Origin of the sequence: Enterobacter sp. P82 (assembly GCF_037053385.1) — a bacterium.
Taxonomy (GTDB): domain Bacteria; phylum Pseudomonadota; class Gammaproteobacteria; order Enterobacterales; family Enterobacteriaceae; genus Enterobacter.
This window is the reverse complement of record NZ_JBALHX010000001.1, coordinates 1-57,671: the sequence shown is the minus strand read 5'-3', so window position 1 is coordinate 57,671 and position 57,671 is coordinate 1. Positions and strand designations below refer to the sequence as shown.

53 protein-coding genes and 1 rRNA gene are annotated in these 57,671 nt (G+C 53.1%); 19 read left to right on the top strand and 35 right to left on the bottom strand.

The window, feature by feature from the left end; genetic code table 11:
- Nucleotides 1-4 precede the first annotated feature (4 nt).
- The 5 genes from iscA to trmJ all read right to left on the bottom strand — a co-directional run bounded on the left by iscA (nt 5) and on the right by trmJ (nt 3,543).
- On the bottom strand, nt 5-328 hold the full coding sequence (gene iscA / locus WB237_RS00270) for an iron-sulfur cluster assembly protein IscA (RefSeq protein WP_003860659.1): 324 nt from the start codon (nt 326-328) through the stop codon (nt 5-7).
- 13 nt (nt 329-341) lie between these two features.
- A complete protein-coding gene (gene iscU, locus WB237_RS00265; protein ID WP_003860661.1) occupies nt 342-728 on the bottom strand; it encodes a Fe-S cluster assembly scaffold IscU in 387 nt (128 codons plus the stop codon).
- A 24-nt stretch (nt 729-752) separates the two neighbouring features.
- Nucleotides 753-1,967 (bottom strand): cysteine desulfurase, encoded by a 1,215-nt coding sequence (gene iscS, locus WB237_RS00260; protein WP_336209320.1) that lies wholly within the window; start codon nt 1,965-1,967, stop codon nt 753-755.
- Nucleotides 1,968-2,086: 119 nt separating this feature from the next.
- On the bottom strand, nt 2,087-2,578 hold the full coding sequence (gene iscR, locus WB237_RS00255; RefSeq protein WP_008502158.1) for a Fe-S cluster assembly transcriptional regulator IscR: 492 nt from the start codon (nt 2,576-2,578) through the stop codon (nt 2,087-2,089).
- A gap of 236 nt (nt 2,579-2,814) precedes the next feature.
- On the bottom strand, nt 2,815-3,543 hold the full coding sequence (trmJ, locus tag WB237_RS00250) for a tRNA (cytosine(32)/uridine(32)-2'-O)-methyltransferase TrmJ (protein ID WP_336209317.1): 729 nt from the start codon (nt 3,541-3,543) through the stop codon (nt 2,815-2,817).
- Nucleotides 3,544-3,674: 131 nt separating this feature from the next.
- Between trmJ and suhB the strand changes: the two genes are divergently transcribed.
- Entirely contained in the window at nt 3,675-4,478 is an 804-nt protein-coding gene (gene suhB / locus WB237_RS00245) for an inositol-1-monophosphatase (protein ID WP_013098296.1), read from the top strand.
- Nucleotides 4,479-4,518: 40 nt separating this feature from the next.
- Here suhB and WB237_RS00240 read toward each other — a convergent pair whose 3' ends face one another.
- Together WB237_RS00240 and WB237_RS00235 are read right to left on the bottom strand one after the other, a co-directional pair.
- Nucleotides 4,519-5,499, bottom strand: coding sequence for a nickel/cobalt transporter (locus WB237_RS00240; protein ID WP_336209313.1), 981 nt, complete (start codon nt 5,497-5,499; stop codon nt 4,519-4,521).
- Nucleotides 5,490-6,128: a DUF1007 family protein gene (locus WB237_RS00235; protein WP_336209311.1), complete on the bottom strand. Its 639-nt coding sequence runs from the start codon at nt 6,126-6,128 to the stop codon at nt 5,490-5,492. The genes WB237_RS00240 and WB237_RS00235 overlap by 10 nt, the downstream gene beginning before the upstream one ends.
- A 125-nt stretch (nt 6,129-6,253) precedes the next feature.
- On the opposite strand from WB237_RS00235, the gene csiE reads away from it, so the two are divergent.
- On the top strand, nt 6,254-7,531 hold the full coding sequence (csiE, locus tag WB237_RS00230) for a stationary phase inducible protein CsiE (RefSeq protein ID WP_336209309.1): 1,278 nt from the start codon (nt 6,254-6,256) through the stop codon (nt 7,529-7,531).
- Here csiE and WB237_RS00225 read toward each other — a convergent pair whose 3' ends face one another.
- Nucleotides 7,532-8,671, bottom strand: coding sequence for a 3-phenylpropionate MFS transporter (locus WB237_RS00225; protein ID WP_336209307.1), 1,140 nt, complete (start codon nt 8,669-8,671; stop codon nt 7,532-7,534).
- Nucleotides 8,672-8,843: 172 nt separating this feature from the next.
- Here WB237_RS00225 and WB237_RS00220 point away from each other — a divergent pair, with 172 nt between their 5' ends.
- Nucleotides 8,844-9,266, top strand: a complete 423-nt coding sequence (locus tag WB237_RS00220; protein ID WP_336209305.1) for a DoxX family protein — start codon at nt 8,844-8,846, stop codon at nt 9,264-9,266.
- Between the two features lie 54 nt (nt 9,267-9,320).
- Here the strand turns inward: WB237_RS00220 and glyA are convergent, their stop codons facing one another.
- Nucleotides 9,321-10,574 carry a serine hydroxymethyltransferase gene (glyA, locus tag WB237_RS00215; RefSeq protein WP_336209303.1) on the bottom strand — a complete coding sequence of 418 codons (1,254 nt, stop codon included), beginning with the start codon at nt 10,572-10,574 and terminating at the stop codon, nt 9,321-9,323.
- A 304-nt stretch (nt 10,575-10,878) separates the two neighbouring features.
- On the opposite strand from glyA, the gene hmpA reads away from it, so the two are divergent.
- The 5 genes from hmpA (at nt 10,879) to WB237_RS00190 (ending at nt 19,172) form a co-directional block, all read left to right on the top strand.
- Entirely contained in the window at nt 10,879-12,069 is a 1,191-nt protein-coding gene (hmpA, locus tag WB237_RS00210; protein ID WP_336209301.1) for an NO-inducible flavohemoprotein, read from the top strand.
- A gap of 147 nt (nt 12,070-12,216) precedes the next feature.
- Nucleotides 12,217-13,758 (top strand): lysine decarboxylation/transport transcriptional activator CadC, encoded by a 1,542-nt coding sequence (gene cadC / locus WB237_RS00205; RefSeq protein ID WP_336209300.1) that lies wholly within the window; start codon nt 12,217-12,219, stop codon nt 13,756-13,758.
- A gap of 340 nt (nt 13,759-14,098) precedes the next feature.
- A complete protein-coding gene (gene cadB / locus WB237_RS00200; protein ID WP_336209298.1) occupies nt 14,099-15,433 on the top strand; it encodes a cadaverine/lysine antiporter in 1,335 nt (444 codons plus the stop codon).
- A gap of 76 nt (nt 15,434-15,509) precedes the next feature.
- Nucleotides 15,510-17,651 (top strand): lysine decarboxylase CadA, encoded by a 2,142-nt coding sequence (gene cadA, locus WB237_RS00195; protein ID WP_049005975.1) that lies wholly within the window; start codon nt 15,510-15,512, stop codon nt 17,649-17,651.
- A 54-nt stretch (nt 17,652-17,705) separates the two neighbouring features.
- The gene (locus WB237_RS00190) at nt 17,706-19,172 is read left to right on the top strand and encodes a POT-type proton-dependent oligopeptide transporter (RefSeq protein WP_336209295.1); all 1,467 of its coding nucleotides are present in this window, start codon (nt 17,706-17,708) and stop codon (nt 19,170-19,172) included.
- Between the two features lie 41 nt (nt 19,173-19,213).
- Here WB237_RS00190 and glnB read toward each other — a convergent pair whose 3' ends face one another.
- From glnB to purL, 5 genes are all read right to left on the bottom strand, one after another.
- Complete coding sequence (gene glnB, locus WB237_RS00185) at nt 19,214-19,552, bottom strand: nitrogen regulatory protein P-II (RefSeq protein ID WP_003860685.1); 339 nt, start codon at nt 19,550-19,552, stop codon at nt 19,214-19,216.
- Between the two features lie 80 nt (nt 19,553-19,632).
- Nucleotides 19,633-20,970: a two-component system response regulator GlrR gene (glrR, locus tag WB237_RS00180; RefSeq protein ID WP_028016071.1), complete on the bottom strand. Its 1,338-nt coding sequence runs from the start codon at nt 20,968-20,970 to the stop codon at nt 19,633-19,635.
- Nucleotides 20,967-21,695: a two-component system QseEF-associated lipoprotein QseG gene (gene qseG, locus WB237_RS00175; protein ID WP_336209293.1), complete on the bottom strand. Its 729-nt coding sequence runs from the start codon at nt 21,693-21,695 to the stop codon at nt 20,967-20,969. The genes glrR and qseG overlap by 4 nt, the downstream gene beginning before the upstream one ends.
- Nucleotide 21,696: 1 nt before the next feature.
- Nucleotides 21,697-23,124: a two component system sensor histidine kinase QseE/GlrK gene (qseE, locus tag WB237_RS00170; protein ID WP_336209291.1), complete on the bottom strand. Its 1,428-nt coding sequence runs from the start codon at nt 23,122-23,124 to the stop codon at nt 21,697-21,699.
- 529 nt (nt 23,125-23,653) lie between these two features.
- The gene (gene purL, locus WB237_RS00165; protein ID WP_336209289.1) at nt 23,654-27,541 is read right to left on the bottom strand and encodes a phosphoribosylformylglycinamidine synthase; all 3,888 of its coding nucleotides are present in this window, start codon (nt 27,539-27,541) and stop codon (nt 23,654-23,656) included.
- A 267-nt stretch (nt 27,542-27,808) separates the two neighbouring features.
- On the opposite strand from purL, the gene mltF reads away from it, so the two are divergent.
- On the top strand, nt 27,809-29,359 hold the full coding sequence (mltF, locus tag WB237_RS00160) for a membrane-bound lytic murein transglycosylase MltF (RefSeq protein ID WP_336209287.1): 1,551 nt from the start codon (nt 27,809-27,811) through the stop codon (nt 29,357-29,359).
- Here the strand turns inward: mltF and tadA are convergent.
- From tadA to murQ, 4 genes are read right to left on the bottom strand one after another with little or no spacing between them, the layout of a single operon-like run.
- On the bottom strand, nt 29,247-29,786 hold the full coding sequence (gene tadA / locus WB237_RS00155; protein WP_032666645.1) for a tRNA adenosine(34) deaminase TadA: 540 nt from the start codon (nt 29,784-29,786) through the stop codon (nt 29,247-29,249). The genes mltF and tadA overlap by 113 nt on opposite strands.
- Nucleotides 29,787-29,810: 24 nt before the next feature.
- Nucleotides 29,811-30,446, bottom strand: a complete 636-nt coding sequence (gene yfhb / locus WB237_RS00150; RefSeq protein WP_028016066.1) for a phosphatidylglycerophosphatase C — start codon at nt 30,444-30,446, stop codon at nt 29,811-29,813.
- 3 nt (nt 30,447-30,449) lie between these two features.
- Nucleotides 30,450-31,811, bottom strand: a complete 1,362-nt coding sequence (locus WB237_RS00145) for a PTS transporter subunit EIIC (RefSeq protein WP_336209284.1) — start codon at nt 31,809-31,811, stop codon at nt 30,450-30,452.
- 11 nt (nt 31,812-31,822) lie between these two features.
- Nucleotides 31,823-32,716 (bottom strand): N-acetylmuramic acid 6-phosphate etherase, encoded by an 894-nt coding sequence (murQ, locus tag WB237_RS00140; protein ID WP_336209283.1) that lies wholly within the window; start codon nt 32,714-32,716, stop codon nt 31,823-31,825.
- Between the two features lie 118 nt (nt 32,717-32,834).
- Here murQ and WB237_RS00135 point away from each other — a divergent pair, with 118 nt between their 5' ends.
- Both WB237_RS00135 and WB237_RS00130 read left to right on the top strand, forming a co-directional pair.
- On the top strand, nt 32,835-33,683 hold the full coding sequence (locus WB237_RS00135; RefSeq protein WP_049005961.1) for a MurR/RpiR family transcriptional regulator: 849 nt from the start codon (nt 32,835-32,837) through the stop codon (nt 33,681-33,683).
- A 46-nt stretch (nt 33,684-33,729) separates the two neighbouring features.
- Nucleotides 33,730-33,990, top strand: coding sequence for a YfhL family 4Fe-4S dicluster ferredoxin (locus WB237_RS00130; RefSeq protein ID WP_008502177.1), 261 nt, complete (start codon nt 33,730-33,732; stop codon nt 33,988-33,990).
- Here the strand turns inward: WB237_RS00130 and acpS are convergent.
- The 12 genes from acpS to rseD all read right to left on the bottom strand — a co-directional run bounded on the left by acpS (nt 33,987) and on the right by rseD (nt 43,399).
- Nucleotides 33,987-34,367 (bottom strand): holo-ACP synthase, encoded by a 381-nt coding sequence (gene acpS / locus WB237_RS00125; RefSeq protein ID WP_336209282.1) that lies wholly within the window; start codon nt 34,365-34,367, stop codon nt 33,987-33,989. The two genes, WB237_RS00130 and acpS, sit on opposite strands and share 4 nt — an antisense overlap.
- Complete coding sequence (gene pdxJ, locus WB237_RS00120) at nt 34,367-35,098, bottom strand: pyridoxine 5'-phosphate synthase (RefSeq protein ID WP_336209281.1); 732 nt, start codon at nt 35,096-35,098, stop codon at nt 34,367-34,369. Before pdxJ ends, acpS begins: the two co-directional genes overlap by 1 nt.
- A 31-nt stretch (nt 35,099-35,129) precedes the next feature.
- On the bottom strand, nt 35,130-35,837 hold the full coding sequence (gene recO, locus WB237_RS00115; protein ID WP_028016061.1) for a DNA repair protein RecO: 708 nt from the start codon (nt 35,835-35,837) through the stop codon (nt 35,130-35,132).
- Nucleotides 35,838-35,855: 18 nt separating this feature from the next.
- Nucleotides 35,856-36,761: a GTPase Era gene (era, locus tag WB237_RS00110; protein WP_049005958.1), complete on the bottom strand. Its 906-nt coding sequence runs from the start codon at nt 36,759-36,761 to the stop codon at nt 35,856-35,858.
- Nucleotides 36,758-37,438: a ribonuclease III gene (gene rnc, locus WB237_RS00105; RefSeq protein ID WP_003860711.1), complete on the bottom strand. Its 681-nt coding sequence runs from the start codon at nt 37,436-37,438 to the stop codon at nt 36,758-36,760. The genes era and rnc overlap by 4 nt, the downstream gene beginning before the upstream one ends.
- 222 nt (nt 37,439-37,660) lie before the next feature.
- On the bottom strand, nt 37,661-38,635 hold the full coding sequence (gene lepB, locus WB237_RS00100; RefSeq protein WP_129995173.1) for a signal peptidase I: 975 nt from the start codon (nt 38,633-38,635) through the stop codon (nt 37,661-37,663).
- 15 nt (nt 38,636-38,650) lie between these two features.
- Complete coding sequence (lepA, locus tag WB237_RS00095) at nt 38,651-40,450, bottom strand: translation elongation factor 4 (protein ID WP_336209280.1); 1,800 nt, start codon at nt 40,448-40,450, stop codon at nt 38,651-38,653.
- Between the two features lie 185 nt (nt 40,451-40,635).
- Nucleotides 40,636-41,112, bottom strand: a complete 477-nt coding sequence (gene rseC / locus WB237_RS00090) for a SoxR-reducing system protein RseC (RefSeq protein ID WP_336209279.1) — start codon at nt 41,110-41,112, stop codon at nt 40,636-40,638.
- On the bottom strand, nt 41,109-42,062 hold the full coding sequence (gene rseB / locus WB237_RS00085; RefSeq protein WP_049005955.1) for a sigma-E factor regulatory protein RseB: 954 nt from the start codon (nt 42,060-42,062) through the stop codon (nt 41,109-41,111). Before rseB ends, rseC begins: the two co-directional genes overlap by 4 nt.
- Nucleotides 42,062-42,712 (bottom strand): anti-sigma-E factor RseA, encoded by a 651-nt coding sequence (gene rseA / locus WB237_RS00080; protein ID WP_014832926.1) that lies wholly within the window; start codon nt 42,710-42,712, stop codon nt 42,062-42,064. The genes rseB and rseA overlap by 1 nt, the downstream gene beginning before the upstream one ends.
- Before the next feature lie 31 nt (nt 42,713-42,743).
- Entirely contained in the window at nt 42,744-43,319 is a 576-nt protein-coding gene (rpoE, locus tag WB237_RS00075; protein ID WP_006176728.1) for an RNA polymerase sigma factor RpoE, read from the bottom strand.
- Nucleotides 43,316-43,399, bottom strand: coding sequence for a rpoE leader peptide RseD (gene rseD / locus WB237_RS23000; RefSeq protein WP_223605340.1), 84 nt, complete (start codon nt 43,397-43,399; stop codon nt 43,316-43,318). Before rseD ends, rpoE begins: the two co-directional genes overlap by 4 nt.
- A 343-nt stretch (nt 43,400-43,742) precedes the next feature.
- Here rseD and nadB point away from each other — a divergent pair, with 343 nt between their 5' ends.
- A complete protein-coding gene (gene nadB, locus WB237_RS00070) occupies nt 43,743-45,362 on the top strand; it encodes an L-aspartate oxidase (protein WP_049005949.1) in 1,620 nt (539 codons plus the stop codon).
- Here the strand turns inward: nadB and trmN are convergent.
- Nucleotides 45,347-46,084, bottom strand: coding sequence for a tRNA(1)(Val) (adenine(37)-N(6))-methyltransferase TrmN (gene trmN, locus WB237_RS00065; RefSeq protein WP_129995169.1), 738 nt, complete (start codon nt 46,082-46,084; stop codon nt 45,347-45,349). The genes nadB and trmN overlap by 16 nt on opposite strands.
- 132 nt (nt 46,085-46,216) lie before the next feature.
- Between trmN and srmB the strand changes: the two genes are divergently transcribed.
- Complete coding sequence (srmB, locus tag WB237_RS00060) at nt 46,217-47,545, top strand: ATP-dependent RNA helicase SrmB (protein WP_028016053.1); 1,329 nt, start codon at nt 46,217-46,219, stop codon at nt 47,543-47,545.
- A gap of 56 nt (nt 47,546-47,601) precedes the next feature.
- On the opposite strand, the gene grcA is transcribed toward srmB, so the two are convergent.
- A complete protein-coding gene (gene grcA / locus WB237_RS00055) occupies nt 47,602-47,985 on the bottom strand; it encodes an autonomous glycyl radical cofactor GrcA (protein ID WP_008502190.1) in 384 nt (127 codons plus the stop codon).
- Nucleotides 47,986-48,298: 313 nt separating this feature from the next.
- Between grcA and ung the strand changes: the two genes are divergently transcribed.
- On the top strand, nt 48,299-48,988 hold the full coding sequence (gene ung / locus WB237_RS00050; RefSeq protein ID WP_028016052.1) for a uracil-DNA glycosylase: 690 nt from the start codon (nt 48,299-48,301) through the stop codon (nt 48,986-48,988).
- A gap of 39 nt (nt 48,989-49,027) precedes the next feature.
- On the opposite strand, the gene WB237_RS00045 is transcribed toward ung, so the two are convergent.
- Nucleotides 49,028-50,128 carry a tRNA/rRNA methyltransferase gene (locus tag WB237_RS00045; protein WP_336209278.1) on the bottom strand — a complete coding sequence of 367 codons (1,101 nt, stop codon included), beginning with the start codon at nt 50,126-50,128 and terminating at the stop codon, nt 49,028-49,030.
- 203 nt (nt 50,129-50,331) lie between these two features.
- On the opposite strand from WB237_RS00045, the gene trxC reads away from it, so the two are divergent.
- The 5 genes from trxC (at nt 50,332) to WB237_RS00015 (ending at nt 56,052) form a co-directional block, all read left to right on the top strand.
- Nucleotides 50,332-50,751, top strand: a complete 420-nt coding sequence (gene trxC, locus WB237_RS00040) for a thioredoxin TrxC (protein WP_028016050.1) — start codon at nt 50,332-50,334, stop codon at nt 50,749-50,751.
- Between the two features lie 69 nt (nt 50,752-50,820).
- Complete coding sequence (gene tapT, locus WB237_RS00035; RefSeq protein ID WP_336209277.1) at nt 50,821-51,519, top strand: tRNA-uridine aminocarboxypropyltransferase; 699 nt, start codon at nt 50,821-50,823, stop codon at nt 51,517-51,519.
- A gap of 35 nt (nt 51,520-51,554) precedes the next feature.
- Nucleotides 51,555-54,218: a bifunctional acetate--CoA ligase family protein/GNAT family N-acetyltransferase gene (locus WB237_RS00030; RefSeq protein ID WP_336209275.1), complete on the top strand. Its 2,664-nt coding sequence runs from the start codon at nt 51,555-51,557 to the stop codon at nt 54,216-54,218.
- 110 nt (nt 54,219-54,328) lie between these two features.
- Nucleotides 54,329-55,684, top strand: coding sequence for a CDP-diacylglycerol--serine O-phosphatidyltransferase (gene pssA, locus WB237_RS00020; RefSeq protein WP_028016047.1), 1,356 nt, complete (start codon nt 54,329-54,331; stop codon nt 55,682-55,684).
- A gap of 44 nt (nt 55,685-55,728) precedes the next feature.
- A complete protein-coding gene (locus WB237_RS00015; protein WP_049005940.1) occupies nt 55,729-56,052 on the top strand; it encodes a YfiM family lipoprotein in 324 nt (107 codons plus the stop codon).
- On the opposite strand, the gene WB237_RS00010 is transcribed toward WB237_RS00015, so the two are convergent.
- A complete protein-coding gene (locus tag WB237_RS00010; protein WP_336209272.1) occupies nt 56,049-57,344 on the bottom strand; it encodes an MFS transporter in 1,296 nt (431 codons plus the stop codon). The two genes, WB237_RS00015 and WB237_RS00010, sit on opposite strands and share 4 nt — an antisense overlap.
- Nucleotides 57,345-57,554: 210 nt before the next feature.
- A 5S ribosomal RNA gene (gene rrf, locus WB237_RS00005) occupies nt 57,555-57,670 on the bottom strand.
- Nucleotide 57,671 lies beyond the last annotated feature (1 nt).

The window sequence follows — 57,671 nt, the reverse complement described above, 5'->3', positions numbered from 1 at the left end:
GCGGTTAAACGTGGAAGCTTTCGCCGCAACCACACTCGTCTTTGACGTTCGGGTTCGTGAATTTGAACCCTTCGTTCAGGCCTTCTTTTACAAAGTCCAGCTGAGTGCCGTTGAGGAATTGCAGGCTTTTGCCATCGACCACCACCTTCACGCCCTTGTCTTCAAACACGGTGTCATCGGACGCCGGTTCATCAACAAACTCCAGTACGTAAGCCATACCAGAACAGCCGGAGGTACGTACGCCCAGTCGCAGGCCAAAGCCTTTACCACGGTTCGCCAGAAAAGAGCTTACTCGCGCGGCAGCGCTGTCGCTAAGGGTAATCGACATACTCAAACCTCAATTATTTTGCTTCACGTTTGCTTTTGTAATCCGCAATGGCGGCTTTGATCGCGTCTTCTGCCAGGATAGAACAGTGAATTTTCACTGGTGGCAGTTCGAGTTCTTCAGCAATATCCGTGTTCTTAATTGCCTGTGCTTCGTCCAGAGACTTACCCTTCACCCATTCGGTGACCAGGGAGCTGGAGGCGATAGCAGAACCACAGCCGTAGGTCTTGAAGCGCGCGTCTTCAATGATACCTTCATTGTTGACTTTAATCTGCAACTTCATCACGTCGCCACATGCTGGCGCGCCAACCATACCGCTACCAACGCTTTCGTCGCTGTTGTCAAAAGAGCCAACGTTGCGCGGGTTCTCGTAATGATCAATAACTTTTTCGCTGTATGCCATGATTGAATTCTCCTTATGTACCGATTAGTGATGTGACCATTCAATGCTGTTCAGATCCACGCCCTGTTTGAACATTTCCCACAGTGGAGAAAGGTCGCGCAGACGGCCGATGGAGTTGCGAACCAGCTTGATGGTGTAGTCAATCTCTTCTTCGGTAGTGAAACGACCTAAAGAGAAACGGATAGAACTGTGTGCCAGCTCGTCAGTCATACCCAGCGCGCGCAGCACGTAGGATGGCTCCAGGCTTGCAGAGGTACAGGCAGAACCGGAAGAAACGGCCAGGTCTTTCAGCGCCATGATCAGCGATTCGCCTTCAACATAGTTGAAGCTGACGTTGAGAATGTTAGGTGCGCCCTGCTCGAGATCGCCGTTCAGATACACTTCTTCCATATCTTTCACGCCGTCCCACAGACGATTACGCAGCGTGCGCAGGCGTGCCATCTCGGTTTCCATCTCTTCTTTTGCAATACGGTACGCTTCGCCCATGCCCACGATCTGGTGAACAGGCAGCGTACCAGAACGCATGCCGCGCTCGTGACCGCCACCGTGCATCTGCGCTTCGATGCGGATACGTGGCTTACGACGAACGTACAGTGCGCCGATACCTTTCGGGCCATAGATTTTGTGGCCGGAGAAGGACATCAGGTCAACTTTCAGCTGGCTCAGGTTGATAGGCAGTTTACCCACGCTCTGGGTCGCATCAACGTGATAGATGATGCCGCGCGCACGGCACATTTCGCCGATGGTCGCGATATCCTGCACTACGCCGATTTCGTTGTTCACGTGCATGATGGAGACCAGAATGGTGTCATCACGCATGGCCGCTTCGAGCTCTTTCAGGTCGATGATACCGTTGCTCTGTGGTGCCAGGTAGGTGACTTCGTACCCTTCACGCTCCAGCTGGCGGCAGGTATCCAGCACGGCTTTGTGTTCGGTTTTGCTGGTGATGATGTGCTTGCCTTTTTTCTGATAAAAGTTGGCTGCACCTTTGATCGCCAGGTTGTCGGATTCGGTCGCACCGGAGGTGAAAACAATCTCACGCGGGTCGGCACCCACCAGGTCAGCAATCTGATTACGGGCGATATCGACCGCCTCTTCAGCATGCCAGCCAAAACGGTGTGAACGGGAAGCTGGGTTACCAAAGTTTCCGTCCAGGGTCAGACACTGCATCATTTTCTCGGCAACACGCGGGTCCACCGGCGTGGTTGCGGAGTAATCGAGATAAATCGGTAATTTCATTGCTCTTTAAACTCCGTACATCGCTTCAATGCAAGGAATCAGGCAACCGGCTGGATGTACGACCGAGTACACGGGGCGAGTCCTCGCCCCGGCCTGATTCTGAAATACTTATCTTTTTATTACGCGCGTAACTTAACGTCGATAGCGTCCTGCGCGCGGGTGCTGCGTTGTGAATCATGGCTGTGCTGACGACCAGAGACATCCAGAACTTCCTGGTTATTCACCAGCTCACCGAGGGTGATGTTGTTCAGGAAGCCGGTCAGACGGTCGCTCAGATCGCGCCACAGCGCGTGGGTCAGGCACTTATCGCCGCCCTGGCAGCCGCCTTTACCCTGGCAACGGGTTGCGTCAACGGATTCGTCAACTGCGCTAATCACTTCACCAACTGCAATACTGCCCGCGTCTTTACCCAGCAGATAACCACCGCCTGGGCCACGAACGCTGGAAACCAGTCCATTTTTACGCAGTCTGGAGAACAGCTGTTCCAGATAAGAGAGGGAGATCCCTTGTCGTTCAGAAATATCAGCCAACGGAACCGGGCCCGCTTCGGAGTTGAGCGCAACGTCCAGCATCGCGGTCACGGCATAACGCCCTTTAGATGTCAGTCTCATGTCTTACTTAACCTCAAACTCGCCCCTGCCCGGGGTTTTTTATAGTAAAATGGGGTATTGCATAGCAGGGCCAAGTCTGACATTCCTGACTAAAATGGTCAACTATTTACTTGACTGTTTTAGTCAGGTATTTAACCTTCCGTGCCGTATTCTTTTGCCCGGCGGCGCTGCGCTTGCACGGGCCTACGGGTTTTGTAGGCCGGGTAAGCGCAGCGCCACCCGGCGAACAGACGACACTACTCTTTATTTTTTTGCTCAATCGACGCCAGAATTCCACGCAGTATGTTCAACTCCTGGCTTTCCGGACGCGCGCGGGTGAACAGACGGCGCAGCTTGTTCATCACCTGGCCTGGATGGCCCTCGCGGATAAAGCCGGTTGAGAGCAGCGTCTGCTCCAGATGACCGTAGAAGCGCTCCAGATCGTCCACCAGCGGATAGGCGGTCTCTTCCTGAGGCTCAGTACGCTCATTTTCCTGCGTTGCCAGCCAGGCCATACGCACTTCGTAGGCGATAACCTGTACCGCCATCGCCAGGTTCAGGGAGCTGTACTCCGGGTTCGCGGCAATCGCGACATGGTAATGGCATTTTTGCAGTTCGTCGTTGGTCAGGCCAACGCGCTCGCGGCCAAAGACCAGCGCAACGGGCACCTGTTCAGCTTCTGCCACACTTTTCAGACCGCACTCGCGCGGATCAAGCATTGGCCACGGCAGCGTACGGGAGCGTGCGCTGGTGCCCACCACCAGGCTACATCCCGCCAGGGCTTCATCGAGAGTGTCAACAATCTGGGCATTGCCGATGACATCACTGGCTCCGGCTGCCAGGGCAATGGCCTGTGAGTCAGGTTTCACCAGCGGGTTAACCAGCCACAGGTTCGTTAAGCCCATAGTTTTCATAGCGCGAGCAACAGAGCCCATATTGCCGGTATGCGATGTTTCAACCAGCACAATTCGAATGTTTTGCAGCATAGTGTTTAATGTCTGAATTCAGCGTCTGAAGAATATTCCGGCATATTATCATAAACGGGAGACAGATTCCGATCTCGCTGCTATACTCTGCGCCGATTTTCCTGTTCTTTAACATCCAGTGAGAGAGACCGATGCATCCGATGCTGACCATCGCCGTGCGCGCAGCGCGCAAGGCGGGTAATGTAATTGCCAAACACTACGAAACGCCAGACTCCGTAGAAACCAGCCAGAAAGGCAGCAATGATTTCGTGACTAACGTCGATAAAGCCGCAGAAGCGATTATTATCGAAACGATCCGCAAATCTTACCCACAGCACACCATCATCACCGAAGAAAGCGGTGAACATGAAGGTACAGATCAGGATGTTCAATGGGTTATCGATCCACTGGATGGCACCACCAACTTCGTCAAACGCCTGCCACACTTCTCTGTGTCTATCGCAGTACGCATTAAAGGCCGTACTGAAGTCGCTGTTGTATACGATCCAATGCGTAACGAACTGTTCACCGCAACGCGCGGTCAGGGCGCACAGCTGAACGGCTACCGTCTGCGCTGCAGCAATGCACGCGATCTGGACGGTACCATTCTGGCGACCGGCTTCCCGTTCAAAGCCAAACAGCACGCAACCACCTATATGAATATCCTGGGCAAACTGTTCACCGAATGCGCGGACTTCCGTCGCACCGGTTCTGCTGCGCTGGATCTGGCTTATGTTGCGACAGGCCGTGTTGACGGTTACTTCGAACTGGCACTGAAGCCGTGGGACTTTGCTGCGGGCGAGTTGATCGCGCGTGAAGCAGGCGCACTGGTGTGTGATTTCACCGGCGGCCACAACTATATGTCTACCGGCAACATCGTTGCAGGTAACCCACGCGTTGTTAAAGCCATGCTGGCAAACATGCGTGATGAACTGAGTGACGCGCTGAAGCGTTAATGCCGAAAATTCCCTCTCCCAACGGGAGAGGGAATAACAACTAAAAAGGCCGCAATCCCCTTCCCACCGGCACCGCGCTCATCCACATCGTTACCGCAGCCACCAGCAAAATCACCCCGCCTGCCAGCGCGAGCGTTGTCCAGCCGACTTGTCGCCATAGCACCGGCGCATTATTACCACTGAGTTTTACCGCCAGTTGACGGAAACTGTGAACCAGCAGAGCCAGCGACGAAATGGTCAAAGAGGTTCCCGCTGCCATCGCCAGCGCGGACAGCATGCCCCAGCCAAACACGCCAATCACTTTACTGAACAGCAGCACCATGATCGCCCCCGAACACGGACGCATGCCCATAGAGAGGACGATCATCAGACGCGCTCGCCAGTCATCCCCACTCTGCAACTGCGCCTGTGTCGGCAGGTGTTGATGCCCACAGCCGCAGTGAGCATCGTGAATATGATGGGGAGTAAAGGCTTTGAATTTCGGCTTTTGCAGTAACACGCGCAATTTTTTCAGCGCGCGCCAGCAAAGAATCAGCCCCAGCACGCCCACCAGCGCGTAGCTGCCCTTCTCCAGCCAGAAACTGCTCAGGTGCAACTGACGGGCCGGAAGCTGTAACAGCGAAAGTACCACTACGACCAGCACAATCGCCACGCCGCCCTGAAGCAGCGAGGAGGCCAGCGTCAGGCCGATGCTCGATTTCAGCTTTGACGGATGAGTAGCGAGCCAGGTGGTGATCACGATTTTGCCATGCCCTGGCCCCAGCGCATGTAATACGCCATAGACAAAACTGAACGCCAGTAGGGAGCCGCCCGCTTTGGTCGGATTCTTCGCCACCGCCTTCAGCAGTCCGCTCATCTGCTGGTTGACTTCACGCTGCCAGATAATGCTTTTCATCATGACCTGTGGCCAGGCCTGCCATAGCCACAGCGCGCCGCAAACCGCTAACAGCAAAAAGAGCGCCAGCGGCCAGAGATGCAGCCAGCGCCGCTGTTTTCGAATCTGTGAAGAGATCACTGACATTGCAATGTCACCTCCTGCGCGAACTGTTTACCCAACTCCATGTCTTCAGGCGGCGCATCTTCCTTATCGAGAGAAACCGCAAAGTTAAGCGTTTCTTCGCTGGGCTTTGGGGTATGAACGGAAATCTTGCAGGTTTTTTGTAATGATGCTGGAAGCTGCACATCGCTATCCCCGGCATAACTCATGTCGACATAGTAGGTCGGGTCAAACGTAGAAAATGTGTATTTTTGCCCTGCCAGCGGCTGCGGATGTGCCAGCGGAAGCACAAACGTCAGCACCGCCTGATGCCCCTCGCGCGTCATACCGTACTCCGTGGGACGGTTCAGAAATTTGACCTTTTGCCCGTTGTGCCAGAATTCGGTGAAATAGTGCTGACCCAGCACGTTGGCCATCACTTCCGCCGCCAGCTTTTTCCAGATCTCATCGCCGGGCTTTGCGTTTCCTGCATCATACAGCAGGTCAGCCGAGGTGATTTCATCCATCGTCCAGCGCATTTTCAGTCCACTCAACTGAGCGCCATCGGTGACCAGCTCGGTTTTCAGGTCGATAAAACTGTGAGGGTGTGCGCTGGCGGTGAAGGTGATAACCGCAAAAAATAGCGCTATCGCGCATTGTTTAACTGTTTGCATCAATTCCTCACGTCAAAAATTCTGTGATGTTCTCCAGCAATCCTGAATGAAAGGGCTGCCGGCGCGCTTTTCAGCGTCCATCATTTAGCTATTCTTATCAAACATTCACACTGGATACCCGACAGATGATGCCGACGCTTGAAATTCCATCTGTGCTTTCCAGTTCGCAGCGCCGCTGCCAGGTGCTTTTGATGCTCTACCTGCCCGATGCTGTCGTCACCGCACAGAGCATAATCGCTGCTAATGGCGTGGACGACGCTATGGCACGGCAAGATATAGCCGAGACGCGCGATGAAATCCAGCGCTATCACCGGCTTGATATCGTCACGCACCATGACGGCAGCTACCGGATTGAAGGTACAGCCCTGAATAAGCGTTTATGCCTGCTGCACTGGCTGCGCAGGGCTCTGCGGCTGTGTCCACAGTTTGTTTCGCACCAGTTTACCCCTGCATTAAAAACCGCACTTAAACAGCATGGCATTGCCCGCCCGCTTTATGACGATGCTAACCTGCGGGCGCTGATCAACTTCTGCTCGCGGAAGCTACAGCGCCAGTTTGAATGCCGCGATGTCCAGTTTTTACAGCTCTATTTGCAATATTGCCTAATCCAGCACCAGTTGGGGAACACGCCGCAGTTTTCCCACGTTCAGCGCAGTTGGACCCAGTCGAGAGGGGAGTATTTTACGGCGCAGGAGATCGTGCGTCACTGGAAACGAAGGGTCCCCCAAGGCGCTCACGGGGATGAACAACTGTTTCTGGCACTGTTGTTTATGATGCTCCGTACGCCCGATCCCGCACTTGATAAACACCAGCAGGATCAGCGTTTACGCCGCGCCATTGTGCGTATGATTGCTCGTTTTCGTTCACAAACCGGAATGAATTTCAGCGATGAGCAAGGCCTGACCGATCAGCTTTATATCCATCTTGCTCAGGCACTGGACCGCTCGCTGTTTGAGATCGGCATCGACAACAGCCTGCCGGAGGAGATCCATCGTCTCTACCCCCGACTTTTACGCACCACCAAAGAGGCGCTGTTTGAGCTGGAGGCAGAATTTGGACTACGTTTTTCCGATGAGGAGATGAGCCTGGTCGCGGTGATTTTCGGCGCCTGGCTGATGCAGGAGACCGATCTACACGAAAAACAGGTCATTCTGCTGACGGGGGAAGATAAAGCCTGTGAAGATCTGATTGAGGAGCAACTTCGTGAGTTGACGCTGCTGCCGCTCAATATTCGCTATCTGGCGTTGCAGACTTTCCAGAAAGAGGGGGCACCTCGCGAAGCCGCGCTGGTTATCACCCCCTATCCTACTGCTCTGCCGTTATTCTCGCCGCCGTTGATCCATGCCGTTGAAGCACTAAACACACAGCAGCAAGAACATATTCGCGCCATGCTGGAATCATAGTCAGGCGCGAGCGGTCACTTTAGGACGAACGATTATCGCGGGTAAAGCAACCAGCGCCATTACCCAGAAGACGTCATGCCCCAGATGCTGGTAGAGGAAACCGGCGAAGACCGTCATGATCGCAATACTGCCGCCCATCGCAACTGCGGAATAAACCGCCTGCAGACGAATCACGTCCCCTCCCTCACGCGCCGAGATATAGCGCATCGCCGCCAGATGGCACACGGTGAAGGTACCGCAGTGGAGAATTTGCGCCACAATCAGCCACGGCAGTTCTGTCGTCCAGCCCATAATGCCCCAGCGCACTACACCGCACAGGGCGGAAAGCAGCAGCAGGTCGCGCGCGCCAAAGCGACGGAACAGCTTTTTGCTCAGAGCGAAAATAACGACTTCGGCCACTACCCCCAGCGACCACAGATAGCCAACGGCTGAAGCAGAATATCCCGCCCCCTGCCAGTAGATGGCACTGAAACCATAATACGCCGCATGCGCCCCCTGGAGCAGACACACGCACGCCAGAAAACGCCAGCTTTGTGCAACCAGGCTCCGCCAGGCAGGCCAGCCCGCGCTCTCCTGATGGCGGCTCTCCCCTTGCGGCATCACCGACGGTCGCAGCAGCATGCCCAACAACATCGAGGCAATCCCGATACTCAACAGAGCCAGGATCGCGCGGTAATCATAGAGACTGACCAGTTTACCCACCAGCGCAGAGCCAATCACAAAAGCAATTGAGCCCCACAGGCGCACGCGGCCATAGTCCATGGTGATCTGCTTTTGCCAGGTGTTCGCCAGGGCATCCGTCAGCGGTACCAGCGGTGAAAAGAACAGGTTGAAGCCGACCATCACTACCATCAGCCAGGCAAACTGGTGGCTGACCCAGAAGCAGGCGACAAAGACCAGCGTCAACAGAGCAAGAATGCGCAGCGCCTTGATCAGTAAGGAGGGATCGCTAACGCGCGGGGCAATCAGCAGGCTGCCGAGGAAACGCGCCACCAGCCCGGCTCCTAGCAGGACACCAATGGTCTCGGGGGTCAGGCCAATGCCCTTAAGCCAGACGCTCCAGAAAGGCAGAAAAATGCCGTAGCTAAAGAAATAGGTGAAATAACTGAGCGCCAGCCAGCGCGTGGAATGCAAGACCATGAATCCCTCCCGAAATCGAGGCCATAGTCTGGCGAGAATATAAAAATTAAGCAAGTCGATAGCCTGCTATAAATTAACGAAAAATTAACATAATGTGCAGTCATCTGGTTTATGGCAGGGAATGAAAATGTGTATTACGTTTAAATTACTCCACTTGCAGAGGTTTTCTGCCATGAACTCACTTCGTTATTTCGATTTCGGTCAGTCGCGTCACCTGTTGCTGTTGATTGGCCGCATCGCACTTGTTGTACTGTTTATTATTTTTGGCTATCCGAAACTCACAGGGTTTAGCGGCACCGTGCAATATATGACCTCGCTGGGTACACCGATGCCCATGCTGGCGGCCATTATTGCGGTGGTAATGGAAGTGCCCGCCGCTATTCTGATCGTACTGGGTTTTTTCACCCGTCCTCTCGCCATCCTGTTTGTGTTTTACACTCTGGGAACCGCGGTAATAGGCCATCACTACTGGGATATGACCGGTGATGCGGTCGTACCGAATATGATTAACTTCTACAAGAATGTCAGTATTGCTGGTGCCTTTATTCTGCTGGCGATAGTCGGGCCTGGCGCGATTTCCCTTGACCGGCGTTGAGCCATAAAAAAAGGCCGCAAGCGCGGCCTTTTTTATTTCTGCAAAGCAGAGGAATTATGCGTATACCGGGAAGCGTGCGCAGATATCCAGAACTTTACCTTTAACGCGCTCGATAACCGCTTCGTCATTGATATTGTCCAGAACATCACACATCCAGCCAGCCAGCTCTTTTACTTCCGCTTCTTTAAAGCCACGGCGAGTCACTGCTGGAGAACCGATACGGATACCGGAGGTCACAAACGGGCTCTTCGGATCGTTTGGTACGCTGTTTTTGTTCACGGTGATGTTGGCGCGGCCCAGGGCAGCGTCAGCTTCTTTACCGGTCAGGTTTTTATTAACCAGATCCAGCAGGAACAGGTGGTTTTCAGTACCACCGGAGACCACTTTGTAGCCACGGTTCAGGAACACTTCCACCATCGCTTTGGCGTTTTTGGCAACCTGCTGCTGGTAAACCTTGAACTCTGGCTCCATCGCTTCTTTCAGCGCCACCGCTTTTGCCGCGATAACGTGCATCAGAGGGCCGCCCTGCGCGCTTGGGAACACAGCAGAGTTCAGTTTTTTGTACAGCTCTTCATCACCGCCTTTCGCCAGGATCAGGCCACCGCGAGGACCCGCCAGGGTTTTGTGGGTGGTGGTGGTCACAACGTGAGCGTGTGGTACCGGGTTCGGGTAAACGCCTGCGGCAATCAGACCCGCAACGTGCGCCATGTCTACGAACAGGTAAGCACCGATGCTGTCTGCGATTTCACGCATTTTTGCCCAGTCAACGATACCGGAGTAAGCAGAGAAACCGCCGATGATCATTTTCGGTTTATGGGTCTGCGCCTGCTTCGCCATGTCTTCGTAGTCAATTTTACCGGACTCATCAATACCGTAAGGAATGATGTTGTACAGTTTGCCGGAGAAGTTAACCGGGGAGCCGTGAGTCAGGTGGCCGCCCTGCGCCAGGTTCATACCCAGAACGGTATCACCCGGTTGCAGCAGCGCGGTGTAGACCGCGAAGTTAGCCTGAGAGCCAGAGTGCGGCTGCACGTTAGCGTAGTCAGCACCAAAAAGCTCTTTCGCACGGTCAATAGCCAGTTGTTCAACGATATCAACGTATTCGCAACCACCGTAGTAACGCTTACCCGGATAACCTTCAGCATATTTGTTGGTCAGCTGAGAGCCCTGTGCCTGCATTACGCGCGGGCTGGTGTAGTTTTCGGAGGCGATCAGTTCGATGTGCTCTTCCTGACGTACTTTTTCCTGCTCCATAGCCTGCCACAGTTCGGCATCATAATCGGCAATGTTCATTTCACGCTTTAACATCCGCATCTCCTGACTCAGCTAACAAGTAAATTTTGGCCTGAAAAGGCAGTCCTGTTGGACGACGGGCAACAGTATAACTGAATAGTTCTGTGATAACAGGTCTTGACAAACGATTTTACGCAAACGTTTTCCTTCACGCCACGCAAGGGTTTGAGGAACAAAGCTCTCGACATTTTCAACCGATTTCTTTTCAGGTTTGTGATGCATATTTTTCATGTTGCAAAGAACCATTTACAACGAAGGGGTATTTTTTATAAGATGCATTTAAAATACATCATTAAAATGACATCAGAAGGACGCGCTCATGCTCGACGATCAAACCATCGCTACTGTAAAAGCTACTATTCCCCTGCTTGTAGAAACCGGCCCTAAACTCACTGCCCATTTCTACGATCGTATGTTCACGCACAACCCGGAGCTCAAAGAGATTTTCAACATGAGCAACCAGCGTAACGGCGATCAGCGCGAAGCCCTGTTCAATGCTATCGCGGCCTACGCCAGTAATATTGAAAACCTGGCAGCGCTACTGCCTGCAGTGGAAAAAATCGCGCAGAAACATACCAGCTTCCAGATCAAACCGGAGCAGTACAACATCGTTGGCGGCCATCTGTTAGCGACCCTGGACGAAATGTTCAGTCCGGGTCAGGAGGTACTGGACGCGTGGGGTAAAGCCTACGGCGTGCTGGCAAACGTATTCATCAACCGTGAAGCGCAAATCTACAGCGAAAACGCCAGTAAGAACGGTGGCTGGGGAGGTACGCGCGCGTTCCGTATCGTTGAGAAAACGCCGCGCAGCCAGCTTATTACCAGCTTTGAATTTGAACCGGTTGACGGTCAGCCGGTAGCTGATTATCAGCCAGGACAGTATCTGGGCATCTGGCTGAAGCCTGAAGGTTTCCCGCATCAGGAGATCCGCCAGTACTCCCTGACCCGCAAACCTGACGGTAAACGTTACCGTATCGCAGTGAAACGTGAAGAAGGCGGTCAGGTTTCAAACTGGTTGCACAACGAAGCCCGCGTGGGTGACGTGGTACATCTGGCCGCACCTGCTGGTGATTTCTTTATGGCCGTTGAAACGCATACCCCTGTCACGCTGATCTCTGCGGGTGTCGGCCAAACGCCAATGCTGGCGATGCTCGATACGCTGGCGAAAGCAACCCACACCGCACAGGTAAACTGGTTCCACGCCGCCGAGAACGGTGATGTGCATGCCTTTTCGGATGAAGTAAAAACGCTGGGGGCGACCCTGCCACGCTTTACCGCGCATACCTGGTATCGCCAGCCTGATGAAGATGACCGTCAGAATGCGCGATTCGACAGCGAGGGCTTGATGGATTTGAGTAAACACGAGAGCCTGTTCAGCAATCCAGAGATGCAATTCTGGCTCTGCGGCCCAGTCGCATTTATGCAGTTTGCCGCCAGACAGTTAGTTACGCTGGGGATCAAATCTGAAAACATTCATTACGAATGCTTCGGGCCTCATAAAGTGCTGTAAACCGACCAATTCCTCTCAGGATGCTGTATTTAGCGGCATCCTTTTTTTCTTTCATCTTCAACATTGAGTCTTGTGGCTTATCAATAATGAGTTTGTCATTCATGTTATGATTTTTCTTTTCCCTTTTCCGCCTGGGGACGCTTTTTTATGCAACAACCTGTTGTACGCGTTGGCGAGTGGCGAGTTACGCCGTCCATAAATCAAATTAGTCGGCAAGGTCGCCAACTGACGCTTGAACCACGCTTAATTGATCTTTTGGTGTATTTCGCCAGTCATCCTGATGAAGTCCTGAGCCGGGATGAAATCATTGATAACATCTGGATGCGCAATATTGTCACCAGTCATGTGGTTACCCAGAGCATTTCAGAACTCCGTAAATGGCTGAAAGACGGTGATGAACAGAGTCCAGAATACATCACCACTGTGCCAAAGAGGGGCTACAAGCTCACCGCGCCGGTGGTCTGGATGACTGAAGAAAGCGCCGACAGTGGGCCATCCACGCTTTTAGCCTCACCAGAAACGACGCCTGCCGGACAGGTCAATACGCTTCCTGAAACGGAAACAGCGTCCGCTCCCTCATTCAGACAGGCGCGAAAAAAAGTCGACCGGCGAAATCGTGTTGCCTCCTTCTGGACCTGGCTACTGTTTCTGTTGTCACTTGGTGCGTTGATTGCGCTGGTTATCATGTCGCTTATCAATTCTCACCCACCGGTGACCAAAACACGTCTGCTACTCAATCCACGCGATATAGATGTACGTTTTGAGCGCGGTATCTCTTGCAATAAGTGGTCTTCTCAACAGTCCTACGCTATCGGCCTGGGAAACCTGATTACCTCGTCACTGAACACATATTCCACCTTTATGGTGCATGACAAAACCAACTACAACGTGACAGAACCCAGTAGCTCCGGGAAAACACTCACCATCAAATTCGTTAATCAACGCCATTACCGGGCACAGCAATGTTTTATGTCTGTATTGCTGGTCGATAATGCAGACAGCTCTGTCATGCTGGACAAGCGCTACTTTATTACCGACAACACACTGTTATCAGTACAGGAAGATCTCCTCCACAGTCTCTCCGCCGTGTTGACGCAGCCCTGGCCACCTCGTATGCAGGCACAACTTGCCCAGTTCCGCAATTCGCAAAGCCTGTCGTTGGCGCAGTACTACCAGGCTGACCAGTTGATTATGGAAGGTGATGTCGTGTCATTAAATAAAGCCAGCGAGTTACTCAGCGTCGTCGCAAAAGACGCACCTGACTTTATCAATGCGCTGCTGGAAAAAGTACTGGTGGATGTACTACGACATTCACAGCAGCAGTTCAATGAACCTCAACTTACCGCGCTGAATAATGAGCTGAGTAAAATCGCGCAACTTCCCGGGATTGAGGAATCAGCAACGTGGTATCAAATACAGACTATCAATGGATTAAGTAAAGGTGATATTGACAATGCATACAGGAACATTAACAAAAGCATTGAACTCGAAATGTCCTGGCTAAATTATGTTTTACTGGGAAAGATCTATGAGATGAAGGGTGATAATCGTCTGGCGGCTGATGCTTATATTACAGCATTTAACTTAAGACCGGGTGAAAACACTCTTTACTGGATTGAGAATGGCGTTTTCCAGACTTCCATTAAAAAAGCGGCCCCTTATTTAAAAACGTTTCTTGCACAAGAGTAGAAAGCGCCCTCTGAATGCGTTAATGAATTTATTCAGTAAGTAGTAAAAATGTTGCCAGGAGGTGTTAATTGTTACCTCCAGGCAACAATCTCCACCGTAATAAAAATATCATCAACCCCCTGTCAGATATCATTATTTATCTTTTCCTGACATAAAATTTTTATCCTGATATGTTAACGAAAAAATCTCAGGGTATCATTTTTTTGAAGTTGTCTTTTATTTCACTTTATCTTTAGGACTTCTCCTGTTCGCATCCGTAACCTTGCGGTCAGTCGGTCGGATCATTTTGAGCCTTAAACAACGGTCCGCACCTCCAAAATAAAATTCAGGAGAAACGAACATGAGTTCAGCCAAAAAGATAGGCCTATTTGCCTGCACCGGTGTCGTCGCCGGTAATATGATGGGAAGCGGTATTGCTTTATTACCCGCAAACCTTGCCAGCATCGGTGGCATTGCAATTTGGGGATGGGTCATTTCCATTATTGGGGCAATGTCTCTGGCATATGTCTACGCCCGCCTGGCCACCAAAAACCCTCAACAAGGTGGCCCAATTGCTTATGCCGGGGAATTATCTCCCGCTTTCGGTTTCCAGACCGGTGTGCTTTATTACCACGCAAACTGGATTGGTAATCTGGCAATTGGTATTACCGCTGTCTCTTATCTTTCCACATTCTTCCCGGCATTAAATAATCCTGTTCCGGCAGGTATTGCCTGTATTGCAATTGTCTGGCTGTTTACCTTTGTGAATATGCTTGGTGGGACCTGGGTGAGCCGCCTGACGACTATCGGTCTGGTACTGGTGCTGATCCCGGTGGTAGTGACTGCGATTGCGGGATGGCACTGGTTTGATGTTGCCATCTATCAGGCAAACTGGAACACCTCTACCACTACCGACCCTCATGCGGTGATCAAAAGTATCCTGCTCTGCCTGTGGGCATTCGTTGGGGTTGAATCCGCTGCGGTAAGCACCGGGATGGTGAAAAACCCTAAACGCACAGTGCCTCTGGCAACCATGTTGGGTACCGCTCTGGCCGGTATTGTCTATATCGCGGCAACACAGGTGATTTCTGGTATGTATCCGGCCTCTGAAATGGCCGCTTCTGGTGCACCATTCGCTATCAGTGCCTCAACCATCATGGGTAACTGGGCTGCACCGATAGTATCTGCCTTCACCGCCTTCGCCTGCCTGACCTCACTGGGCTCCTGGATGATGCTGGTAGGCCAGGCCGGGGTTCGCGCCGCTAACGATGGTAACTTCCCGAAAATTTACGGCGAAGTTGATACCAATGGCATCCCGAAAAAAGGCCTGCTGCTGGCAGCGCTGAAAATGACCGTACTGATGGTTCTCATCACCGTGATGAACTCAAGCGGCGGTAAAGCCTCAGACCTGTTCGGCGAACTGACGGGTATCGCAGTACTGCTGACCATGCTGCCATATTTCTACTCCTGCGTTGACCTGATTCGCTTCGAAGGCGTTAACGTTCGCAACCTGGCAAGCCTGGTCTGCTCCATTCTGGGCTGCGCGTTCTGCTTCATCGCACTGATGGGGGCCAACTCCTTCGAACTGTCTGGCACCTTTATCGTCAGCCTCGTCATTCTGATGTTCTATGGTCGCAAAATGTACCAGCGCCAACATAACAACGAAGCCGAAAGCACCACTGCCGACGCACTTTAATCCCCCTTTCTTATAGCCCTTCCTGACACCTGTCACACCGTGACGGGAGGGGTTTTCTACACCTGGAGATAAGACTATGAATGTTATCGCTATCATGAATCACATGGGCGTTTACTTTAAAGAAGAACCTATCCGTGAGCTCCACCGCGCACTTGAGCGTCTGGATTTCCGTATTGTTTACCCAAATGACCGCGAAGACTTACTGAAACTCATTGAGAACAATGCGCGTCTGTGCGGCGTTATTTTCGACTGGGATAAATACAATCTCGAGCTGTGCGAAGACATCAGCAAAATGAACGAATATATGCCGCTGTATGCATTCGCTAATTCATACTCCACGCTCGACGTTAGCCTCAACGATCTGCGTATGAAAGTACGTTTCTTTGAGTATGCTCTCGGTGCCGCTGACGATATCGCCGCCAAAATCAAACAGAACACAGATGAATATATCGACACGATTTTGCCGCCGCTGACCAAAGCGCTGTTCAAATATGTTCGCGAAGGGAAATATACGTTCTGTACACCTGGCCACATGGGCGGCACCGCCTTCCAGAAAAGCCCGGTAGGGAGTCTTTTCTACGACTTCTTTGGCCCTAATACCATGAAATCTGACATCTCGATTTCCGTATCCGAACTCGGTTCACTGCTTGACCATAGCGGCCCACACAAAGAGGCAGAAGAGTATATCGCTCGTGTATTCAACGCTGAGCGCAGCTACATGGTGACCAACGGTACATCCACAGCGAACAAAATTGTCGGCATGTACTCAGCACCTGCTGGCAGCACTGTACTGATCGATCGAAACTGTCATAAATCGCTGACGCATCTGATGATGATGAGCGATATTACGCCGATCTATTTCCGACCAACCCGTAACGCATACGGTATTCTCGGCGGGATCCCGCAGAGCGAACTTCAGCATGCAACCATTGCCAAACGCGTAAAAGAGACACCAAACGCGACCTGGCCAGTGCACGCCGTTATAACCAATTCCACCTACGATGGTCTGCTCTACAACACCGACTACATCAAGAAAACGCTGGATGTAAAATCCATCCACTTTGACTCGGCCTGGGTACCTTATACCAATTTCTCCCCTATTTACGCGGGTAAAAGTGGGATGAGCGGCGGTCGTGTGGAAGGTAAAGTAATTTATGAAACTCAGTCCACGCACAAACTGCTGGCGGCGTTTTCTCAGGCTTCGATGATTCATGTAAAAGGCGACGTAAACGAAGAGACCTTCAACGAAGCTTACATGATGCACACGACAACCTCTCCGCACTATGGGATTGTGGCATCCACTGAAACCGCTGCGGCGATGATGAAAGGTAATGCCGGTAAGCGTCTGATCGACGGTTCTATTCAGCGCGCAGTGAAATTCCGCAAAGAGATTAAACGTCTGAAAGGCGAATCTGAAGGCTGGTTCTTCGATGTATGGCAGCCGGAACACATTGATGAGCCTGAATGCTGGCCTCTGCGTTCCGATAGTGCATGGCACGGTTTCAAGAACATTGATAACGAGCATATGTATCTCGACCCGATTAAAGTCACCATTTTGACACCGGGGATGAAGAAAGATGGCACCATGGACGACTTCGGTATTCCTGCCAGTATCATCGCGAAATACCTTGATGAACAAGGCATCGTGGTTGAGAAAACGGGTCCGTATAACCTGCTGTTCCTGTTCAGCATCGGTATTGATAAAACGAAAGCCCTGAGTCTGCTCCGCGCACTCACCGATTTCAAACGCGCTTTCGATCTCAATCTGCGCGTGAAAAACATGCTGCCATCGCTCTATCGTGAGAATCCTGAGTTCTACGAAAGCATGCGCATTCAGGAGCTTGCACAGAACATTCATAAACTCGTTGAGCATCATAATCTGCCGGATCTGATGTTCCGCGCATTTGAAGTGCTGCCAAAAATGGTGATAACGCCGTATGCCGCGTTCCAGAAAGAGCTGCATGGTGAGACGGAAGAGGTCTATCTCAGTGAGATGGTGGGCCGCGTCAACGCCAATATGATCCTGCCATATCCTCCAGGAGTACCGCTGGTTATGCCTGGTGAGATGATCACGGAAGAGAGCCGTCCAGTGCTGGAATTCCTGCAAATGCTGTGCGAAATAGGTGCTCACTATCCAGGCTTTGAAACCGACATCCATGGTGCATATCGCCAGGCGGATGGTCGTTATACCGTTAAGGTACTGAAAAACGATAAATAAAGACTAAAGGGAAGTGGCTTGCCACTTCCCTTTTTCACGCCGCAAGGAGATAACATGAAAACACCCTCACAACCGCGCGCGATTTATTACATCGTGGCGATTCAAATCTGGGAATATTTCAGCTTTTACGGCATGCGTGCTCTGCTTATCCTCTACCTCACCCATCAGCTTGGTTTCGACGATAGCCACGCCATCACACTCTTTAGCGCTTACGCATCTTTGGTCTACGTCACCCCTATTCTCGGCGGCTGGCTGGCTGACCGCCTGCTTGGCAACCGCACAGCCATTATTACCGGTGCATTGCTGATGACGTTCGGCCATGTGGTGTTAGGTATCGAATCTGACTCAACCCGCACTCTGTACGTTGCACTGGCGATAATCATATGTGGTTACGGTCTGTTTAAATCCAATATCAGTTGTCTGTTGGGAGAACTTTATGCCCATGACGATCCACGTCGTGATGGCGGATTTTCGCTGTTATATGCCGCAGGGAACATTGGCTCCATTGCTGCGCCGATTGCCTGTGGACTGGCGGCGCAATGGTACGGCTGGCATATTGGCTTTGCGCTGGCCGGGATCGGCATGTTTGCAGGTTTGCTGATTTTCCTCAGCGGGCATCACCACTTCCACCATACGCGCGGCGTCAATAAACAGGCATTACGCAGCAAAAAGTATCTCCTCCCGATCTGGGGCTGGCTGCTGATAATGCTGTGCATCGCGCCCCTCTTTTTTACCCTGTTACTGGAGAATAATGGCTCTGGTTATCTACTGGTCGCCGTGTGCGCGTTTGCTGTGATAATGGTGGCGCACATTATGATGAGATTTCCTGAGCATCGCCGCGCACTGTGGCAAATCGCGGTACTGATGATGACAGGGACGCTGTTCTGGGTGCTGGCACAGCAGGGTGGCAGTACTATCAGCCTGTTTATCGACCGCTTTGTTAACCGACAGCTGCTTAATATTGAGGTACCAACGGCACTGTTTCAGTCAGTTAATGCCATTGCAGTAATGGCAGCAGGTATTACCCTTTCCTGGCTAGCGCGTCCGGAAGGGAAAATACGCTCAGCGCTACGCGTATGGCTGAAGTTCGCATTAGGTCTGTTGTTAATGAGCGTTGGTTTTATGTTACTGGCGCTGAATGCACATCATGGCGGGTTAAACGGACAGGTCTCAATGGGGATGATGATCGCCGGACTGGCGCTAATGGGTTTCGCCGAACTGTTTATCGACCCGGTAGCGATGGCGCAAATCACCCGTCTGAATCTACCGGGCATCACAGGTTTGTTAACGGGGATTTATATGCTGGCGACAGGCGCAGTCGCCAACTGGCTGGCAGGACGCGTGGCGCAACAAACGACAGAGCCACAGATTAACGATACGGCGATTGCTGCCTATGCCCACTTTTTCTCTCAAATGAGCGGGTGGACGCTAGGCTGCGTGGTACTGATCGTGACATTCGTTGGTTTGAGAAGATGTTTTACCCCTTCCCCACTCACCTTGCCGGAAACAGAGCACGATTAAAAGCACCTTCGCCGCCAGGGAATGGCAGCGAAGGAATACCATCAAATCGCCGCGTCGTCTTCTTCGCCGGTACGGATACGGATCACGCGCGCCACGTCAAAGACGAAGATTTTGCCGTCGCCGATTTTGCCCGTCTGCGCCGTGCGAATGATGGTATCCACACAGGTATCCACGATGTCGTCGCTCACCACGATTTCAATTTTCACTTTCGGCAGAAAGTCCACCATGTACTCTGCGCCACGGTAAAGCTCGGTGTGGCCCTTTTGACGACCAAAACCTTTCACTTCCGTCACGGTCATCCCGGTGATGCCAACTTCCGCCAGCGCTTCACGTACATCATCCAGTTTGAAAGGTTTAATAATCGCATCGATCTTTTTCATGGTGGGTCCTTAAACTCTTGCCTGTAAGCTGCTTCGTAATCGGTTGCTCACAGTATCATATTCAAGCGAATTTTGCGGTACTACTCTTTAAAATCGTTCGCTTCCAGCTCGTGCCGCGACAGTAACTTGTAGAATTCGGTACGGTTACGCCCCGCCATTCGCGCCGCGTGGGTCACGTTGCCTTTGGTAATTTGCAGCAGCTTACGCAAATAGTTCAGTTCGAACTGATTCCGCGCTTCGGCAAACGTCGGCAATGCCGTGTTTTCCCCTTCGAGTGCCTGCTCTACCAGCGCGTCGCTGATAACCGGTGATGAGGTCAGCGCGACGCACTGCTCAATCACGTTCACCAGTTGACGCACGTTACCCGGCCAGCTTGCGGCCATCAGCCGTTTCATCGCATCGGTGGAAAAGGCACGAACGAACGGTTTATGGCGATCGGCAGCCTGGCGTAAAAGATGGTTCGCCAGCAACGGAATGTCTTCCGCACGTTCGGCCAGCGCTGGGATCTTCAGGTTCACCACGTTCAAACGGTAGTAGAGATCTTCGCGAAACTCGTTGCGGGCCATCACCTTCGGTAAATCGCGGTGTGTCGCCGAAATAATACGCACATTAATATCTATATCGCGGTTGCTGCCCAGCGGGCGAACTTTTCGCTCCTGCAACACACGCAGTAATTTAACCTGCAGCGGCGCAGGCATGTCCCCAATCTCATCCAGGAAAAGCGTGCCGCCTTCCGCTGCCTGGAATAACCCTTCCCGGCTGCTTACCGCACCAGTGAAAGCGCCGCGGGCATGCCCAAACAGTTCAGATTCGAGCAGCTGTTCCGGGAGTGCGCCGCAGTTAATCGCAATAAAAGCATTTTTGCTGCGCGGGCTGGCATTGTGAATCGCCTGCGCGAGGATCTCTTTCCCGGTACCGCTCTGGCCGTTAATGAGCACGCTGACGTCAGATTGCGCCACCATCCGGGCTTGTTCGAGCAAACGCAGCATAATGGGGCTGCGGGTGACGATAGACTCCCGCCACGCTTCATCATTCGATGGGGCAGCATGTTCCAGCGCGCTGTCGATTGCCTTATACAGCGCATCTTTGTCTACCGGCTTGGTCAGGAAGCTGAACACCCCCTGTTGTGTCGCGGCAACCGCATCCGGGATCGACCCGTGTGCCGTGAGAATAATCACAGGCATACCCGGCTGCTGCTTCTGGATCTCCGCGAACAGCTGCAGGCCGTCCATTTCGTCCATCCGCAGGTCGCTTATCACCAGATCAATCTTCTCGCGGCTGAGAATTCTCAGCCCCTCCTGCCCGCTCTCAGCGGTTACCACGCTGTAGCCTTCACTCACCAGACGCATGCCCAGCAGCTTTAACAGCCCGGGATCGTCATCCACCAGTAAGAGATGGGCAGGTTTTCGGCTGGTCATGGCTTCACATCCTCTTGTTTCGGCGTATCGCTGTCCGGTGCAGCAGATGAACTCCCTGGCTGATATTTACGCGACGAAAGCTGTCTTTCGATATCGGTCAGGTTCTCCAGCTTACGTGTCGTAGTATCCAGTTGCGTACGCAAATGTTGCTGCTGTTGTCGTAGCGTATCAAGTTCGTTGTCAGTGGACTGCTGCAACTTGCTGTAGCGGGAGCGTTCTTCAGACAGTTGCAGTTGTAATGTCTGCCCATCACGCCAGAGCTGGTATACCGGGCGAACCTGGACCGGAAGGTTGACCACAAACGTGTCCAGCCGGGTCACGTTGGCGCGGCGTTCAACGGGGGTAATTTTCGCATCTGCCAGTAAAATCCCGCGCTTGAAAGCGTCCTGCCAGGTGTCGTCATCCAGCATCGCCGCCTTCGAACGAGCCTCTACCGGTGCCAGACGCTGGGCGCAATCTATTCCACGTAGCCAGAACAGTGGGTTGCTTTCAACGTCATGGCCTGACAGGTTCCAGATGTCGTCACAGCGGGTTGAAAGAAAATCTGCCAGTTGGTTATCTGGCCATTTATCTTCTTGTTTATCGCTAATCGCACTTTGTGGTACATAGGAAACACACCCAGCCAGGAATAAACAAGGCAGGCTCAGGCGAAGCGTGTTGCGGGAAAACACCGCGCGTACGGCGCGGAAAAAGACGTGTGACATACTCACCAGACATAGATTCATGTTATTGATTTTTCCGGCTCAGGGGCAATTCGATACGGAAGCAAACATCCGAACGTTGGTCCGTGACAATGTTTAGCTCACCCTGCATGCGTCGTATACAGTCCCGGGCGATGCTCAAGCCCAGACCACTTCCTTTAACTGCACCTTTACGCTGATGACTCCCCTGGAAAAAGGGCTCGAATATCATGGCTTTTTCGTCATCGGGGATCGGGGTGCCGGTATTAGCGACGTCAATAAACACCCGTGAACCATTCGTGTAACTCCGGATATAAATGTTACCGGATTCAGTACCATAGTGCACCGCATTGGAGTAAAGATTATCCAGAACGCTCATTAACAGCATGGGTTCAGCCAGGCACGCTGGTGCATTCAGTTCTACACCGGTATGCATCATTTTAGCTCTTGCTGGCAAGCTATGAGCGGAGATCACCATATCCACCAGCGGCTCAATCTCGACGTTTTCCAGTACAACCGCGCCATCAGCCAGCTTGCGGTTGTAATCCAGCAGTTGCTCAATCAGCTTTTGCAGATTGCGGCTGCTGGCATCAAGGATCTCGACAATCTCTTTCTGTTCCGTGGTCAGCGGCCCGGCCACTTCGTCCGCCAGCAGTTCCGTGCCCTCACGCATGCTGGCCAGTGGCGTTTTAAGCTCATGGGAAATATGGCGCAGAAACTGATGACGCTGAGATTCGAGCCATGCCAGACGTTCAGACAGCCACATAATACGCTGGCCTACGGACCGCAACTCACGCGGACCTTTAAAGGCGACCGTATCACCGAGCGATTTTCCCTCTCCCAGACGGTTAATCATACGCTGAATGCCCTTCACCGGGCCGATGATCATGCGTGTAAAGAGCAGAACCAGCCCGAGACTCACCAGGAACAGCACCAGCGCCTGCCAGCCGAAGAACTGTCCACGTTCGGCAATCTCTTGCTGCAGTTGCTGCCCGCGCGAGAAAATCACGGTACGCGTTGACTGAACCATCTCGGTGTTGGCGCTGGCAAAGGCCTCCAGGCGCGCGGCGGCAGTCGTATCCGGACCGCTATTTTTACACTGTAGCTGAGCAAGGTCGTTCAGATCCTGACGTAACGCTTTATACAGGTTGTCATCCGGCAACACCCCTGCGTGGGCATCCAGCATCTCGCTATAGCGTTTACGCTGATTCTGATACACCTTTTCCAGCGTACGATCGTCGAGCACACAGTACTGGCGATAGCTACGCTCCATCTCCAGCGCGGCATTGGTCATCGCTTCACTGCGCCTGGCGTCGATGAGCGTCGTGCGGTTAGTCAACGCCGCCTGAGCACTCAAGGCATTGAGACTTTGCCACGCCTGCCAGGCAAGGATAAGTAATGGCAGCAGGATCAGCAGGAAGGCCATCATGACAAGCTGTCGCAGGGAGCGGGGAAAAACGGGCCAGCGTTTCAACGCATTACTCTCTTAGTGGGGGTTTACGCAGAGCGTAACTGAGTCTGCCCTTCAGATACAACAAAGCCGGGTAAAAACCCGGCTTTGTTATGGAATGAGGCGGTGCCTAACTCGACGTTTCGCCCTGGCCTGATAAAGCATCGCTATGATCAGTAGTTGGACGGCAGGCACCTTTTTGTGCGTCATTCGAAGTTTATGTAGCGCGTCCCGAAGGGGCTGACATAAGAGGGTGAATGAGCCACTGGTTAATATTATGCAACAGCCGTGCCAGAATGCAAAACTAAAAATTAACTCATTGATATATATTGCTTTTACTCGTTTACGGTGTTAATTGCCTGCTGAATGATTTCCAGGCTAAGTGTCGCTATTAAGCAACACCTTAACGGGGAACTTTCATGTTATAAACAAATCAATAAGTTAAATGTCTCCATTTGGAGACACCACTTTTACTGCGTTGTCGCGGTTTTGCGACAGGTATAAAAAAGCCCGGTGGCGCTTCCGCTCACCGGGCCTGCATTCATTTTATTGCTTAACCCAACTGTTTACGCGCGTTGCGGAAAATACGCATCCACGGGCTGTCCTCGCCCCAGTTTTCCGGGTGCCAGGAGTTGCTCACGGTACGGAATACACGCTCCGGGTGCGGCATCATGATGGTTGCACGACCGCTTTCGCTGGTAACAGCAGTGATACCGTTTGCCGAACCGTTCGGGTTGGCCGGGTAGGTTTGAGTGACCTTACCGAAGTTATCGACAAAGCGCAGCGCCACCAGGCCTTTGCTCTCAAGCTGTGCCAGATGTGCAGCGTCACGCACTTCAACCTGACCTTCGCCGTGAGAGACCGCGATTGGCATCTGCGAACCGACCATGCCCTGCAGCAGCAGAGAAGGACTCTGAGTCACTTCCACCAGGCTAAAACGCGCTTCGAAGCGGTCAGACTGGTTACGCACAAAGCGCGGCCAGGCTTCACTGCCCGGGATCAGCTCACGCAGGTTGGACATCATCTGGCAACCGTTGCACACGCCCAGCGCCAGGGTTTGCGGGCGGTGGAAGAAGGTTTCGAATTCGTCACGCACGCGATTGTTGAACAGAATGGACTTCGCCCAACCTTCACCCGCGCCCAGCACGTCGCCGTAGGAGAAGCCACCGCACGCCACCAGCGCCTGGAAATCTTCCAGACCGGTACGGCCTGCCAGCAGGTCGCTCATGTGAACGTCGATGGCATCAAAGCCCGCGCGGTGGAAGGCCGCGGCCATCTCAACGTGGGAGTTAACGCCCTGCTCACGCAGCACGGCCACTTTCGGACGCGCGCCAGTCGCAATGTACGGCGCAGCAACATCTTCGTTGATGTCGAAGGAGAGTTTCACGTTCAGGCCTGGATCGTTGTCATTCGCCTTCGCGTTATGCTCCTGATCGGCACATTCCGGGTTGTCGCGCAGACGCTGCATCTGCCAGGTGGTTTCTGCCCACCACATACGTAGCGTGGTGCGGCTCTCGCTGAACACGGCGTGACCGTCTGCTTCAATGACGAAGCGGTCGCCCTGAACGGCTTTACCCAGATAGTGCACGCAGTTTGCCAGACCGTGCTTCGCCAGAATCTCTTCAACCGCGTCGCGATCTGCCGCACGTACCTGAATTACCGCACCCAGCTCTTCGTTAAACAGCGCCGCCAGATGGTCTTCGCCCAGAGAGGCAATATTCGCTTCCACACCACAGTGGCCGGTGAAGGCCATTTCTGCCAGCGTCACCAGCAGACCGCCGTCGGAACGGTCGTGGTAGGCCAGCAGCTTACGCTGCGCAACCAGCGCCTGGATGGCATCGTAGAAGCCTTTTAACTGCGCCACATCGCGCACGTCAGCTGGTTTATCGCCCAGCTGACGGTAAACCTGCGCCAGCGCGGTCGCACCCAGCGCGTTGTTGCCTTTACCCAGGTCAATCAGCAACAGGGCGTTGTCTTCGGTCACGAGTTGCGGCGTAACGGTATGACGAACGTCTTCCACGCGAGCAAAGGCGGAGATAATCAGCGACAGCGGAGAGGTGATCTCGCGCTGCTCGTTGCCTTCCTGCCAGCGGGTCTTCATCGACATAGAGTCTTTACCCACCGGAATGGTCAGACCCAGCGCAGGGCACAGCTCTTCACCCACCGCTTTTACCGCTTCATACAAGCCTGCGTCTTCACCCGGGTGACCAGCAGCGGCCATCCAGTTCGCAGAAAGTTTGATACGTTTGATATCGCCAATCTGGGTTGCAGCGATGTTAGTCAGAGCTTCACCGACAGCCATACGAGCAGAGGCCGCGAAGTCCAGCAGCGCCACCGGGGTACGTTCGCCCAGCGCCATTGCTTCGCCGTAGTAGCTGTCGAGGCTCGCGGTGGTCACGGCGCAGTTAGCGACCGGGATCTGCCACGGACCGACCATCTGATCGCGCGATACCATGCCGGTCACGGTACGGTCGCCGATGGTCACGAGGAAGGTTTTCTCTGCCACGGCTGGCAGGTGCAGCACACGGTTGACCGCTTCCGCAACGGTAATGCCCTGACGATCCAGCGCTTTTCCTGCCGCTTTACGGGTTTCAACATCGCGGGTCATCTTCGGCGTTTTACCGAGCAGAACGTCCAGCGGCAGATCGATCGGCTGGTTGTCAAAGTGGCTATCGCTTAAGGAGAGGTGCAGTTCTTCGGTCGCTTCACCAATAACGGCATACGGCGCGCGCTCGCGGCGGCACAGCTCGTCAAACAGCGGTAATTGATCCGCTGCAACGGCCAGAACATAACGTTCCTGAGATTCGTTACACCAGATTTCCAGCGGGCTCATACCCGGCTCATCGCTCAGGATGTCGCGCAGGTTGAAACGGCCACCGCGACCGCCGTCGCTCACCAACTCCGGCATGGCGTTAGACAAACCGCCCGCGCCCACATCGTGAATAAACAGAATTGGGTTAGCTTCACCCAGCTGCCAGCAACGGTCGATCACTTCCTGGCAACGACGCTCCATTTCAGGGTTGTCGCGCTGCACGGAAGCAAAGTCGAGATCCGCATCGGACTGACCAGAGGTCATAGAAGAAGCTGCCCCGCCGCCCAGGCCGATGTTCATTGCCGGGCCGCCCAGCACGATCAGCTTCGCGCCCACGACGATCTCGCCTTTCTGCACGTGATCGGCGCGAATGTTGCCGATCCCACCCGCCAGCATGATCGGTTTGTGGTAGCCGCGCAGCTCTTCGCCGTTGTGGCTGTCCACCTTCTCTTCATAAGTACGGAAGTAACCATTCAGCGCCGGACGACCAAATTCGTTGTTAAACGCCGCGCCGCCCAGTGGGCCTTCGGTCATGATATCCAGCGCGGTTACAATGCGCTCTGGCTTACCGAAATCTTCTTCCCACGGCTGTTCAAAGCCCGGGATGCGCAGGTTGGAAACGGAGAAACCGACCAGACCGGCTTTTGGTTTTGCACCGCGGCCCGTTGCACCTTCATCACGGATTTCACCGCCGGAACCGGTCGCCGCACCCGGCCACGGGGAGATCGCAGTCGGGTGGTTATGGGTTTCAACTTTCATCAGGATGTGCGCAGGTTCCTGATGGAAGTCATAGCGCCCTGCTTCGCGATCGGCGAAGAAGCGGCCCACCTCGGAGCCTTCCATTACCGCGGCATTGTCTTTATAGGCAGACAGCACGTGGTCAGGGGTTTTCTCCATGGTGTTTTTAATCATTTTGAACAGCGACTTCGGCTGCTGTTCGCCGTCAATAATCCAGTCGGCGTTGAAAATCTTGTGACGACAGTGTTCAGAGTTGGCCTGCGCGAACATATAGAGTTCAATGTCATTCGGATTGCGGTTCAGCTTAACAAACGCATCCTGCAGATAATCAATTTCGTCTTCTGCCAGTGCCAGGCCAAGACGCAGGTTCGCGTCAATCAGTGCCTGGCGCCCCTGCCCCAGCAAATCCACGCTCTGTACCGGCGCAGGCTGATGGTGGGAGAATAGCTTCTGCGCGTCATCGAGAGAGGCGAAAACACTCTCCATCATGCGGTCATGAAGCTCAGCTGCAACCGCCTGCCACTGTTCTTCGCTCAGGGTAGAAGCTTCCACATAGTACGCCACGCCGCGTTCCAGACGGTTAATCTGGCTCAGGCCACAGTTGTGGGCGATGTCGGTGGCTTTGGAAGACCAGGGGGAGATGGTGCCCGGACGCGGCGTCGCAAGGATCAGTTTGCCGGTTGGCGTATGGCTGCTCAGACTTGGGCCATACTTCAGCAGGCGTTCCAGCTGTACGCGCTCCTCAGCATTCAGAGGGGCATTCAGGTCAGCAAAATGGACATACTCAGCGTAAATATTGCTTACCGGAAGGTCGGCCGCCTGAAAACGTGCCAGCAGTTTGTTAATACGGAAGGCAGACAGTGCAGGCGAACCACGCAGAATTTCCATCATAAGTCTCTCGTCTTCGAAGCGCCGGGGCGCTTACAGTGTGCGCAAGGGGGGAAAACGGGCGTCATTATAGAGAATCCTGAGCGCCGACGAAACCGTTTGCGTCGAAATAAAATCTGCGCAGACATTTAACAATAGATGTGACCTGTCTCTCTAATGGGTTGCCAAGTGGCGCAAGTTTACGCAAAATGCCGCTCATTCAATGGCAAACCTTATTATTAACATGGCTACAGCAAACTGAGGCAACCGGCGTCGCAGAGAATTAACTAATTGAAAAAATTAAAGATTAATTATCTGCTCATCGGCATTGTGACGTTGCTGCTGGCAGTGGCCCTCTGGCCTTCCATCCCCTGGTTCGGCAAAGCCGAAAACCGTATCGCCGCCATAAAGGAGCGGGGGGAATTGCGCGTCAGTACCCTAAACTCTCCGCTGATCTACAGCGACATCAACGGCAAAGTTATTGGTCTGGATTACGAACTGGCCCAACAGTTCGCCGATTATCTTGGCGTAAAGCTTAAAGTTACCGTCCGCCAGAATATCAACCAGCTGTTTGATGACCTCGATAACGATGATGCCGATATGCTCGCGGCCGGGCTGGTGTATAACAGCGAGCGCAGCAAGAACTATCAGCCAGGCCCGACCTACTACTCCGTTTCGCAGCAACTGGTCTACCGTGTCGGAAGCGTTCGCCCGCGCACGCTTGCTACCATTAACGATCAACAACTGACGATTGCCCCCGGCCATGTGGTGATTGACGATCTGCGTGAGCTCAAGGAGAAGAAATTCCCGGACCTGAGCTGGACAGTCGATCCTAAACTCGGCACAACGGAACTGCTGGAACAGGTTAAAGATCAGAAACTGCCCTATACCATCGCTGATTCAGTCGCGATCAGTCTTTTCCAGCGCGTTCACCCTGAGATCGCCGTGGCGCTGGACGTCACCGACGAACAACCCGTTACCTGGTTTAGCCAGCTTGATGACGATCAGACCCTTTCTGCGGCGATGCTCGATTTCTTCAACACCATCAATGAAGACGGTACCCTGGCGCGTCTGGAGGAGAAGTATCTTGGCCACGGTGACGACTTTGACTATGTCGACACCCGTAGCTTCCTGCGCGCGGTAGACAGTGTCCTGCCAGACCTGCAGCCGTTGTTCGAAAAATACGCCCAGGAAATTGACTGGAAACTGCTGGCGGCTATCTCCTATCAGGAATCTCATTGGGATACCCAGGCCACGTCGCCCACGGGCGTACGCGGTTTAATGATGCTAACCAAAAATACCGCCCTGAGCCTGGGGGTGAATGACCGTACCGATGCCGAACAGAGCATCAGCGGTGGTGCGCGCTATCTGCAGGATATGATGACCAAGGTACCGGAAACAGTGCCGGAAGAAGAGCGGATCTGGTTCGCGCTGGCCGCCTACAACATGGGTTATGCGCATATGCTTGATGCGCGAGCGCTGACGGCGAAAACGAAAGGTAACCCGGACAGCTGGTCAGACGTTAAACAGCGGTTGCCACTGCTGAGCCAGAAACCCTGGTACAACAAGCTGACATATGGCTACGCACGTGGACATGAGGCTTACGCCTACGTGGAAAATATCCGTAAATATCAGATAAGCCTGGTAGGATACCTGCTGGAGAAAGAGAAAGAAGCGGCAGAGGCAAAACAGCTGGCTCAAAGTTACCCGGTTGTGGCACCGGATGAACTTAATCGTCCGACAACTTCAGTTCTGCCTTTTGTTGCTTTTTCTGCTGCCGGCGCATTCGAAAGAAATCACTTAGTAGCCCCGAACACTCTGGTGCAAGCACCCCGCCGATAGTCTTGACCTGATGGTTCATCCCCGGGTGTCCCAGAACATCCATCAGTGAGCCAGCCGCGCCGGTTTTTTCATCCCGCGCGCCAAAGACAAGCGTGCCAATACGGCTGTGTACCATCGCACCAGAACACATCACGCACGGCTCAAGCGTCACGTACAGCGTGGTGTCGAGCAGGCGATAGTTTTGCAACACCAGCCCACCTTGTCGAAGCGCCATGATTTCGGCGTGAGCAGTGGGATCGTGACGGCCAATCGGGCGATTCCAGCCTTCTCCAATCACCTGGTTGTTGTAAACCAGCACGGCACCCACGGGAACCTCGCCCTCTTCCCAGGCACGTTGAGCCAGCGTTAGCGCGTGGCGCATCCAGTATTCATGATTGTGTTCAGGATTGGACAAGGGTTGATACTCCGGTCTTAAAGCGGGCGGCATTATACACACCCTCCAGAGAGAAGACTATTCGAGTTGCTGAAGTTCCCCCACCGGCGTGACACGCCAGCGATGCTGACAAAAATAGAGCAGCGGATTGTCCTGTTTGCTGTCACTGTAGCCGCTGTAAAGACGCAGCGGTGTACCGATGCGTTTCTCCAGTTGCACCACTTTTTCATGCCCCAGGCAACGCAGGGTGAGCACCCAACCGCCATAACCGCGAGCAATCTGTGTGGCGATTAGATTCACCCGAGGTAGCCATGGGGTATCAAAATAGACCTGCTCAACCAGCGTCTGCGGTGAACCGGTAATCAGCCAGATATCGGCATCGTTCGCATCGAGATAGCTGGTGAGACGCGCCTGAACGACAGGAAACGCGGCAACATGACCGCGAAACCAGTGTGCAAAATCCTGTTCGAGCTGTTTGAGTCGCGATTCACTGTGGCCAAACGTGCATCCCCACAACAGCAGACTCATCGGCCATCGCGCTGCCCGGCCTTTCACCAGCAACGCGATGCCAATCACGGGTAAGAGCGGTAATACGAGCAGTGCATTCAGAGGCTGACGCCGCAACAGGTAGCGCATAAACGTACCAAACATATCCTGCTGATGCAGCGTTCCATCCAGGTCGAAAAAGACAACGCGACGCTCGTAATTTGCCAAACCTTACTCCTCTGGATCGTTGAATCCTAACAGCCAGGTAAACAGGAACCCGGCTATCACTGCTACTAAATAGCCTAACAGATAGAGCATCACTTTTCCGGTCACGATGGTCAACGCCAGCGGTAAACCGGACAGTCCAAAAGTGATAACAGTGGCGACTTTCCAGTAGCTGATGAGTGCTCCACCTACCGCCCCCCCCAGACAGGCAGCGAGGAAGGGTTTACCCAGCGGCAGCGTGACGCCAAAAATCAGCGGTTCCCCAATACCAAGCAAACCGACCGGAAGTGCGCCTTTAATCACTTTTTTCAGGCGCATATTACGGGTTTTCATCAGCACGGCGATGGCCGCACCAACTTGCCCCACGCCTGCCATAGAGAGGATAGGCAGAAGCGCGTTGTAACCGTGCGTCTGCACCAGCTCGACATGGATCGGCACCAGCCCCTGATGCAGACCGGTCAGCACTAATGGCAGGAAAGTGCCAGACAACACCGCCCCCACCAACAGGCCGCCGCGATCGATAGCCAATGACGCGCCATGGGCAATCGCTTCTGAGATCCAGCCGCCCAGGGGTTGCAGTGCAACAATCGCCACACTGCCGGTGATAAGTGTAGTCAGCAGTGGATTGAGGATAAGCTCAATTGATCCGGGCAAAAGAGCACGCAATTTTTTCTCGACCCAGCACATCAGGATCACCACCAGCAGTACAGCAATCACCCCTCCGCGCCCCGGCTGAAGCGCCTCGCCAAACAGGGTTATCTGTGCCAGTTGTGGGCTGGATAAAATCCCCGCCATCACCCCGCCCATGGTCATCGAGCCACCAAACACCTTAGCCGTGTTCACCCCAACCAGAATGTTCATGATGGCAAACACTGCGCTACCGAATATCCCGAGAATACCCAGCAGATTCGGATACTGAGTGGCAAAATTACCAACAATATCCGGGCGCTTGAGGATGTTAATGATCCCGGTGATCAAACCAGAAGCAATGAACGCTGGGATCAACGGAATAAAGACGTTTGCCAGCTGGCGCAGCGCATCGCTCATCGGGGCTTTGTATTTGGCCTTCGCCTGCGCTTTGGTACGTTCAGCATCGTCAATCGACACGCTTGCTCCGCTACCCATCAGTGCACGCATGGCATCGACCACCTGTGCCGCTTTCCCCGGCCCGACGATCAACTGGTGCTGTTGCCCCTGTTTCACGTAGCCGCTGACGCCGGAAAGTTGCTTCAGACGCGGCACATCAAGCTGGTCATCGTTATGCACTTCAACCCGCACACGCGTCATGCAGTTTTCCAGACGCTGAATATTTTCTTCCCCACCAATTCCCTGCAGGATATTGCTGGCGAGCGCTGCTGTTTTATCCATACACGCCTCTGTTAGTTTTCTAATGCCGCCCGTAAGAACCCATTATGCGCAGTGAGTTTGGCTCTCGCGGCCGCAGCGTCCAGCCCACTTAAGATCATCAGAATGGCCGGTTTAACATCGTGATCGGTTTGTTTGAGTACAGCTTCCGCCTCTTCACGGCTTGCACCCGTCGCTTCCATCACCATGCGACAGGCTCTGTCCACTAACTTGATGTTGGTCGCCTGCATATCCACCATCAGGTTCTGGTAAACCTTGCCGAACTTCACCATTGCACCGGTGGAGATCATATTGAGCACCAGCTTTTGTGCGGTCCCGGATTTCAGGCGCGTGGAGCCAGTCAGCGCTTCCGGCCCTACAACCGGGGAAATAGCAATGGCAGCGACCTGTGCAATCGGAGAGCCTGGATTACAGGAGATGGCTACCGTTGTGCAGCCGGCCTGGTTGGCGTATTCCAGCCCGCCAATGACGTACGGCGTGCGTCCGGATGCCGCCAGCCCGACCACCAGATCCTTCGCTGTCAGATTCAGAGCCTTCAGGTCTTCCTCACCCAGCTGTTTGTTATCTTCCGCCCCTTCAACGGCTTTCAGCAGCGCACCTGGACCACCGGCAATCAACCCGACCACCAGACCGTGTGGAACACCAAACGTCGGTGGGCATTCGGACGCATCCAGCACGCCAAGACGCCCGCTGGTTCCGGCCCCCATATAAATAATACGACCACCCGCCTTCAGTGCTTCCGCCGCGGCATCGACAGCTTTCGCCACCTCAGGTAATGTCTCTTTCACTGCCTGCGCGACCAGCGTATCCTGTTGATTAAAACGGCTAACCAGCTCAAGGGTGGAAAGTGCATCCAGATCCATGGTTTGCGGGTTACGCGTTTCTGAAACAAGTGAGCCAAGATTCATGTTTTGTACCTCAGGAATTTTTAATTCATAATAATCACACTATAATGGAATATAAAATTCATTCAGGCGAGCAAAATTCGTATTTGCGCAGATAATCACATTTTCGCCAGGAGAACCTATGAACTGTTTAATTCGTATTCGCCAGCGGTATGCAGGCTTTGCTCAAAGCGACAAAAAGCTGGCGGATTTTCTGCTTTCTCAGCCCGATCACGCCCGCCATCTCAGCTCGCAGCAACTGGCGAGTGAAGCCGGTGTGAGTCAATCAAGCGTGGTGAAATTTGCCCAGAAGATTGGCTTTAAGGGCTTTCCCGCCCTCAAACTGGCGATTAGCGAAGCGCTGGTGAGCAATCCCAATCCGCAGTCGATGCCCGTACATAACCAGATCCGTGGTGATGACCCGATGCGTCTGGTTGGGGAAAAGCTGATTAAAGAGAATGTCGCGGCCATGCATGCGACGCTTGATGTGAACACGGAAGAGAAACTGCTGGAGAGCGTGGCGATGCTACGTGCAGCACGGCGTATCATTTTGACCGGAATTGGCGCATCCGGCCTGGTGGCACGTAATTTTGGCTGGAAGCTAACCAAAATCGGTTATAACGCCATTGTCGAGCAGGATATGCACGCCCTGCTGGCGACTGTACAGGCGATGGATCCTGACGATCTGCTACTGGCAATCTCCTATTCCGGTGAGCGTCGTGAAATCAATATGGCGACCGACGAAGCCCTGCGTGTCGGAGGTAAAATTCTGGCAATCACCGGTTTTACTCCGAATGCCCTGCAACAGCGGGCAACGCGCTGCTTATATACTATTGCCGAAGAGCAGGCCACGCGCAGTGCGGCTATCTCGTCCACCAGTGCGCAAATGATGCTGACCGATCTGCTGTTTATGGCGCTGGTGCAGCAGGATCTGGAACACGCACCCGAGCGCATTCGCCACAGCGAAGAACTGGTCAAGAAACTGGTTTGACGCGTATAATGCCCGCCCAGTTTGTGTTGTTTCTGAGAATTTCCTGATGGCGCTGTTAATTACCAAAAAATGCATCAATTGCGATATGTGCGAACCCGAATGCCCGAACCAGGCGATTTCAATGGGCGACAGCATTTATGAGATTAACAGCGACCGCTGCACCGAATGCATCGGCCACTATGAGACGCCGACCTGTCAGAAAGTGTGCCCGATCCCCAATACCATCCTGAAAGATCCGGCACACGTCGAGAGCGAAGAGCAGCTATGGGATAAGTTTGTCCTGATGCATCATGCGGACAAACTTTAACTTTCGATGATCACCGTTGCGCTTGCATAGTGGCGTTCATCCGCGATCGTCACGTGCATATGGTTCACGCCCAGCCTTTCCGCTAGCTTTTGCGCCTCCCCCCATAAACGCAGGCGCGGTTTACCCAGTTCGTCGTTAAACACTTCAAACTGGTTAAATGCCAGACCATTTCGAATACCAGTCCCGAAGGCTTTGGCTGCCGCCTCTTTTACCGCAAAGCGCTTGGCCAGAAAACGCACCGGTTGCTGATGCGCTTCCCAGATGGCCCATTCGTTATCGCTTAGCACACGCCTTGCCAGGCGCTCGCCGCTACGGGCGATCACCGCTTCAATACGGGCTATTTCAACGATATCCGTGCCTAAGCCCAGAATGGCCATTACTTGCGCGCTTCCAGCATCAGGCGTTTCATCTCTGATACCGCCTCTTTCAGGCCACTCATCACTGCACGGCCAATAATCGCATGGCCGATATTCAGCTCATGCATTTCCGGCAGGGCGGCGATGGCTTTTACGTTGTGGTAGGTGAGGCCATGCCCGGCATTAACCTTCAGGCCCAGGCTTGAGGCATACGTGGCAGCTTTGGCGATGCGCTCCAGCTCTTTAGCCTGCTCTGCATCGCTTTCAGCATCAGCATAACAACCGGTATGAATTTCGATATACGGTGCCCCCACATCGGCTGCCGCTTTGATCTGGGTGAAATCGGCGTCGATAAACAGAGAAACCAGGATGCCGGCATCGGCCAGACGTTTGCAGGCATCGCGCATTTTGTCGAGCTGCCCTGCAACATCCAGACCGCCTTCGGTCGTCACTTCCTGACGCTTTTCCGGTACCAGGCAGCAGAAATGGGGTTTAGTCTCGCAGGCAATCGCCAGCATCTCTTCCGTGACGGCCATCTCCAGATTCATACGGGTATCCAGCGTCTGACGCAGAATACGTACGTCGCGATCGGTGATATGGCGACGGTCTTCACGCAAATGAACGGTAATGCCGTCGGCGCCAGCCTGTTCGGCGATAAATGCCGCCTGAACCGGGTCAGGATAAGCCGTGCCGCGCGCATTACGCAGTGTGGCGATATGATCAATGTTGACGCCTAACAGTAATTCAGCCATGACAATCCTCGGTTTTCTTTTGGTTCTGTCTCTAACGTTTCGGCATAAACTGCCTGAATAATTCGCGGCTCTTTAAGGGCTTGCCGCCAAGATACGGCTTGAGGGCAATGCGGGTAAAGCGTTTTGCAGCGCGCAGTGTGTCCTGATCGGGAAACTCGCGCTCATACAGCGCCCGGAGATGACGACCGGTAAACGTGCTGTTATCGATTACGACGCTGGCAATAAAACCTTTTTCTTCCCGATAACGGTAGGTCATTGTGTCCTCAACCTCGTCTCCGCTCCCCGCACAATGCAGAAAATCGACGCCATATCCCAGATGTCCCAGCAGCGCCAGTTCGAAACGACGCAGCGCAGGTTCGGGGGTACCGGTGGTACCCGCCAGCGCCTGAATACAGTGCAGATAATCGAAGAAAAGTTCAGAGAAGCGAGTCTCATGTTCAAGAACGCGCGAGATGAGTTCGTTGATATACAAACCGCTGTACAGCGTGATACCAGAAAGAGGAAGTGCCAGAGAGACGGCTTCGGCACTGCGCAGGGTTTTGACCTCCCCTCGCCCACCAAAACGAACCAGTAAGGGAGTGAAAGGCTGTAAGGCACCTTTCAGGTTAGAACGTTTGGAACGTGCGCCTTTCGCAACAAGGCGCACGCGGCCCGACTCTTCCGTGAAGACGTCCAGCATAAGGCTGGTTTCGCTCCAGGGACGACTATGCAGGACAAAGGCACGCTGCCATCCATCCATCATACTCGTCGTCTTGAGTTATTGGTCTTCGCCGTAACCGAGGCTGCGCAGAGCACGCTCGTCATCGGCCCAGCCAGATTTCACTTTCACCCACAGTTCCAGGTGAACCGGGGCTTCAAACATCTCCTGCATGTCTTTGCGGGCTTCAATGCCGATGGTTTTAATCTTGGCACCTTTGTTGCCAATGACCATCTTCTTCTGCCCTTCACGCTCAACGAGGATCAGGCCATTGATATCATAACCGCCGCGCTCGTTGCTCTGGAAACGTTCAATTTCTACCGTCACGGAGTATGGCAGCTCAGCACCGAGGAAACGCATCAGCTTTTCACGGATGATCTCAGAGGCCATAAAACGCTGGGAGCGATCGGTAACGTACTCTTCCGGGAAGTGATGGATCGCTTCCGGCAGATGCTTACGCACGATGCCCGCGATGGTATCCACATTCAGACCAGTTTCGGCAGACAACGGTACGATATCGAGGAAATTCATCTGACTACCGAGCCACTGCAGATGCGGCAGCAGGTCAGCCTTCTCTTGTACGTTGTCCACTTTGTTGACCGCGAGGATGACCGGTGTTTTACCGTCACGCAGTTTATTCAGTACCATTTCGTCGTCCGGCGTCCAGCGGGTGCCTTCAACAACGAAAATGACCAGCTCTACGTCGCCAATCGAGCTGCTCGCCGCCTTGTTCATCAGGCGGTTAATGGCGCGCTTCTCTTCCATGTGCAGACCCGGGGTATCGACATAAATCGCCTGATACGCGCCTTCAGTATGGATGCCGACGATGCGGTGACGCGTAGTCTGCGCCTTACGCGAGGTGATAGAAATCTTCTGCCCGAGCAGATTATTCAGCAGCGTAGATTTGCCGACGTTCGGACGTCCGACGATGGCAATAAATCCGCAATAGGTTTTTTCTTCGCTCATTCCAGCTCCAGCATTTTCAACGCCTGTTCGGCGGCAGCCTGTTCAGCCTTACGACGGCTAGAACCTGTGCCCACCACCGGTTCACTCAGGCCACTGACCTGGCAATGGATGGTAAATTCCTGATCGTGCGCTTCGCCACGCACCTGCACCACCAGATAGGATGGCAGCGGGAGATGGCGACCCTGCAAATATTCCTGCAAGCGCGTTTTCGGATCTTTTTGTTTATCGCCCGGACTGATTTCGTCCAGACGGGTCTGATACCAGTTCAGGATCAGTTTTTCTACGGTCTGGATATCGCTGTCCAGGAACACGCCACCGATTAATGCTTCGACCGTATCGGCAAGAATAGATTCACGACGGAAGCCGCCGCTTTTCAGTTCACCCGGCCCAAGACGCAGACATTCGCCCAGTTCAAATTCGCGCGCGATTTCCGCAAGGGTATTGCCCCGAACCAGCGTGGCACGCATGCGGCTCATATCACCTTCATCCACACGGGGGAAACGATGATAAAGCGCATTCGCAATCACGAAACTTAAAATAGAGTCACCTAAAAATTCGAGGCGCTCATTATGTTTGCTGCTGGCACTGCGATGGGTTAATGCCTGTTGCAACAACTCCTGATGATGAAAAGTGTAGCCCAGCTTCCGTTGAAGCCGATTAATTACGATGGGGTTCATGCGATACCAATAAATGAATGCGTCAAAAATGCAGCACACGAAACCGACCTGAGAAAACCAACGCGGTTTCGTGTGCCGTGGCACCCTTGCAGGGCCAACCTTAAACTTCGGGGGAATATTCTATACACAACGACAGGGGATGTCGTTAGTTCGAAGAGATTTATCGCTGAAATAATTCACGTAGCCGCTAATTAAAGCGGCTACGCGTTCATTTAATGAGAATTAATGGATTCCGCCAATACGATTCAGGCGTACGCCGGTCGGCCATTCGCCTTCCTGCTTCTCAAAACTCATCCAGATTGCGGTCGCTTTACCCACCAGATTCGCTTCAGGTACAAAGCCCCAGTAACGGCTGTCCGCAGAATTATCGCGGTTATCACCCATCATGAAGTAGTGTCCCGGAGGCACTATCCAGCTTGCCAGCTGCTGACCCGGTTGTTTGTAATACATACCCAACTGATCCTGCGCAATCGGCACGGTCAGGATACGGTGCGTAACATCACCCAGCGTCTCTTTACGCTCAACCAGACGAATACCGTTCTCTTTGGTTTCGTCTTTTGGTACCTGGAAGAACCCGCTGGTCGCCTCACCGCCGTTACGACGGGCAAAGGTCTGGACAAAATCACTTGGCTCAACGTTTGAGTAGGTGATTGGCAGCGCGTTCTCACACGCCGTACCGGAACTGCAGCCCGGCTGAACGGTAACTTCTTTCGCAACCGGATCGTAAGTGACCTTATCACCCGGCAGACCCACCGCACGCTTAATGTAGTCCAGGCGCGGATCTTCCGGATATTTGAACACCACGATGTCGCCACGTTTCGGATGACCCGTTTCGATCAGCGTTTTCTGGTAGATAGGATCTTTGATGCCGTAGGCAAACTTCTCTACCAGAATAAAATCACCAATCAGCAGCGTTGGCATCATTGAACCTGACGGGATCTGGAACGGTTCGTAAATAAACGAACGTACCACCAGCACAATCGCCAGCACCGGGAATACCGAGGCTCCTGTTTCCAGCCAGCCCGGTTTCGGGCCGACTTTCTTCAGCGTTTTCGCATCCAGCTGATCACCTGTGGCTGCCTGAGCGGCAGCCTGACGTTCACGGCGTTTTGGGGCGAAGATAAACTTATCCAGACACCACAACAGACCGGTCACCAGGGTAGCAATGACCAGGATCAGGGCAAACATGTTCGCCATGCCAACTCCTTAGGGTTATTTGCTGTCTTTACCAACATGAAGGATGGCAAGGAATGCTTCCTGCGGCAGCTCGACGTTACCGACCTGCTTCATACGCTTCTTACCTTCTTTCTGCTTCTGCAGCAGCTTTTTCTTACGGCTGACGTCACCGCCATAGCATTTAGCCAGAACGTTTTTACGCAGCTGTTTTACAGTGGAACGCGCGATAATGTGGTTGCCAATGGCAGCCTGAATCGCGATATCAAACTGCTGACGCGGGATCAGGTCTTTCATCTTCTCAACCAGCTCGCGGCCACGATATGGCGCGTTGTCGTTGTGGGTGATCAGTGCCAGCGCGTCCACGCGCTCGCCGTTAATCAGCACGTCCACACGGACCATGTTGGAGGCCTGGAAGCGTTTGAAGTTGTAATCCAGTGACGCATAGCCACGAGAGGTAGACTTCAGACGATCGAAGAAGTCGAGTACCACTTCCGCCATTGGGATTTCATAGGTCAGCGCCACCTGGTTACCGTGGTAAACCATGTTGGTCTGCACACCACGCTTCTCGATACACAGCGTAATGACGTTACCCAGGAACTCCTGCGGCAGCAGCATGTGACACTCAGCAATCGGCTCGCGCAGCTCGTGAATGTTGTTCAGCGGTGGAAGCTTGGACGGGCTGTCGACGTAGATCACTTCTTTCGAGGTGGTTTCAACTTCATAGACTACGGTCGGTGCAGTGGTGATCAGATCCAGATCGTATTCACGCTCCAGACGCTCCTGAATGATCTCCATGTGCAGCAGGCCGAGGAAGCCACAGCGGAAGCCGAAGCCCAGCGCCGTTGAGCTCTCTGGCTCGTAGAACAGTGAGGCATCGTTCAGGCTAAGCTTACCGAGTGCATCGCGGAAGTTTTCGTAGTCGTCGGAGCTGACCGGGAACAGACCCGCGTAAACCTGCGGTTTCACCTTTTTAAAACCTGGCAGCGCTTTATCTGCCGGGTTACGTGCACCCGTCAGGGTATCGCCTACTGGCGCGCCGAGGATGTCTTTGATTGCGCAGACCAGCCAGCCTACCTCGCCGCATTTCAGCTCGGTACGGTCAACCTGTTTTGGCGTGAAGATGCCCAGACGATCCGCGTTGTAGACTTGCCCGGTACTCATTACCTTGATTTTGTCGCCTTTACGCATGGTGCCGTTTTTAATACGCACCAGGGAGACAACGCCAAGGTAGTTATCAAACCAGGAGTCGATGATCAGCGCCTGCAGCGGGCCTTCCGGGTCACCTTCTGGGGCCGGAATATCACGAACCAGACGTTCCAGAACATCGGTCACGCCCACGCCCGTTTTAGCGGAGCAGCGTACTGCATCAGTCGCGTCGATACCGACAATATCTTCAATCTCTTCCGCTACGCGCTCAGGATCAGCGGCTGGCAGGTCGATCTTATTCAGAACCGGCACAACTTCGAGATCCATTTCCATCGCGGTGTAGCAGTTTGCCAGGGTCTGGGCTTCTACGCCCTGCCCGGCATCCACCACCAGCAGCGCGCCTTCACAGGCTGCCAGCGAGCGTGATACTTCATAGGAGAAGTCAACGTGGCCTGGGGTGTCGATAAAGTTTAACTGGTAGGTTTCACCATCAGCCGCTTTGTAATCCAGCGTGACGCTCTGCGCTTTAATGGTGATACCGCGTTCGCGTTCCAGGTCCATGGAGTCCAGAACCTGGGCTTCCATTTCACGATCAGACAGGCCACCGCAAATCTGGATAATACGGTCAGACAGCGTCGACTTACCGTGGTCAATGTGAGCAATGATCGAAAAGTTACGTATGTTCTTCATATAGTTAAATAATTATGCCTTACGAATTCCTGGAGGCCGCTGTTCTTAGCCTGACGTTTTTCAGTGCGAAAACGCAGCATTCTACACTACATCCTCGCTACCTGGAAATGCACTTAGAGACAGGTATAGCGTGAAGAAAGTACGTTTTCTGTTTTAGGACGTAAATAATGATAAAGCCCGATGGATCACCGGGCCTCAGAAGAGAGCGTCTCAACACGAAGCTGGTCTGGCGCCAGCCCAACGCTGAGAATGACAGGTTGCCACTCTTCGCGGGCAGCAAGCTTCGGAGATAAACCTTTGGCAAGCCAGAATCCTCCTGCGCCACCTAAAGCGGCACCGCACATGGCGGCCACATCAGTACTAAACAACGACTGAAATATGCCGCCCATGATAAACAGTCCGACCAGCGGGGAGAGATAAACCAACATGGCCGAACTGAGCAGGCTGCCTTCCGCAATCCCCAACTCCACCTTCTGTCCCGCCATCAACGGCTGTTCGCTTGGCACAGAAATCGTGTGCGACGTTTGTGGCCCGAGCTTATTCAGCACGCGACTGCCGCAGCCGGCTCTGGACGCGCAACTATTACATGATGCTTTGACATCGCAGCTCACCAGCGCAATGCCGTTATGCCACGATACAACCGTAGCCCACTCTTTAATCATTGTGCGGCCCTGAATTTTATGCTGTCAGAAATGCGTTTTGCCGTCTGCGGAGGTAACTCACCCACAATCGTGATCTCTGCGTTATCGCGTACCGTGGTGCTGACAGTACGACGTCCGGTACGAAGCATTTGTTCAGAACTGTTTGCCGTTGCGCGGTTGATATTCACCGAGAAGCTGAATAATCCATCGGAATAAAGACGCGATTCAACGGGAGTCTCAATGGTTGGCAACTGACGACGGCTGCTTGAGACTTCGCTAAACCCTTGTGGGATCCAGGAAGGTACCCAGTTGAAATTAACGGAGTCACCCGCCGGAACAGAAAGCAGTGGCGGCAGACTGGCTTTAGCCAGATTCTGCATGCTGTTTCCAACCTGATTGTTCACATTGAAGGAGATAACGCGGAACTGTTCCAGCGTTTCACCGTCACGGTCAAGCAGGTCTACACGCATCGGAAGTTTGGTTTCTGCGTCAATCCAGACGATATAGCTGTAGCGTGTTCCGTCCCGGGCAACAACGCGGATCACCTCGCACAATCTGTCCGCAATGCGCGTACGCCCTACCGAAATAAAATCGTAATATGGGGCAAGCCGCTTAAAGTCGGTGTAAATAAGTGACGGCAGAGAATCAACGATATAGTCGCCATTCAGCGTGAAAGGCTCCAGACCAGGCTCGAAATAACTGATTTCGTTACCACGCTGAACAACTTCCCGACGCGGGCCATCCATCTGTAAAAGCTGGGCGAGCGGCTGGTTATCAAGACGGGCATGTCGATAGCGTAACGACTCGACGCCCTGCTTATTGATGCTGATAAATGCCAACTCATAATTGAGTGACTGGCTAGCCTGATTCATTTGCTGCAACAACGCCCCGGATGAAACATCAGCCGAGGCGTTGGCAGAGAAGAACAGGCTACCCGCCATCAGAGACATGGCGAACCAAAGTTGCTTCATTACTGCGATTGCGTTCCTAAAGTTTGGTTTCCGGGCACCTGCACAGCAGCTTGCTGTGTTTGTGCCTGCTCAAACTGAAGCTGTTCAGAGTGCAGACGACGCTGCAACTCATAATCCTGCAACATCGCATTAATGCGACGGCGCTGCTCCTGAACCTGCTGTTGCTGGCCGCCGCTGGCGGAGGCATCAGCCGGTACACCCAGACTCACCGGGCTGGCTTTGCCCATCATCGGCAGTGTGTTAAACACTGGCGCTTCTGGCTGCTGATTAGTTTCAGACTGAGTATTATAGTGCTGGACGCCAACGATAACTGCAAGCGATACACATGCAGCCACCCCCATTTGGGTGAGCTGGCTAGCCCATGGACGCACCTTCTGCCAGAACGGCATTTTCTGCCACTGGTGAGGCGCTGGTTGAGCTTCAGGAATCAGCGGAGTGGTCTGATGAACAGGCTCATTCTCAATGGCCGCCATCACGCGGGCTGAGATATCGAAATGGAGAACCTCGCCGGTGTCACCACGAAGAGTGTCACGGATGAGATGGTAACTCTCCCAAGTCTCTTGCATTTCGGGAGAATGAGACAGCTCGTTGAGCAGCTCACTATCCAGCGTTTCACCATCCATTAAAGCGGAAAGTTTTTCTTTCTGCATGCCTAATACCTTTTCCAGTATCCCGCTATCGTCAACGCCTGATAAGCGGTTGAACTTTATTATCAATAGCTTCTCGCGCACGGAAAATTCGTGAACGTACCGTACCGACCGGACAATCCATGATAGCGGCTATCTCTTCATAGCTCAGACCATCCAGCTCCCGTAACGTAATTGCCATGCGTAAATCTTCCGGGAGCGACTCGATCGTGCGAAAAACAATTTGTCTCAGTTCTTCTGACAACATTAAGTTCTCAGGGTTCGAAATTTCTTTCAATGCGCCGCCACTTTCGAAGTTTTCGGCGTCGATTGCGTCCACATCACTTGAAGGTGGACGACGTCCCTGAGCGACCAGATAATTCTTTGCCGTATTGACCGCAATACGGTACAGCCAGGTATAAAAAGCACTATCCCCCCGGAAAGAATCCAGCGCGCGATAGGCCTTGATAAAAGACTCTTGTACCACATCAGGTACATCACCTGACGGTACATAACGGGAAACCAGGCTCGCCACTTTATGCTGGTAGCGCACCACCAGTAAGTTAAAGGCTTTCTGATCTCCCTTCTGGACCCGTTCAACCAGGACCTGGTCCGTTAACTGCTCGCTCATCCGAGGTAATGTCTCCCCAAACCTAAATTCCACGCGTTATCGAAACGCCACTCTAGAAATACCGCACTTTGAGCAAGCACCGAATTAGAGTGTCTGATCTTCAATAAGTTCCGTAACGCCTTTGTTTTTGTTCATCGCGCCGCAGACTGTTCATTTTCTCTCATTATAAGTCTGTTCACGATACGCACCACTTTCTGACAAGAAACATCTTTTTCCCGCCAGAAGAGTAACGCAACCCAGGCTTTATTTCACCACAAAATCTGACACTAACGATCTGCTTCGCAAAATAATTTCATTCATTTACCTCCTGTTTACGCCACCTTACGAGTTTAGTCATTGCAACAGCCTTTAAAAAAAACGTGCGATATCTCGCATTCAGGTGCTATTCTGACCAAACACTGTTTAGTAAATTAAACAAAAATCATGAACACAACACCTGAACTTCATTGTGATGTACTGATCATCGGCAGCGGTGCTGCCGGTCTCTCTCTGGCGCTGCGTCTGGCCGAGCATCAGAACGTTATTGTTCTGAGTAAAGGGCCGATAAGTGAAGGTTCCACATTTTATGCCCAGGGCGGTATTGCCGCTGTGTTTGACGAGACAGACAGCATTGCATCACACGTTGAAGATACGTTGATTGCCGGCGCCGGGATCGTGGATACGCATGCAGCAGAGTTTGTCGCCAGTAATGCCCGTCATTGCGTTCAATGGCTCATCGACCAGGGGGTATTATTTGATACCCAGGTTCAGCCCAATGGCGAGGAGAGCTATCACCTTACTCGAGAAGGTGGTCATAGCCACCGTCGCATCCTGCACGCCGCGGATGCCACGGGTAAAGAGGTTGAAACTACGCTGGTCAGTAAGGCTCTTAGTCATCCTAATATTCGGGTCCTTGAGCGGAGTAATGCCGTTGACCTGATTATTTCCGACAAAATTGGCCTGCCCGGCACGCGTCGCGTCGTGGGTGCCTGGGTCTGGAATCGTAATAAAGAGAAGGTTGAAACTTGTCAGGCGAAGGCTGTCGTACTGGCTACAGGCGGCGCCTCCAAAGTGTATCAGTACACCACCAACCCGGACATAGCCTCCGGAGACGGTATTGCCATGGCCTGGCGCGCCGGTTGCCGCGTGGCGAACCTCGAATTTAACCAGTTTCACCCGACCGCATTGTTCCACCCTCAGGCACGCAACTTCCTGCTCACGGAAGCGCTGCGCGGAGAAGGTGCTTACCTGAAACGCCCTGACGGCTCACGCTTTATGCCGGACTTTGATACCAGAGGTGAACTCGCTCCACGTGACATCGTTGCCCGCGCCATCGACCATGAAATGAAACGTCTTGGCGTGGACTGTATGTATCTCGATATCAGCCATAAGCCCGCAGAGTTCATTCGCCAGCACTTCCCGATGATTTACGAAAAGCTGCTGAATCTGGGCATTGATTTAACCCGTGATCCGGTGCCCATTGTACCTGCCGCCCACTATACCTGTGGTGGCGTAATGGTTGACGATCATGGACGTACGGATGTAGATGGCCTGTATGCAATCGGTGAGGTCAGCTATACCGGACTTCACGGTGCGAACCGTATGGCCTCTAACTCACTGCTTGAATGCCTGGTGTACGGCTGGTCTGCAGCGGAAGACATCACGAAACGCATGCCGTACGCCCGCGAGACAGAGCATCTGCCTGCCTGGGATGAAAGCCGTGTGGATAACCCGGACGAATTGGTCGTGATCCAGCACAACTGGCATGAGCTACGACTGTTTATGTGGGACTACGTGGGGATTGTACGCACGACAAAACGACTTGAGCGCGCGTTGCGCCGCATCACCATGCTCCAACAGGAAATTGATGAGTATTATGCCAATTTCCGCGTATCGAATAATTTGCTGGAGCTGCGCAATCTGGTTCAGGTCGCTGAACTGATTGTACGCTGCGCGATGATGCGTAAAGAGAGTCGCGGGCTGCACTATACCCTGGATTACCCTGATCAGCTTGCTGAATCCGGCCCGTCGATACTCTCACCGCAGGTTCACATAAACAGATAAAATGCCTGGGTCAGAGCGGTGTAATCTTCGGAATAACGCTGGTCTGGCCCACGGATCACCATTCTGTCATTAAAACATTCACCTTCTTTTGGTGATAACGCCAGCAGTACGCGGTGCGGCAGCCGTCCTTCCGTATCCGAAATATCGGTACGCAAACGTAGCGTCCAGCCAATCTCCTGGGCGATGCCGATGAATGTATTGCCCGTACTCTCAGGCAGAACGACACAGAAAAAACCCTCTTCGGAGATGAGCTCTGCTGCACTGGTGAGCAGTGCTTTATGGTTGAGGGAGCCGGTATAACGCGCCTGTTCGCGCTCCGGTGAACCGCACTCAACGCCGGGCTCATAGTAGGGAGGGTTGCTGACGATCAGATCGTAACGCGCGGTTTGTTCAGGCGCCCAGGTCAGCACATCTGCGCATTCCACTTTCATCCGGTCAGCCCAGGGCGATTCGGCCGCATTTTCACGCGCCTGCTCTGCGGCCTGCGCATCCAGTTCAACTGCATCAATCGTGACATGTTCTTCCGTACGCTGCGCCAGCATCAACGCCACCAGCCCGCTGCCGGTACCGATATCAAGAATACGCTTAACACCTGCGACAGGTGCCCAGGCTCCCAGTAAAATACCGTCTGTGCCGACTTTCATAGCACAGCGATCGTGAGCGACAAAAAATTGTTTAAATGTAAAACCATCGCGGCGCAACTGCGCTTTGAGTTGAGACATGTCAGGGCAACCTTCTAAGTGAAACTGGAGTAGCATAGGGGAAAGCGAAGTGACCGAAAAGCGATATCCATACAAACAGATGAAGATTACAGCCGTAACGTCTATAATCAGCGCCCCACACAGAGGTAGAACATGACTGTAACGACTTTTTCCGAACTTGAACTCGATGAAAGCCTGCTCAATGCACTTGAGAGTAAAGGCTTTACACGCCCGACCGCCATTCAGGCAGCGGCCATTCCGCCTGCGCTTGAGGGCCGCGATGTGCTCGGTTCTGCGCCAACCGGCACGGGGAAGACAGCAGCCTATTTGCTGCCTGTGTTGCAGCATCTGCTCGATTTTCCACGTAAAAAATCTGGCCCGCCGCGTATTTTAATCCTGACGCCTACGCGCGAGCTGGCCATGCAGGTGGCCGATCACGCGCGCGAGCTCGCGGCAAATACTCATCTGGATATCGCCACCATCACCGGCGGCGTTGCGTATATGAACCACGCCGAAGTGTTCAGCGAAAACCAGGACATCGTCGTTGCGACGACGGGCCGCCTGCTGCAGTACATTAAAGAAGAGAACTTCGACTGCCGCGCGGTTGAAACGCTGATCCTCGACGAAGCCGACCGTATGCTGGATATGGGCTTTGCACAGGATATTGAGCATATTGCGGGTGAAACGCGCTGGCGTAACCAGACGATGCTGTTCTCTGCCACCCTCGAAGGGGAAGCGATTAAAGACTTCGCAGAGCGTCTGCTGGAAGATCCGGTGGAAGTGTCAGCGACGCCGTCCACCCGTGAGCGTAAGAAGATCCACCAGTGGTACTACCGCGCGGACAACCTTGAGCACAAGGTCGAATTGCTCAAACACCTGCTGAAGCAGGAAGATGCGCTGCGCACAATCGTGTTTGTGCGTAAGCGCGAGCGCGTGCACGAGCTGGCTGAAATGCTGCGCAATGCCGGGATCAATAACTGCTATCTTGAAGGCGAGATGGCACAGATCAAACGTACCGAAGGCATTAAGCGCCTGACCGATGGCCGCGTTAACGTGCTGGTTGCGACTGACGTTGCCGCTCGCGGGATCGACATCCCTGACGTCAGCCACGTCATTAACTTCGATATGCCACGCAGCGGGGATACCTACCTGCACCGAATTGGCCGTACCGGCCGCGCGGGCCGTAAAGGTATTGCTATTTCACTGGTCGAAGCACATGACTACCTGTTGCTGCAGAAAATTGGCCGCTATGTGGATGAGCCATTGAAAGCCCGTGTTATTGATGGCCTGCGCCCGACCACACGTGCACCGAGTGAAAAAATGACGGGTAAACCGTCCAAGAAAGCGCTCGCGAAACGTGCTGAGAGAAAAGAGAAAGAAAAAGAGAAGCCACGCGTGAAGCAGCGTCACCGCGATACCAAAAACATTGGTAAGCGCCGTAAGCCAAGCGCTGCCGCGCAGGAAACGAAGACTGAAGAGTAATAAAAAGCCGGGGAAAATCCCCGGCTTTTTTTATTCTGCCCCCACGGCTGAAACTATTACAGGCTTTCAGTAAAGGTACGAGCGATAACGTCGCGCTGTTGTTCTGGGGTCAGAGAGTTGAAGCGTACTGCATAGCCAGACACGCGAATGGTCAGCTGTGGGTATTTTTCAGGGTGCTCAACCGCATCCATCAGCGTTTCGCGACGCAGCACGTTAACGTTCAGGTGCTGACCACCTTCCACACGTACTTCCGGTTTCACTTCCATTGGGATTTCACGGTATTCAATTTCGCCCAGCTTGCTGACTGGAACAATTTCATCTTCAGCAAAACCGGCTTTCGCGACGACACAACGTGCTTCGTTTTTCTCGCTGTCCAGCAGCCAGAAAGAGTTGAGCAGATCGTCATTTGCAGCTTTAGTAATCTGGATACCTGTAATCATGTGTTGCCTCCCTTAGGCTACATTAACTGATGTCGGCCTCTTCAGGCCAATTGGTAAAACCAATGTTTCTTGTGTGTATATATATCATTCGCACCCCTGTGATTTATTGATTTAAATCAACAAAAACACCAACCACACAAAGAGTGTGGTTTGAATTTATTGTTTTAGATCAATTTCATTACCTTACCAATTCAATATTACCTGCATATTTTCAAAATAAATTGAGGGACTTACAGTCAATTTCTGCCTGTAATTTTGCACCCAGGAATTTAACGGGTAAGCTAGGTGCAGATGAGATTCGCAGGAGAGCGAGATGACGACACCTTTAACCTGGCACGACGTGCTGGCCGAAGAAAAACAGCAGCCCTATTTTATTAATACTCTCAGCACCGTTGCGACAGAGCGGCAATCTGGCCAGACGATTTATCCGCCACAGAAAGATGTTTTCAACGCGTTTCGCTATACCGAATTAAGCGATGTCAAAGTCGTTATCCTCGGACAGGATCCTTACCATGGCCCAGGGCAGGCGCACGGGCTGGCGTTCTCAGTACGCCCGGGCGTGGCTATCCCCCCTTCTCTGCTGAACATGTATAAAGAGCTTGAGGGAACGCTGCCCGGGTTTACCCGCCCCACTCACGGTTATCTGGAAAGCTGGGCGCGCCAGGGCGTGCTGTTACTGAATACGGTGCTTACCGTACGGGCGGGTCAGGCGCACTCACACGCAAGCCTGGGCTGGGAAACGTTTACAGACAAAGTCATCAGCCTGATCAACGAGCATCGTGAAGGCGTGGTATTTTTACTCTGGGGTTCTCACGCGCAGAAGAAAGGGGCGATTATCGACCGTCAGCGTCATCACGTATTGAAGGCGCCGCACCCGTCACCGTTGTCTGCACATCGCGGCTTCTTTGGCAGTAATCATTTTGTTCTGGCGAACGAATGGCTGGAAAAACGTGGCGAAACGCCAATTGACTGGATGCCTGTGTTACCGGCAGAAAGCGAGTAGTATTTAATGTGCCGGGTCTAACCCGGCACATTAAGAGGCTTATGCCTTATTCTGACGCCACCACTCGGCCAGCAATACGCCAGTCGCAACGGATACGTTCAGACTTTCCACATTACCTGTCCCGTCGATAGAGACACTCAAATCCGCACTGGAGAGCGCCGCGTCAGACAGACCATCGCGCTCCTGACCCAGCACCAGCACCATTTTACGCGGCAGCGTCGCTTTGAACAGCGGCGTACCGGCATGGCTCGAGGTGGTCACGATGGAATAGCCCGCTTTACGGAACTGCTCAATAGCATCCAGAACGCTGTCGCCGGTGATCGGCTGAACGTGCTCAGCACCACCTTCTGCAGTACGGATCGCCGCACCTGATTCCAGCAGTGCAGCATCCTGCAACAGCACGCCTTTCACGCCGAAGTGCGCGCAGCTACGCATCATCGCACCCAGATTATGCGGGTTACCCACATCTTCCAGTGCCAGCACGCAGTCATCAGCCTCTGCCTGGCTGACCCATTGCTGGACGGTAGTACCGTTACGTTTTTTGATCAGGAAGCAAACACCACCGTGGTGTTCGGTACCGGACGCTTTGGTCAACTCGGCATCATCTACCACGTGATAGGCTTTACGGTTTGCGGCCATCCAGCGCAGCGCTTCTTTAAAGCGTGGGGTCACACTCTGAATAAACCAGGCGCGGACGATGCACTCAGGACGGCTCTGGAACAGCGCCTGGCAGGCATTCTCGCCATACACGCGAGTCTCTTCAGCCCGCTGACGACGCAGCACTTCCGGGTCGATAAAGCTTTTACCGCTGATACCACCGTGATCGGCTTTTTCTGGCGTCTCATCGCCAGGCGCGCGAGAAACGGTACGCCACGGGGATGAGTTATCACGTGAGAAGTCATCACGTGGACGGTCATCGCGTTTGCGATCGTCACGCTTACGGTCATCACGTTGGCGGTCATCACCGCGGTTATTTCTGTCATCGCGGGCGGGGCGACGGCCACCGTCTGCACGAGAAGACGCCGGACGCCCGCCACCTTTTCCGGTACGCGGATTTTGGGTGCGTTTATCAGAGTCATCATCACTGCGGACATACATCACTTTGACCTTGCCGCTTTTGTTTTTCATTTCGTCGTTCATGCTTTTCTCCACCAGCGCTGCGCGAAGCGCGCAGATTACCCGATGTGCCAGCGCATAGCCATAATTTCGTACAAAAGCCTGTGACTATTGTTCTCATTGAATAAAACGCATTGTTGTTTCAAACAGGCTCATTGATAATATGTAACATATTAGAAACATTATCGGCGTTTGCCGCTGTCCCACGGCTCTATCAGAGGTTAGTTATGAATACCGTATGTGCCAACTGTCAGGCTCTCAATCGCATTCCGGATGATCGAATTGAAGATGGTGCGAAATGCGGGCGTTGTGGCCATGAATTGTTTGATGGCGATGTCATTAACGCAACGGGTGCTACGCTGGACAAACTCCTCAAGGATGATCTTCCTGTAGTAGTCGACTTCTGGGCGCCATGGTGCGGCCCATGCCGTAGCTTCGCACCGATCTTCGAAGATGTGGCAGAAGAGCGTAACGGGAAAATGCGGTTCGTTAAGGTCAATACCGAAGCGGAACCCGAACTGAGCGCACGTTTTCGTATTCGCAGCATCCCGACCATTATGATTTTCAAAAAGGGTGAAGTGATCGATATGCTCAACGGTGCGGTTCCAAAAGCACCTTTTGAAAGCTGGTTAAACGAGTCGCTGTAACATTCACGGGGCGCATCTTGTGCCCCGTTCCCACCTCTGCGAAAATAGGGTTTTTCCTGCATTTCGCCCATGACTGATAACGCTGTCCTTCAATTACGTGCCGAACGCCTTGCGCGCTCAACGCGTCCCTTTCTTGCCCGTGGCAATCGAATCCGTCGTTGCCAACGATGCCTGCTGCCGCTAAAGGTTTGCCTGTGCGAGACGCTGGCCCCGAGTACAGCGGAGAGCCGTTTTTGTCTGGTGATGTTCGATACTGAGCCGATGAAACCCAGTAATACGGGTCGCCTGATTGCCGATATTCTGCCTGACACCACTGCGTTTCAGTGGTCGCGCACGGAGCCACCACAGGCCCTGCTCGACGCAGTGACGAACCCGGACTATCAGCCCATGGTCGTTTTCCCGGCCTCTTATGCAGGCGCCGATCGTCAAGTGGTTTCGGCTCCACCATCCGGTAAACCGCCCCTGTTTATTATGCTGGATGGTACCTGGACCGAAGCACGAAAAATGTTTCGTAAAAGCCCTTATCTTGACGCACTGCCGGTGATTTCTGTCGATCTTTCCCGGGTCTCCGCCTACCGCCTGCGTGAAGCGCATGCCGACGGGCAATACTGCACTGCCGAAGTGGCCATTGCGCTTCTGGATTTAGCAGGCGATGCCGCAGCGGCAAGCGCCCTGGGCAACCATTTCTCCCGCTTTCGCGAGCGCTATCTGGCGGGAAAAACCGTTCATAAGGGCAGTATCACAGCAACAGAGACAGAAAGCGTTTAAAATCATCAGGTCGCTTGCATTCACAGGAGGCCTGCATGAGCCAGAGAGGGTTAGAAGCGCTATTACGTCCTAAATCCATTGCCGTTATCGGCGCCTCAATGAAACCGGATCGTGCAGGCTATCTGATGATGCGCAACCTGCTAGCCGGAGGATTTAATGGCCCTGTTATGCCCGTGACGCCTGCCTACAAGGCAGTTCAGGGGGTACTTGCCTGGCCGGATGTACAGAGCCTGCCTTTCGTTCCCGATCTTGCCGTATTGTGTACCAATGCGAAACGAAATCCGGAACTGCTGGAATCACTCGGTAAAAAAGGGTGTAAAACCTGCATAATTCTCTCGTCTCCACCTGAACAACAACCAGAGCTGCTGGCATGCGCCAGTCGTTATCAAATGCGCATCCTTGGGCCAAACAGTCTTGGTCTGCTCGCCCCCTGGCAGGGGCTGAATGCCAGCTTCTCCCCTGTACCAATCCGTAAAGGTAAACTCGCGTTTATCTCGCAATCGGCGGCGGTATCGAACACTATCCTCGACTGGGCTCAGCAGCGTGAAATGGGGTTCTCCTACTTCATTGCCCTGGGTGACAGCCTGGATATTGACGTTGATGAGCTCCTTGATTTTCTGGCTCGCGACAGTAAAACCAGCGCAATCCTGCTTTACCTTGAGCACCTCAGCGATGCCCGTCGTTTTGTATCGGCTTCACGAAGCGCCTCGCGCAATAAACCGATCCTGGTGATCAAAAGTGGGCGTAGCCCTGCAGCCCAGCGACTTCTGCAGTCGCATTCCGGTATGGATCCTGCCTGGGACGCCGCCATTCAACGTGCAGGTTTGCTGCGGGTACAGGATACACACGAGCTTTTTTCCGCCGTCGAGACGCTAAGCCATATGCGCCCATTGCGTGGTGAGAAGTTAATGATTGTCAGTAACGGTGCCGCCCCTGCTGCACTCGCGCTGGATGAACTGTGGCGGCGCTTCGGTAAGCTGGCAACGCTGGGTGAAGAGACGCTGCAACGTCTGAGAGAAGCTCTCCCGACGAGTGTGACGCCTGACAACCCGCTTGACTTACGCGATGACGCCAGCAGCGATCGCTATATCAAGGCCATCTCGATTTTGCTGGATAGCCAGGATTTCGACGCACTGATGATTATCCACTCCCCCAGCGCGGCCGCTCCGGGTAGTGAAAGTGCGCGTGCACTCATTGATACCGTACGCAATCATCCACGTGGCAAATATGTCACTTTACTGACCAACTGGTGCGGTGAGTTTTCCTCTCAGGAGGCGCGCCGCTTGTTTAGTGAAGCTGGTCTGCCAACCTATCGTACTCCGGAAGGCACCATCACTGCATTTATGCATATGGTCGAGTATCGCCGTAACCAGAAACAGTTACGCGAAACCCCGGCGTTGCCCGGTAATTTGACGGCGAACACCGTCGACGTTCACCGTCTTTTACAACAGGCTATTGAAGAGGGTGCGACGACGCTTGATACGCATGAAGTTCAGCCCATTCTCGGTAGTTACGGAATGCAAACCCTACCCACCTGGATTGCCAGTGACAGTGCTGAAGCTGTGCATATTGCCGAACAAATTGGCTATCCGGTTGCCCTTAAGTTGCGTTCACCGGATATCCCGCATAAGTCTGATATTCAGGGGGTGATGTTATACCTGCGTACGGCAACGGAGGTTCAGCAAGCAGCAGATGCTATTTTCGACCGGGTCAAAATGGCCTGGCCGCAGGCAAGGATCCACGGGTTGCTGGTGCAAAGTATGGCTAACCGCGCAGGTGCTCAGGAGCTACGGGTGGTGGTTGAACACGATCCCGTGTTTGGTCCGCTCATCATGCTGGGAGAAGGCGGCGTTGAGTGGCGTCCGGCAGAACAGGCAGTGGTCGCGTTGCCTCCGCTGAACATGAACCTGGCGCGTTATCTGATCATTCAGGCTATAAAAAGCAGAAAGATCCGTGGCCGCAGTGCGTTGCGTCCGCTTGATATTGCCGGATTAAGTCAATTCCTTGTGCAGGTGTCTAACCTGATAGTTGATTGTGCAGAGATCCAGCGGCTGGATATCCACCCCCTTCTCGCCTCCGGTAATGAGTTTACGGCGCTGGACGTGACGCTGGATATCGCGCCATTCGAAGGTGACAGAGAGAGCCGTCTGGCGATCCGTCCTTACCCGCTGCAACTGGAAGAGTGGGTAGAGATGAAAAATGGGGAACGGGCATTGTTCCGCCCAATTCTGCCTGAAGATGAGCCGCAGCTACGGGCTTTTATCTCTCAGGTCACGAAAGAGGATCTTTACTATCGCTATTTTAGTGAAATCAACGAATTTACCCACGATGATTTAGCCAATATGACCCAGATCGACTACGATCGAGAAATGGCTTTTGTCGCCATTCGTCGTTCCGATAAGGGTGATGAGATCCTTGGCGTAACGCGTGCTATTTCTGATCCGGATAATGTTGATGCGGAGTTTGCCGTGTTGGTGCGCTCTGATCTAAAAGGCCTGGGTCTGGGGAGACGACTGCTGGAAAAACTCATCAGTTATACGCGAGATCACGGATTGTTACGCCTGAATGGCATTACTATGCCTAACAATCGCGGTATGGTGACCCTGGCGCGAAAACTTGGATTTGATGTTGATATTCAACTGGACGAAGGTATTGTTGCCTTGTCCCTCAACCTGACATCAGCAGATAAACACGAGTAAGCTACTGGAAATGTTACCCACTTTGGACGGGACTGGTGGTATCATTGTCCGCTTATGTTGTTTGCATGGTACAGACAACCCTTCAATGAACAGAGAAGAAACGCACTGTGATGTTGTCAAAATTTAAGCGTAATAAACATCAACAACACCTTGCTCAACTACCGAAGATTTCTCAGTCAGTTGATGATGTAGAGTTCTTTTACGCTCCCGCTCATTTTCGGGAGACGCTTCTGGAAAAGATTGCCAGTGCCACGCGACGCATTTGCATTGTGGCACTGTATCTGGAACAAGACGAAGGCGGGCGCGGGATCCTGAACGCGCTCTATGAAGCCAAACGTCAACGTCCTGAACTTGATGTTCGCGTGCTGGTTGACTGGCATCGCGCTCAGCGTGGTCGTATTGGCGCTGCCGCTTCAAACACCAATGCTGACTGGTATTGCCGCATGGCGCAGGAGAATCCTGGCGTCGATGTTCCTGTCTATGGTGTGCCTGTTAATACTCGTGAAGCGCTCGGCGTCCTTCATTTCAAGGGTTTCATCATTGATGACAGCGTACTTTACAGTGGTGCTAGTCTGAATGATGTTTACCTCCATCAGCTCGATAAGTATCGCTACGACCGCTACCATCTGATTCGTAATCCTCAGATGGCCGATATCATGTTTAACTGGGTTGATAAAAATCTGGTTCATGGCCGTGGTGTAAATCGCCTTGACGATCCAGAGCGCCCTAAAAGCCCGGAAATCAAAAATGATGTTCGTGCATTCCGCCAGGAGCTGCGCGATGCGGTCTATCATTTCCAGGGCGATGCAAACAACGAAGAGTTATCCGTTACCCCGCTGGTAGGGCTCGGCAAATCAAGCCTGCTAAATAAAACGATCTTCCATCTGATGCCGTGTGCAGAGCAGAAACTCACCATCTGTACACCGTACTTCAACCTTCCTGCCGTGCTGGTGCGTAATATCATTCAGCTGCTGCGCGATGGTAAAAAAGTGGAAATCATCGTTGGGGATAAAACGGCTAACGACTTCTTTATTCCTGAAGATCAGCCGTTCAAAATTATCGGTGCGCTTCCTTACCTCTATGAGATTAACCTGCGCCGTTTCCTGAGTCGTTTACAGTATTACGTAAACACTGACCAGCTGGTTGTGCGTCTGTGGAAAGATGAAGACAACACTTACCATCTCAAAGGTATGTGGGTCGACGATGAGTGGATGCTACTGACCGGTAACAACCTGAACCCGCGCGCGTGGCGACTGGATCTGGAAAACGCTATCCTGATCCATGACCCACAGCATGAGTTAGCCGCAAAACGTGAGCGTGAGCTGGAGCTGATTCGCACACATACCACTGTGGTTAATCATTACCGCGAACTGCAGAGCATTGCCGATTATCCGGTGAAGGTCCGCAAACTTATCCGCCGTTTACGTCGTATCCGTATCGACCGACTTATCAGCCGTATTCTGTAATGCCACAGCCCTGTCTTCGACGGGGCTTTTTTATGGAGTTCTTGATGCGCATCCCTCTCCTGCTAACTACTCTCGCCCTCACCGGCTGTAGCCATATGGCAAACGATAGCTGGTCCGGTCAGGATAAAGCCCAACATTTTCTCGCTTCCGCGATGTTGTCCGCAGCCGGTAATGAATATGCTCAGCATCAGGGATACAGCCGGGATCGTAGCGCGGCGATAGGGTTGATGTTCTCTGTCGGTCTTGGGGCATCTAAAGAATTGTGGGATAGCCGCCCCGCAGGGAGCGGCTGGAGCTGGAAAGATTTTGCCTGGGATGTCGCCGGCGCAACGACTGGCTATGCTGTGTGGCAAATGGCGCACTATTAAAGCCGGATGCCTTTCCCTTTGCGATGAAGCATCAGGGATACGATAAATGCCAGCGCCCCCATTGCAGTGACGTACCAGAAGAATGTCGTTTCACTTCCCCATGATTTAAGAGACAACGCAATATACTCAGCCGATCCGCCAAACAACGCATTGGCTACCGCATAAGAGAGCCCGACTCCTAAAGCACGTACCTGCGCCGGGAACATTTCGGCTTTCAGTATCCCACTGATCGAGGTATAGAAACTGACAATCACCATCGCCAGCATAACCAGCGCAAATGCTGCATACGGCGAAGTCACATGCTGAAGAGCAGTCAGAATAGGTACGGTACATAACGCCGACAGCCCGCCAAAAATCAGCATCGACGTCCGCCGGCCAATTTTATCCGAGAGTGCACCGATGATGGGTTGTATGAGCATAAAGACAAAGAGCGCTACAGTCATGACGACACTGGCGACGTTTGCGTGCATTCCGGTAGTGTTCACCAGGTACTTTTGCATATAGGTGGTGAACGTGTAGAAACTGAGAGAGCCACCCGCAGTGAAGCCCAGCACCATCAGGAAAGCTTTACGGTTACGCCATAACCCTTTGAAGGTTCCCGCCTCCTTCAGCGTTCTGACCTCTTTCTGAGAGGTTTCATCCAACTGACGGCGTAGCCAAAGTGCGACGATCGCCAGTACTGCCCCCATTGCGAAAGGAATTCGCCATCCCCAGGCGTGGAGTTGTTCGTCCGTCAGAATCTGCTGCAGGATAACCACCACAAGAATGGCCAGCAACTGACCGCCAATAAGCGTGACATACTGGAAGGAGGCGTAAAAACCTTTACGACCTTCCAGAGCAATCTCACTCATGTAGGTCGCACTGGTACCGTATTCCCCCCCCACCGATAGCCCCTGAAATAAGCGGGCCAGTAAAAGTAGCGCGGGAGCCCAGGTACCAATGGATTCATATCCTGGCAGGCAGGCGATCACCAGAGAGCCAAAGCACATCATACAAACCGAGATAAGCATTGAGGCCTTACGTCCGCGACGATCCGCAATGCGGCCGAACAACCAGCCCCCGATCGGTCGCATCAGGAATCCTGCAGCAAAAACGCCTGCCGTTTGTAGAAGCTGCGTCGTGGTGTTGCCGGAGGGAAAGAAAATATGTGCGAAGTAGAGTGAACAGAATGAGTAGACGTAAAAGTCGAACCATTCAACCAGATTCCCTGAAGAGGCACTGACGATTGCCCATACCCTTCTTCGGGTATCACTGGTAGCCAGCGTCCCGTTTGATGCAATGCTTTCAGTCATTGTGATTATGCTCCTGCCATAAACTGCGGTGTATTGAGTCAGGAAACTCAATTACCTCGTAAATGAAATGTTATAATTTTGTTATAAATAACATTGAGACAGCGATCACACATTCCATTAGCAGGATAAGGGATTAAGAGAAAGGTCAGATTAAGAAAAGACAAAGCAAAAAACCCCGCACCTTACGGTACGGGGTTCTTCTTATTTGATGCCTGGCAGTTCCCTACTCTCACATGGGGAGACCCCACACTACCATCGGCGCTACGGCGTTTCACTTCTGAGTTCGGCATGGGGTCAGGTGGGACCACCGCGCTAAAGCCGCCAGGC

Coding starts and splice junctions, on each gene's coding strand:
- iscA (WP_003860659.1), bottom strand. CDS start 328: ATGTCGATTACCCTTAGCGACAGCGCTGCCGCGCGAGTAAGCTCTTTT.
- iscU (WP_003860661.1), bottom strand. CDS start 728: ATGGCATACAGCGAAAAAGTTATTGATCATTACGAGAACCCGCGCAAC.
- iscS (WP_336209320.1), bottom strand. CDS start 1,967: ATGAAATTACCGATTTATCTCGATTACTCCGCAACCACGCCGGTGGAC.
- iscR (WP_008502158.1), bottom strand. CDS start 2,578: ATGAGACTGACATCTAAAGGGCGTTATGCCGTGACCGCGATGCTGGAC.
- trmJ (WP_336209317.1), bottom strand. CDS start 3,543: ATGCTGCAAAACATTCGAATTGTGCTGGTTGAAACATCGCATACCGGC.
- suhB (WP_013098296.1), top strand. CDS start 3,675: ATGCATCCGATGCTGACCATCGCCGTGCGCGCAGCGCGCAAGGCGGGT.
- WB237_RS00240 (WP_336209313.1), bottom strand. CDS start 5,499: ATGTCAGTGATCTCTTCACAGATTCGAAAACAGCGGCGCTGGCTGCAT.
- WB237_RS00235 (WP_336209311.1), bottom strand. CDS start 6,128: ATGCAAACAGTTAAACAATGCGCGATAGCGCTATTTTTTGCGGTTATC.
- csiE (WP_336209309.1), top strand. CDS start 6,254: ATGATGCCGACGCTTGAAATTCCATCTGTGCTTTCCAGTTCGCAGCGC.
- WB237_RS00225 (WP_336209307.1), bottom strand. CDS start 8,671: ATGGTCTTGCATTCCACGCGCTGGCTGGCGCTCAGTTATTTCACCTAT.
- WB237_RS00220 (WP_336209305.1), top strand. CDS start 8,844: ATGAACTCACTTCGTTATTTCGATTTCGGTCAGTCGCGTCACCTGTTG.
- glyA (WP_336209303.1), bottom strand. CDS start 10,574: ATGTTAAAGCGTGAAATGAACATTGCCGATTATGATGCCGAACTGTGG.
- hmpA (WP_336209301.1), top strand. CDS start 10,879: ATGCTCGACGATCAAACCATCGCTACTGTAAAAGCTACTATTCCCCTG.
- cadC (WP_336209300.1), top strand. CDS start 12,217: ATGCAACAACCTGTTGTACGCGTTGGCGAGTGGCGAGTTACGCCGTCC.
- cadB (WP_336209298.1), top strand. CDS start 14,099: ATGAGTTCAGCCAAAAAGATAGGCCTATTTGCCTGCACCGGTGTCGTC.
- cadA (WP_049005975.1), top strand. CDS start 15,510: ATGAATGTTATCGCTATCATGAATCACATGGGCGTTTACTTTAAAGAA.
- WB237_RS00190 (WP_336209295.1), top strand. CDS start 17,706: ATGAAAACACCCTCACAACCGCGCGCGATTTATTACATCGTGGCGATT.
- glnB (WP_003860685.1), bottom strand. CDS start 19,552: ATGAAAAAGATCGATGCGATTATTAAACCTTTCAAACTGGATGATGTA.
- glrR (WP_028016071.1), bottom strand. CDS start 20,970: ATGACCAGCCGAAAACCTGCCCATCTCTTACTGGTGGATGACGATCCC.
- qseG (WP_336209293.1), bottom strand. CDS start 21,695: ATGAATCTATGTCTGGTGAGTATGTCACACGTCTTTTTCCGCGCCGTA.
- purL (WP_336209289.1), bottom strand. CDS start 27,541: ATGATGGAAATTCTGCGTGGTTCGCCTGCACTGTCTGCCTTCCGTATT.
- tadA (WP_032666645.1), bottom strand. CDS start 29,786: ATGCCGCCCGCTTTAAGACCGGAGTATCAACCCTTGTCCAATCCTGAA.
- WB237_RS00145 (WP_336209284.1), bottom strand. CDS start 31,811: ATGGATAAAACAGCAGCGCTCGCCAGCAATATCCTGCAGGGAATTGGT.
- murQ (WP_336209283.1), bottom strand. CDS start 32,716: ATGAATCTTGGCTCACTTGTTTCAGAAACGCGTAACCCGCAAACCATG.
- WB237_RS00135 (WP_049005961.1), top strand. CDS start 32,835: ATGAACTGTTTAATTCGTATTCGCCAGCGGTATGCAGGCTTTGCTCAA.
- WB237_RS00130 (WP_008502177.1), top strand. CDS start 33,730: ATGGCGCTGTTAATTACCAAAAAATGCATCAATTGCGATATGTGCGAA.
- acpS (WP_336209282.1), bottom strand. CDS start 34,367: ATGGCCATTCTGGGCTTAGGCACGGATATCGTTGAAATAGCCCGTATT.
- pdxJ (WP_336209281.1), bottom strand. CDS start 35,098: ATGGCTGAATTACTGTTAGGCGTCAACATTGATCATATCGCCACACTG.
- recO (WP_028016061.1), bottom strand. CDS start 35,837: ATGGATGGATGGCAGCGTGCCTTTGTCCTGCATAGTCGTCCCTGGAGC.
- era (WP_049005958.1), bottom strand. CDS start 36,761: ATGAGCGAAGAAAAAACCTATTGCGGATTTATTGCCATCGTCGGACGT.
- rnc (WP_003860711.1), bottom strand. CDS start 37,438: ATGAACCCCATCGTAATTAATCGGCTTCAACGGAAGCTGGGCTACACT.
- lepB (WP_129995173.1), bottom strand. CDS start 38,635: ATGGCGAACATGTTTGCCCTGATCCTGGTCATTGCTACCCTGGTGACC.
- lepA (WP_336209280.1), bottom strand. CDS start 40,450: ATGAAGAACATACGTAACTTTTCGATCATTGCTCACATTGACCACGGT.
- rseC (WP_336209279.1), bottom strand. CDS start 41,112: ATGATTAAAGAGTGGGCTACGGTTGTATCGTGGCATAACGGCATTGCG.
- rseB (WP_049005955.1), bottom strand. CDS start 42,062: ATGAAGCAACTTTGGTTCGCCATGTCTCTGATGGCGGGTAGCCTGTTC.
- rseA (WP_014832926.1), bottom strand. CDS start 42,712: ATGCAGAAAGAAAAACTTTCCGCTTTAATGGATGGTGAAACGCTGGAT.
- rpoE (WP_006176728.1), bottom strand. CDS start 43,319: ATGAGCGAGCAGTTAACGGACCAGGTCCTGGTTGAACGGGTCCAGAAG.
- nadB (WP_049005949.1), top strand. CDS start 43,743: ATGAACACAACACCTGAACTTCATTGTGATGTACTGATCATCGGCAGC.
- trmN (WP_129995169.1), bottom strand. CDS start 46,084: ATGTCTCAACTCAAAGCGCAGTTGCGCCGCGATGGTTTTACATTTAAA.
- srmB (WP_028016053.1), top strand. CDS start 46,217: ATGACTGTAACGACTTTTTCCGAACTTGAACTCGATGAAAGCCTGCTC.
- grcA (WP_008502190.1), bottom strand. CDS start 47,985: ATGATTACAGGTATCCAGATTACTAAAGCTGCAAATGACGATCTGCTC.
- ung (WP_028016052.1), top strand. CDS start 48,299: ATGACGACACCTTTAACCTGGCACGACGTGCTGGCCGAAGAAAAACAG.
- WB237_RS00045 (WP_336209278.1), bottom strand. CDS start 50,128: ATGAACGACGAAATGAAAAACAAAAGCGGCAAGGTCAAAGTGATGTAT.
- trxC (WP_028016050.1), top strand. CDS start 50,332: ATGAATACCGTATGTGCCAACTGTCAGGCTCTCAATCGCATTCCGGAT.
- tapT (WP_336209277.1), top strand. CDS start 50,821: ATGACTGATAACGCTGTCCTTCAATTACGTGCCGAACGCCTTGCGCGC.
- WB237_RS00030 (WP_336209275.1), top strand. CDS start 51,555: ATGAGCCAGAGAGGGTTAGAAGCGCTATTACGTCCTAAATCCATTGCC.
- pssA (WP_028016047.1), top strand. CDS start 54,329: ATGTTGTCAAAATTTAAGCGTAATAAACATCAACAACACCTTGCTCAA.
- WB237_RS00015 (WP_049005940.1), top strand. CDS start 55,729: ATGCGCATCCCTCTCCTGCTAACTACTCTCGCCCTCACCGGCTGTAGC.
- WB237_RS00010 (WP_336209272.1), bottom strand. CDS start 57,344: ATGACTGAAAGCATTGCATCAAACGGGACGCTGGCTACCAGTGATACC.